Genomic DNA, 45,581 nt, shown 5'->3' on the forward strand with positions numbered 1-45,581 from the left:
AATTGGGCCAGTTTCACTGCAGCAAGACGATGTTCCCACAGGCTTTGTCGCAATAATCCCGATAAATACAGACCTTGCAGCGCGACTTGTTGCGCCTGAATGCTTTGGGTGAGTTGTTTAATCTGCTTGTCGCTGCTGTGCAAAGCAGGGGATTTTATTGGCAAATTGAGTGAGAGTTCCTGCTCGTAGCTGTTACCATTATCTAGGCTACCTAAGTGACTCAGGCTAATGCTCGGCAGGCCATTGAGCCAAGCTGAGCTACTTAAGCTTATTTGCGATTGCGGTAACTGGCCGCCCGATTTAGATAGAGAATGTAATCTAGCTTGGCTGGTGGAGAGTGCTTGAGATAGATCGGAATTCGCGGCGTGGCACAGGAAACTGCTGCTGACTAAGGTCGCCAACAGACATAACTTGATACAAGACGTACTGACAGACATAGGACGATTCTATGGTAATAAAGTGTGCTGTCAGTGTAGGGATTGGTGGGCGAAAGTCGTGGGGGACATGTATCATAAAACCGTCTATGGTACATATGTCCCATAAATTAATTGGTTGATTTTGCTTTTATTTAGGAGTTTTTCGATGAAGGATCTTGTCATTATTGGTCTGTTGGCCTTGATCATATGCTTTAAGCTTTTTGACATCTCATCCGACATTCAATTAGGCATTCCCCAATGGCATATTGCTCAGGAAGCCATGTTATTAGTGCTCACTGTGATTGGTGCCATGTACTTAAGTTATGACCTTATTCGTCGCTCCCGCGAAGTGAAAGCGTTGGCTAAACGGTTGGAGCATGCGGATAAGAAAATCGACAATATGTCGACGCAAATGCGCTCTGCCAGACAAGAATACAGCCAAGCGGTGTCGCAGCAATTCGAGACTTGGGGCTTTACTAAGAGTGAGCAGCAAGTGGCTTTTTTATTACTTAAGGGCCTAAGCTTTAAAGAAATTGCCGAAGTGCGCCAGACTAAAGAAAAAACCGTCAGACAACAGGCATCGACCATTTACGGTAAAGCGGCAGTCGATGGACGCCATACTTTTTGCGCTTGGTTTATGGAAGATTTTATTCAAGAACATAATCAAGATCTTGCTGCGAATGAAGCGGCATCAAGCCCTAAGGCAGCTTAATCAGCGCAGGATTTGCTTAGCTGTTATAGCTATTTGTTATTGAAAATCGATATTTGCTGAGTTTTTAGTTCTAAACAATAATGAGCATCCCCTAAGTTTGCAGGAAGATGCCATTGAAAAACTGGCTGATTATCGTGTTTTGCCTGATTGCCTTGGTCGCTTCGACGCAAACCACAGGACTCGTGCGTTCACTTATCGAATTCTCCGCCTTTGTTGGCGTCCTCTACTGGGCTTGGCGAATGAAGCCGACAGCAGAGTAGATTGGCTTTGAGTTAAATCTTAGCTATTGAAAATAAAGAATATACACTAAAGACGTGATACCAATTGCTGCCCACAGCATCACCCCAAGCAATAAAGGTTTGGGGCCACTCGCCCGCATTTTCTGCACTGTAATTCCTGCACCAATCAAAAACAAACACAGGACTAATGCCCGTTTCGACACCATAAATAAGGTGTCATAAACAGCGTGGAATTGTGGCAACCAATGGGCCACGGCAATGGCTAAACAATAAAAACCGATAAAATACGGCAGGTTAAGTTTGCGCTTATCGCCACCAAACAGCATAGCGCTGACCAGTGCGATGGGGATTATCCACAGGGCGCGGGCGAGTTTTATGGTGGTGGCGGTTTTTAAGGCTTCATCGCCGTAGGCCGAAGCCGCGCCGACAACCGATGAAGTATCGTGGATGGCGATGGCACTCCATACGCCAAAATCGTATTGGCTCATATTGAGCAAGTGGCCGAGTGCGGGGAATAAAAATAGCGCGACTGAGTTGAGCACAAACACGCAGGCTAACGCAGTGGCAGTTTGATCGTTACGCGCATTGATGGCTGGAGCCACAGCGGCAATGGCGCTGCCACCACAAATAGCAGTACCAGAGGCGATTAAGTGGCCCGTGACATGATCAAATTTCAGGGCGCGGGTGAGCACAAACCCTAAGCTGAGGGTGAAAAAAATTGAGCCAACTATCAAGCCGAAGTTGTGGGTGCTCGCCTCTATCGCCGCGTTTAAGTTAATCCCAAACCCTAAGCCAATGATCGAATAAGACAGGAGTTTTTTGGTGAGCGCGGCAATATTCCATTGCACTGGCACCCAGCCAAGACTGGCTAAGGTAAAACCGAGCACTAGCGCCATGGGCGACGAGATAAAAGGCGCGAGGCATAACAAGCCCGCACAGATGAAAACGATGCGATGAGTCTTATTATCTTGCTGTGATGTCGATGAAGAATTCATAACGCCTTAGGCTCGAGCGATTCGGTTATATCGTTCCAACCATAGATCTTCACATTAAGCGACGGATACAAAATGGCGATCAATGGGGATTGATCATGGAGACAGATGCAAGTGGATATTATAGCTGTGAGTATTAGCCTCAATAAAATCAATTAAACTTATCTAGTTAATCAGTTTTATTGACTCTTAGAAGGTTTGGCAAAGCAGGAGGGTAAATCGAAGAAGATGAACTGTTCTCAGTTCATCTTCTTAGCTGGATTATAAATGGCGAGGTTACAGAGCGTGAAACTATAAATTTACGATACTTTTCAAGTTGTAATCGCTGCCATCCTTTGCGGTAAACAACTTATCTTGGGTGTCGTTAGCGCTAGACATACCCGCATGTAATAGGCTGAGCCAATGGCGCGATGCGGCTGAACGTGACTCTTGTGTTCCGACGACCATGTTTAATGACGTTCCGATTTGGATATCTTCCAGATTGGCAACGTCTCTCGCCCCTATCATGCCATTGCGGTCGAAACTGAGTTCAACGTGGCAACCTAGGTCCTGCAACACTATGGCGCAAGGCGCATCTTTAGTGCCGTTAAAAGCCACAAACTGTTTTGGCTGACGTAAACCGCTGTGGCTGCCGTCGGCAAAAAAAGCCAACAGGTGTTGATAGTAAACCACATAGCTGCTCACATCTTGGTGTGAACCAGAGTTGAGTGGAAAGAGGCGGTCGAGGAATTGTTTCGCATTGGCGATCTTTTCGTGCTCGGCGACATTCACTTGGGCCACGGCTAGCACTTCTTCTGCGATGAGGCTGTTTAGATTCGGTTGGATCTGGTTGCTCTTGATAATTGACATATTCATCGCTCGTTCCTCTCACTCTTTCAATTTAAAAATTCAGGGTTTTGATTTAACTTTTGGCTTATCAAAGTTTGTTTTCAACTTGGCTTGTCCGCTTTAAGTGCTTGCCTGCTTTAGATGTTAGTGGTTAAGCATTTCTTGAATTGCTGACTCCGCTGGTTTGCTTGAGTCGTTTCTTGATTGCTTAATTTGTAGTCTAGTCTTTTTTTGACTACAATTTCACAATAAAAATTTTACACTGTGAATTTTACAAAATGCGCAATGACCAGAGCTTGATGAGAAAATCACACTTCCTAGGCACAAAAATACGTAACCTACGGAAACGTAATAACTTAACCATGGAAGATTTGTCGGCACGCTGCATTCGAGTCGACGCCGGAAGTGCGCCCTCTGTGTCATATTTGTCGATGATCGAGCGTGGAAAACGAGTGCCGAGTGCCGGAATGCTGGCAGTCATCGCCGCTGTGTTTCAAAAAGATGCCGACTGGTTCCTCGACGATGTGCCCGAAGAGAGCGCTATTACGCCAGATAAGGGCCGCCGTGGCGGCATAAGCGGTATGGCGCTCGAACCCAGCTTTTTGTTTTCCAATGATATTTTGCAAATCGCGATACCAGAAATGTTGTCGCAGACGGGGATCTCAGGTCGGCAGTTTGCCCATTTATTGATCCGCGCCCATCAAGAACACCATCAAAATCATTTCCCCGATCTTGAACGTGCCGCCGAAGAAGTCGGCCTCAAGCGTATGCCCTTATCTCTGGACGATATGATGGATATTGCTAAGGGCATGGGATTAAAAATCAAATGGATAGATAGCACGCCGCAGGAAGTGATCGACGATATGGGCGTGAGTTCACGCCAGTTAGTCACCTCATTTTTCGAGCCGCCGAGCACGATTTATGTGAATAAAATCCTCAAAAATCGTCCTAATAGACTCAAATATGACTTAGCCGTGCACATAGGTCATTGTGTGCTGCACAACAAAGACGGCCTCAAGAGTGTGATGACCTCAGGCCGTAAAGAGGAAGTCGACGAAGAAGCGGGTATGCAGTCCAATACTTTGAACGCGCAGGACATTTTGCATGCGTGGCGCGATTTTGAATCGAGCTTCTTCGCCGGTGCGCTGCTGTGCCCTAAAGTGCCTTATCGCCAATTACTCGACCGCCACGGTTATGAGATTGAAGTACACAAGCAACTGCAAGTATCAGCCTCAGTCGCTATGCGGCGCATGACAGTCGTCTCTCCTTATCCTCATTGGCATTATTTCGACGCTTACGCACCGGGCAAGCTCAAGGCGGTTTATCGCGGTAACGGGATCCCATTGCCTTGGGGCAATATGCGACTAGTGGAAGATCCCTGCCAGCATTGGGCCGTCTTTAGGATGATCAGCGAGCCAACGGTTGGTACTTCGGCACAGATTTCGATTTTAAACGTCGGCAACGAACCACGCATTTACTGCTGCGAGTCGATTAAAGTCGAAGATTCGGCGGGTAACCCGCATGTCCTCTGCGCCGGTATTGATTTAAATCCGGCGATTGAAGCCCAAGGCAAAGATGCTCTGTCTATCGCCCACGATTTGAAAGATGCCTGTGTCGCCAGTGGCGGTTCAGTCACTATTCCAAAGCACATTAAAAGTGATCTGGTCAGCGTCGCAAAAATCCTCAATATCAACTGGATAGAGCGCGGGATCAAAAACGACGCCCGCCTGATTTGCTCCCGCGGCGCCGTGTGTCCACGTCAACCAAGTTGCTATCAAGCCGGTAAGTCACAGTGTGATGGAGTAGCGTAAAGGATGTCGCGGGAAGTTTTATAAAGGATTTAGTGAGTGGTTGCTATTAAGCACTCTTATTTCACTGTTGCCATAAAAAAGCCCCGAAGTATTTTGCTTCAGGGCTTTCGATTTTTGTGTTCACGCATTGGGTCGTTAAGGCGGTAACTATTACGCCCGCACTTGGCCTGTGCCTGAGACTAAATACTTCTCAGCGGTCAAGGATTCGAGTCCCATTGGGCCGTAGGCATGTAGCTTAGAGGTCGCTATGCCGATTTCGGCGCCAAGACCGAGTTCGCTGCCGTCGGAGAAGCGCGAAGAGGCATTGACCATTACCACTGAAGCATCGACTGCGCGTTGGAAGCGTGCGGCAGTGACTTCGTTTTCGGTGCAAATCACTTCGGTGTGCTGGCTACCAAAGCGGGCAATATGTTGGATTGCATGGTCGAAGTGATCGACTTGGCGAATGGCAATTTCGAGATCTAAATACTCTTGGCCGAAATCGTCTTCTTCCATATAAGTGCAGTTTGCGAAGTAGCCACCGGATTGGGTACAAGCATTGATTTTAACCTTATGCTCGGCCAGCGCTTTGGCCACTTTAGGTAGAAATTGCGAAGCAATTTCTTGGTGCACTAATAGGGCTTCGAGGGCATTACATACGCCTGTGCGCTGGGTTTTACCGTTAAGCAGTAAGTCCAAAGCAATATCCAGATCGGCATCTTTATCGACGTATAAATGACACACGCCTTTAAAATGCTGGATCACTGGGATTTTACTGTTGTCAGACACAAAGTTAATCAAGCCTTCGCCACCACGGGGAATGATCACATCGATATAATCCCGCTGCTGCATCAGTTCTAACATGAGGGCGCGATCTGGGTCGGGCACTACAGTGATTAACGCCTCGGGCAAGCCGTATTGTTTCAATACGCTTTGCAAAATAGTGGCGATAATTTTACTGGTGTGCAGCGCCTCTTTACCACCGCGCAAAATCACGGCATTACCGGATTTAAAGCACAGGGCACCTGCATCGGCGGTAACATTCGGACGCGCTTCATAAATCATACAAACTACGCCTAATGGCACGCGCATCTTGCTGATGGATAAGCCGTTAGGTCGTTGACCAATATAACGTTCATTGCCAATGGGATCGGGCAAGGCAGCGATGGTTTCAATGCCTACTGCCATGGCTTCTACGCGTTCTGGTGTTAGCGTTAAGCGGTCGAGCATTGCGGGGGCAAGGTTATCGGCTGTTGCTCTGTGTAGGTCAATCAAGTTAGCGCTTTGGATTTCGTAGGACTTTTCACGTAATGAACGCGCCATGTCGAGGAGTACAGTATTTTTAAGCTGTTCGTCAACTTGGGCGAGAATAAGAGCCGCTTTGGCAGCTTCTTGAGATAAGTTTTTGATTAAAGTCATATTTACTCCGCTTAGATGTTTACTCGCTTAGTTTTATTCGGCTGATGCTTATTCGAGAATGGCGATGTTTTTCTCGGAAATGATCGGTCCAGTTTTTTGCTGAAATTCACTGGCAAACTCGCGATCGTCTTGGTCCGTAATAAAGCTAAGTAAACAACTGCTGTAATTGGATTTGGCCTTGGCCAATTTAGTACCATCACCTTTGCGTACTAAAATGGTGTCACCGGCAGAAAAGTCCCCATTGATGGCAACGACATCGTCGCTGGTCAATTGCTCGCTATGGATATCGAGGGAGATATTAAAGTCATTTTCAACAATGACTTCGCCCTGAGCCTGCGAGGTATGTGTCATCCAGTGCAAGTGATCTTGCATTGGCTTTTCATCGGGGGTAAATAAGGTTCCTGGGTTTTGGCCCTTCAACAATTGGTTGAATGAGTCAGCATCAAAACCATTGATAATAAAGGTTTCGATCCCGTGGGAAATCGCCTTCTTGGCGGCTTGTATCTTAGTCCGCATACCACCAGTGCCGACGGCACTGCTGGCGCCACCTGCCATGGCGTAGATTTCGGCGTTAATCTCGGTCACCTGCTTGATAAGCTGTGCATCGGGATTTTCATGGGGGTTTTGTGTGTAAAGCCCATTCACATCCGAACAGATAATCAGGGTATCGGCATCGGCCGCTGCGGCTACCATGGCCGAGAGATTATCGTTATCGCCAACTTTGAGCTTGTCGGCGGTCACGGCATCGTTCTCGTTGATGATAGGCAGTAGCCCATGTTCGAGTAGGCTGAAAATCGTATCTTTAATACTGATGTAACGATCTCGATTGCGTAAATCACCGTGGGTTAACAGTAGCTGTGCGGTCGGGAAATCAAATAACTTGTTCCATGTGGCCATCATATCGGCCTGACCTGCTGCTGCCATGGCTTTCTTCACTGTAACGCTAGGTTTATCAACCTCGCCAAAGTGATGCCATCCCGCGGCGACTGAGCCCGAAGAGACCAAGACAACTTGGATCCCTTGGGCACGACAATAAGTAATAAATTGGGCAATGCCGAGTAAGTAGTGGCTGCTGCAACCTTGTTTGTGGGGTGCAATCAGGGCACTACCTACCTTAACGACAATGCGTTTCCAGGGTAAGTCAGTCATACCTGCGCGCCTCATCTGTCTTCGGCTAAAACACGGCCAGCCTTATGGAATAATTTAGTGGTTTTGGCACAGGGATCAGTATCGAGTAACGAGACAACCCAAATCACCACACTGCTCACGGCAAAGCCGGGGATCATTTCATACACTACTGTGGTTAGGGCTTTTCCATCTGCCAATACCGGGGCATAAATCCAAAACAACACTGTAGCTGCGCCTGACACTATGCCGGCAATCGCGGCTTTGTGGGTTAGGTTCGCTTTATACAGGCTAAACAAAACTAACGGACCAAATGCGGCACCGAATCCTGCCCATGCATTACTCACCAGTGATAGCACACTGCTAGAGCGGTCGAGCGCCAGTAGACTCGCGACAATTGCCACGCCTGCTACGCCAAAGCGTCCCATTTTCACCATGTCTTTCTCGGTAGATTCTTTCTTAGAAATCACGCGATAGATATCTTCCGTGAGTGAGCTTGATGACACTAATAGCTGCGATGAAATGGTGCTCATGATCGCGGCCAGAATGGCGGCTAGTAAGAAGCCACTAATGATCGGATGGAACAACAACTCAGAAAACACGATAAAGATGGTTTCAGGATCGGTCAGCTTCATACCAAATTTATTGGCGTAAGCAATACCGACAAGACCTGTTGCCAGTGCACCCACAATGGTCACTGTCATCCAGCCCATACCTATGTGTCTGGCGGTTTTAATGTCAGCTACTGAACGAATCGCCATAAAACGCACAATAATATGCGGTTGGCCAAAGTAACCGAGTCCCCAAGATAAGCTTGAGATAAGCCCTAACATAGTGACGTTTTGCATCGCATCGGTGAAGTGTGGAATCGACTGATACGCAAAGTTCAACATAGTGTCAGCGCTGGTAAATTCTTGATATGCCACGACAGGAACTAAGACTAAGGCGACAAACATAATACAGCCTTGGACAAAGTCAGTGAGGCTCACTGCCAAGAATCCGCCTAACAGGGTATAAGAAACCACAACCGCTAGTGTGACGACTAAACCTATGTCGTAGTTCAGGCCAAATGCTGACTCAAACAATTTACCGCCAGCCACTAAACCTGCTGAGGTATACAAGGTAAAGAAGATCACAATGATCACGGCCGAAATAATACGGATACTGCCGTTGGCATTGCCGAAGCGTTTAGCAAAAAACTCCGGGATAGTGAGGGCGTTGTCCGCCACCTCGGTATAAACCCTAAGTTTTGGTGCGACGACCAAGTAATTGATTAGAGCACCAATCAATAGCCCAAGTGCGATGTAAATGGTTTCGAAACCAACCAAAAACATTGCACCGGGAAGACCCATTAGCATCCAGCCACTCATGTCAGATGCACCCGCTGAAAGTGCGGTGACCTGTGGACTTACCTTACGGCCGCCAAGAATATAGCCTGACACATCGCTGGTGGATTTTTTGTAAGCGAATAAGCCAATGGCGAGCATAACGATAAAGTAGATAGCTAAGGAAATGTAAGCGAGGTAATTCATTGGTTATTTTTCTCCTAACGCTTTGTTATTTTGAATAATACTCGGTTTCAAAATGACAAAGAGATAGGTGCTTAATATTGCAAGTAAACACATAAACTGCATTGATTCCTTAGCGTGTAATCGGGTAAAGCTTGCTACTTGCGAGATGAGATTTTCCTCTGGTGGGTTCTCCGTAGACATAATTTCTCCTTGGTTGATAATTGAATTTATATCACCAATATAGTTAGTGATCTAACTATATTAAGGCATTTTATCGGCCAAATATCAAGCTTCTATTGGATTTAAATGGTTTTGGTGGCAGTAAAAGAGTGGCTTTTGGGGCGGGAAATAGTTTGAGAACTGACTATTTTTTTGAGGTGTTTTTCTGCTCGGCGATACTGTGGGCAGTGCGTTCGAAGGTTAAAGTGATGCGTTCAAACATCCCAGTAATCATAGTAAATTGTTCGTGGGGTAACGGACATTGGGCCAGCGCTTGTAATAAGGCCTCGCTGCTGATGTTAAACTCTTCTGCGACTTGTCCGTGGGCGCAGGCGATAAATGCCTGACCTAAATTGTGTTGCCAGAGGTTGAGTGCATTTTCTAAGCCTAAGTTTAAGTGCGTATCTGAAATACCCTGCAACATGCGCCGCATCCGAATCGACACATGGCCTAGATTAAGTGCCGTAAACACCAGATCGGTAAATACCCTCGAACTCTTGCCCGAGCCTTTTTCGTAACTGGCGATCCGCAGCAGTCGATCGCCCATGCGGGCGTTAAACCAAGGATCTGGATCATCATGCTGCGCGATATGCACCAGATCTTTTTGGATGGATTGCAGCAGACGATATTGCATCAACCGCTGGCTAGGTTCGGTAATCAATTTAAACAACCAATACAGTACAGTAACGCCAACAAAAATCGCTAAGGCATTGCTGACGGTGTTTTCTATCGCAAATGAAATGGTGTTGCTGGGCTGCACTAACACAGCAAACGGCACGCAAATGCCGAGCCCATAGGGCAAGGTCGGTCGATTCGCCAAGGCGAGTAAGCCAATAAAAAACGGCCCAGCGAGCACTAAAACGAGGATTTCAAAATCGCCGCTACTCTGTGCTAGTAAAGGTAAAGCGTAAAATACCGTGAGCGGTACAGCGATAGTGATGCCGACAAGAATACGCCGCAAAATAGTGGTTAACATCGGCAGTGGCTGGCGTGCCATCATGATGGAGAAGACCACGGGCAGCAGGATCATCATGAGGACCGCGCTCGACCCTGTGCCAATCCACAGTGAAGCCCCAATGACAAACACCGCCATGCTGCGCAGGCCCGTGGTAACGCCTATTAATGGGTCTCGGTGAAACTCCATCGGCGGCGCGTTGAGCTGCACCGCAGAATGACTGGTCAGCACGTTGTAGCTCTTGAGCACCATGATCAGATCGGCGCTTAATTCCATCGCGACTTTGAGTAAGCGCGTCTCTAACGGCGCGCGGTCGCGGTATTGCATCAGGTTTTGCTGGAGTTGATACCTCAAGGTGCGCGCCATTTTGTAGCATTCTTGGTAATCACTCGATTGCGCCATCAAGGTAAAACTACTGCGCATATTGGCTAAGGATTTAGCGAGTGGTTCGCTAACAAGATGGGAATGATTACGTTGCAGCCGGCCAAATATTTGGATTGCCGCCAATAGCGAAAGGGTTTTATTGCAGAGAAAGTTTGCCGCATGGCTCTGCCCGCGTCCTTCGGGGCCTTCATAAATCACCGCACTGGAATCGTCACTCAGCGCCGATACTGACTCCATAATCGTGTCGATATGTTCATGGCGACTCGCATGTTCCCCCTGTAAATCGAGTTCTAATGCAAGATAGTTAAGCGTATGATTAATGGTGTTTTTAGCATGCAATTGTAGACTATGTTTTACCTTGGTCGGCCAAAGTAGCGAGCTGACCAAGACGGCGCAAATCGCCCCGACGACAATCTCGCTGATCCTCGACTGTGCCACATCGAATATTTTTGCGCTATCGGCCGTGCTCGGGCTTGCCATCACAATGAGCACTATCAAGCAGGCGGTCATGCCCGCCATAGCAAAGGCATAGACAAAGTTTTGCTGGCGTACCATGGCCGACAACCCAGAATTTAGCCCTATCCAGCAGGCGAGTAATCCTAAGGCGAGTTCGGGATAGGGCGTAAACCAGTTGAGTATGGCAATCCCCGCGATCGCGCCGACTAAGGTGCCGCCGATTTGGCATAAGCCCTTTTCGATCACGAGTCCACTTTCGGGGCGAATTTGCAGAAATACCGCCGACACCAGCGCCCAATATGGCCGTTCTAGATTTAAGAACATGGCCACATATAAGGCGAGCGCCATCGAAATCACGCCTTTAATCGCGAAGATGAGGGTTCGTCGGTCTGGAAAGAATAAACTCTTCAGTAACAGCGTCATAATGACTATTTTTCAGTCTGTAGCTGGATGGAAACTGTCATGCCGACGCTCAGCTCTATGTCCTTAGGAATGCTATCTAGCTGAATATCGACCGGAATACGCTGCGACAACCTCACCCAATTAAAGGTTTGGCCGATTTGCGGCAATAACTGTTCATTAGTAGTGACATTGGTATTGGCGATTGCTTTACCTATGCTGGTCACTTTGCCATGCAAGACATGGCCGCCACTCATCAGGCTGACATCGGCGTTTTGACCTATGTGAACCAAGGGGATTTTGGTTTCTTCAAAATAGCCTGTGATATAGAGAGAATCTTGTTTGACCAGCGAAAATACTGAGTTGCCTTTGCTGACATAGTTGCCATTACGCAGGCTTAAATTGATCAGTGTGCCGTTTTCGGGAGCGTGAATTTGCGTTCGCGCTAAGTCAATTTTGGCGGTATTTAATTGCGCCTGTGCGAGTTCATAACTGGTTCTTGCCAGTTCGGTATTGATAAAGGCTTCGTCGAAGGTTTCTTTGCTGACCAAGTTGTCATTGGTCAAACCGATACGACGTTTGTACTTATGTTTTGCCAGTTCCCATGCCAATTTTTGACTTTCCGCTTTGGCATTCAATTCGGCAATGGTGGCCTTGTAGCGGGTATCGTCCACAGTGAACAACACATCACCTTTATTTACGGTTTGATTGTCTTTGACATTCAATTGGTTCACCCAACCGGACACATCTGGCGCTATGGTAATGATTTCGGCGCGAACTCGGCCGTCGCGAGTCCAAGGAGAATAAAGGTAGTGTGACCATATCCAATGTCCCGCGATACCTGCAACCGCGACCACAATGAGGGTGAGGCTGATTCGAAAGATTTTTCCCATGAACAATCAACTCCCAAGCAAGTAAATGACCAACGCCAGATAGCAGATAAACAGCCCAACTTCGAACCAAGCTTCGCGCCACAGCTTGTGATAGAGCCCAGTTTGATAGAGTACCAAGCGAGTGATGCAGGAAAGCAGAAAAGCTAAGGGGATAAAGATAATTAATGGACTAAATAACAAACCATCGAACGCGAGTTCTTTAAGCATTACGCTATTCATCCCGATTACAGTGGCGCAGCGATAACCGCGCTGTGTGTTTAAAATGCAAAGTACTCAGTCGAGATTATAGGAAAGTCGCGTGCGAGTTAATGATTTTATGCTATCTGTGATCAATTAGGGCCAGCATTAGCTGGCCCTAAATATGATGAAATCAAAGCGAAAATCGCTTTTACCTCATGGTAACGAATTCTTCCGCGCCCGTTGGGTGGATAGCAACAACCGCATCGAAATCGGCCTTAGTTGCGCCCATTTTCATGGCGACGCCGAAACCTTGAAGGATTTCGTCCATACCAAAACCAATACCATGAATACCGACGACTTTTTCGTCCTTGCCAGCGCAGACTAACTTCATCTTACAGGCTTGGCGATGGGCCGTAACGGCGGTGTACATTGAGGTAAACGTCGAGGTATACACTTTGACGTTATCATCGCCGTAGTGAGTGCGCGCTTCTGGTTCGGTCAAGCCCATAGTGCCGATTGGTGGATGGCTGAACACGACGGTTGGGATCAGGCTGTAATCCATTTTGGCATCTGTCATGTCGTTAAATAAACGCTCGGATAACAAACGGCCCGCTTTAACCGCAACTGGGGTGAGCTCTACGCCGCCCGCCATAATGTCGCCGACACAGTAAATTCCTTTGTGGGTCGTATTTTGCTGCTCGTCAGTGATGACATAGCCTTTGCTATCTACTTGCACTTCGGTGTTTTCTAAGCCGATATTGCCCGTCGCTGGTGAACGGCCAATTGCCCAAATTAGGCAATCGACTGTGATGCTTTCACCGTTCTCTAAGCTTAATGTCAGGCTGTCATCGGCATTTTTAACCACAGCTTTTGGTACGCTATGGGTGTGCAATGTTGGGCCTTCGGTCGCCATGGCTTCAACGAGGGCATCGACTAAGATGGGGTCAAAGTTACGCAGCGGCGCATGTTTACGCACTAATAAGTGAGTTTCACTGCCCAGAGCGTGTAACACGCCAGCGACTTCAACGGCGATATAGCCTGCACCTACAACGGCAACGCGCTTTGGTTGCTCACGCAGAGCGAAGAAACCATCGGAATCGATACCGTATTCGGCACCAGGAATGTTCGGAATAGTCGGCGCGCCGCCAGTGGCGATGAGGATGTTATCGGCAGTGTAATGTTCGCCGTCCACTTCAATAGTGTTGCCATCGACAAAACGGCCGTAGCCATTTAACAGGGTCACTTTGTTGTTGGCAAAACCACGGCCGTAGGCATCATGAATGCGGCCAATGTAGGCTTCGCGGTTCTCGACCAAGGTATTCCAATCGAATTTATTAACAGTGACGTCGAAACCATAATCTTTGGCGTAAAGGTTCATCGCTTCGGCAACATGGGCGCCATACCACATGACTTTTTTCGGCACACAGCCTACGTTTACACAGGTGCCACCTACGTGTTTGGCTTCGATGAGTAGAACCTTAGCGCCACGCATTGCTGCTCGGTTTGCTGAGGCGATACCGCCGCTGCCTGCGCCTAGGCAGATATAGTCAAAATGTTGAGCCATGAGTTTCTCCGTCTTACTTCAAGGATGAGATGCTTTACAGCAGAAGGTCATTGTAGGGGTGTTTGCGATAACAGACCAGCCCATTGCATGACTAACGCATAAGACCGTACTTTGACTGAAAATGATCCCGAGCTTTACACTGAGCCTAATTGAGCATCGTGCGGTTATCTAGCGGCGATATTGGCACTTGGAGTGATCGTTTTGAGCAGGGCCTTCTGCACCACATTTCAAACATTGCCATTCCTTTTGGCGGGCGCTGAGTTCGTCGGCTTGATGCGTAGCGGCATTATCTTGCTTGCCGCCGAGTTGCGCTTCTAACTGATCCATACGTTTATCGAGCCAGCGACAGTTGGGATCATTGGCTACGTGTTCACGGCTGGCAAGTTGTTGCTTGCGGCTGAGTTTTTTACTCTTAGTGGCTTTGGTCGATTGCGTGTCTTTAGTTGATTTAGTGGCTTTTGATGGCTCGGTTGGCGTGAGAGTGGGAGCCGAATACTCGAGGCTGCTTTGCTCTTGGTTAGGCAGATTAATCGGTTTGCCCTCACTGTCGAGCAAGGTGCCTAGGGGCAAAGGCGCGGTTTGTGTCGATTGTGATAAGGACTCTAGACTCGGTTCAGATTCAGGCTCAAGTTCAAGTAATTGCCGTGCGTCAGCCGAGTGTATAACTGGGAGAAAAAGTAGCAGTAAGGCAATAACGGCGGTGCGGATGAGATAAAAGTGCTGGGCTAACATTCCCTGTACCTCGGCAAAATCGATATGAATGGTGAGTCGTTCCGTCGACTTTTTGAGTGTAGTTAGTGAGCGCTATTTTGCCAAATGGAGCGGGATAAATTGACAGAGGAAGGTTGTAATACCGCGCTAAAAACACGGCGCTAAGAATGGAGTTAAAACGTCATCGCAAAGTGGATGCCGGCATAGGTCTCATCTTGCGAGCTCATATCGCCATTCGCCATCGCTTCTTGCTCAATATCTCCTTGGGCAATACTGTGGCTGATGTGACCATCGATACTCATGTAGGATGACAGCTGATAACTGGCTTCGAGGCCAAATTGCAAGTTATTGCGGCCATCGTGTTCTTCTGTGCGGTATTTAAAATCAAACCCTTGAGTGATGTATGGCGTGAGGCTGAGCTGATCTGTGACATGCCAATAGCTGTGTAAACTCACCTCAACAAAGTAACCCGCAGCCTCGGTGGAATAGACATAACTTGCCGATGGTACTAGCCAAGGTTCAGCTGTGTAAGCGAGTTCGGCAAATAGCTCGTTATCGTGGCAACGGCTATTGCTGTAGCCTTCAATACGTTGATATCCCACATTAGCCTCTAGGTTTTCGGCCACATCGAACCCATATTCAAGGCCGATATTCCACTCAGTGTAGGCTTGGCTATCGCCGCGGCCAACTAAAGCGTAGACGGTGATATTGTCTTGCTGGACTGCGGTATTCAGCCAATAGATGCCGCCATCTTGCAGATTATTGCGACCCTGTGAGACGTATTGACTGTCCCAACCTAAATCCAGTGTTACAGCTAAGGCTTGGCTATTCTGGCTGGGCAATCCGGCGCTTGAAATGCTCTCGATGCTTTCTAGGCTCTCATTGGCGAATGCGTTGTAGCTAAGGCCGTTGATGCCTAAAGTGCAGAGGATGCTCGCCATCAGTTTTACTGAGTGTGTTGCCATATTTTTGCTGATTTAGGTAGAAATGCGTTTGTTAGGGCGAGAATACCTTTCCCATAGATAAGTGTTAATGCGAATTGATTCGATTTGCGATCAAGCCGACAATAATGCTTAGGTACATTAAGCGTAAATGCTAAATGCGAACGAGTTCACTTTTTTTAAGCAGAAATAGCGTTAGCAAGGTGTTCGAAGGGGGCAATCGGTTTTCTTGCCTTGATAAATAGCCCGTTAGCCCTTATCTATAAGTGATACAGATTGTTGAGGAGTCAATATGAGCAACCCTTTGCTTAGCGGCGCAAAATTACCGCTTTTTTCACAGATTAAACCGGAACATATTCAAGTCGCTGTTGAGCATGCCATTGCTCAGTGCCGCACTAAGATTGATGAAGTGCTGCAGAATCAAGGTCCTTACACTTGGGACAACTTGGTCGCGCCACTAGAACAGGTTGACGATGAGCTAAGCCAAATTTGGTCGCCCGTTTCTCACATGAATTCAGTGACCAGCACCGATGAATGGCGCGCTGCTCATGATGCTTGTTTGCCGCTATTGTCGGAATACGGCACTTATGTTGGTCAACACCAAGGTTTGTATCAAGCCTATAAAGCCTTGCATGCATCGAATGAATTTACACAGTTAAGCCAAGCCCAGCAGAAGGTGATTGAACACAGCCTGCGCGATTTTGAACTATCGGGTATTGGCTTAGATGACGCGCAAAAAGTGCGTTATGGCGAAATGGTTAAACGTCTTTCTGAACTCACCAGTGGCTTTTCGAATCAATTACTGGATGCGACTCAAGCTTGGACTAAGTTAATCACGGATGAAGCGGAACTTGCTGGCCTGCCAGAGTCTGCCAAAGCCGCCGCTAAGGCGATGGCCGATGCGCGTGAGTTAGACGGTTGGTTGTTTACCTTAGATTTCCCTTCTTATTTACCTGTCATGACTTACAGCGAAAACCGCAGTCTTCGGGAAGAGTGTTACCGCGCCTTCGTTACGCGCGCTTCAGATCAAGGCCCCAATGCTGGCGAGTTTGATAACAGCCCGCTGATGGACGAAATCCTAGCACTGCGCCACGAACTGGCATTGTTACTCGGTTTTGACAGTTTTGCCGACAAATCCCTAGCGACGAAAATGGCTGAAACGCCGGCGCAGGTGATGGCATTTTTAAATGAGCTAGCGCTGCGCTCAAAGGATCAGGCTAAAGCTGAATTGGCCGAGCTGAGAGCGTTTGCCGAGACGGAATACGGCGTGAGCGAAATGGCATCTTGGGACTTAAGTTTCTATGCCGAGAAGTTGCAGCAGCACAAGTATGAGATTTCACAGGAAATCCTGCGTCCTTACTTCCCTGAAGATAAAGTGCTCTCGGGTTTGTTCTACACAGTCTCGCGTTTGTTCGGCCTTAAAATCGTTGAGCAAAAAGACCTTGATCGTTGGCATAAAGACGTGCGTTTCTTCGATATTTTCGACGAAACTGACGAACACAGAGGCAGTTTTTACCTCGACTTATATGCCCGTACAGGTAAACGTGGCGGTGCTTGGATGGATGACTGCCGTGTGCGCCGTCAAACCGCCGATGGATTGCAAAAGCCAGTGGCCTATTTGACCTGTAACTTTAATGGTCCGGTCGATGGTAAACCTGCGTTATTTACCCACGATGAAGTGACGACCCTGTTCCACGAATTTGGCCATGGTATTCACCATATGCTGACCAAAATCGATGTTGCAGGCGTGTCGGGTATCAATGGAGTGCCCTGGGATGCGGTCGAGTTACCAAGTCAATTTATGGAGAACTGGTGCTGGCAGGAAGAAGCCTTAGCCGAAATTTCAGGTCACTTCGAAACGGGTGAACCTTTACCTAAAGCCTTGTTAGATAAGATGCTTGCGGCGAAAAACTTCCAGTCTGGCATGATGATGTTGCGCCAACTCGAGTTCTCGCTATTCGATTTTAGAATGCACCACGAATACGACCCAGCTAAAGGCGCGCGCATTCAAGAAACCTTAGACGAAGTGCGCCGTCAGGTAGCCGTATTAACGCCGCCAGACTTTAACCGTTTCCAACATGGTTTTGCCCACATTTTTGCGGGCGGTTATGCTGCGGGTTATTACAGCTATAAATGGGCAGAAGTGCTGTCGGCGGATGCGTTTTCCCGCTTCGAAGAGGAAGGGATTTTCAACCCTGAAACGGGTCGTCGTTTCCTGCACAATATCCTCGAAATGGGTGGCTCAGCCGAACCTATGGACTTGTTTAAACAGTTTATGGGACGTGAGCCGAATATCGATGCCCTGTTAAGACATTCGGGCATTGCGGCATAGATTTAATGCGTAAGCTATTGCGATAAAAGATAAACTTGCCAATTTTAACTGGCTGGTTATCTCAGACCAATGAGCTTAGTTGAACGATAAAAAGACGCCTTAGGGCGTCTTTTTTGTGATCTGATTCACGCTTGCCCTGTGGTATGACCTCTGTTAGCCTGTGGCTCTTATTTTAAGGGCGACTGGTTATGAATCTGTATTTTCGTTTGTTTTGGTTATTATTTTGGCGCACGCGCCACTGCCGTAAAATTGATTTTCTAGGCACAAGCCGTATCACTTATCGTGCTTTACCGAGCGATTGCGACATCAATTTCCATCTGACTAATTCTCGCTATCCTGCGTTTATGGATCTGGCGCGGACTTATATGTTAGCCGAGATGGGTCTACTGAAACGTTTCTTAAAGTTGAAGTGGATGCCGATAGTTAATGCTGCCGAATTTACCTATATTCGCGATATCAAGCCGCTAAAAACCTTTGAGATTGAAACCAAAGTTGTTGGCTGGGATGAGAAGTATTTCTATATTGAACAACGCTTTGTGAGCGAACGTGGCCTACATTGTATCGTCCATGTGCGCGGTGTATTTGTGTGCAAAGGTAAGCAAGTGCCGCTCGATGTGTTAGTGAAAGAGGCGGGTTATACCGATGCCGCACCTGAATTACCGCCAGAAGTCGTGAAGTGGAAAGCATTTTTGCAGTTGAAGAAAGAACGCAATATGTGATCTTGTTGAGGCATGACTTACCCCGCTAAGGTATGCCTCTTATTCCCGCCGTTTCCTCCATTTCAGCCAGCAACACCTCTTCTTGTACTAACATCCAAGCGCCGCGCAATTGTGCCTGTTGCCAATAGCGCACGACTTCATCCAAGTCCAACAGATTTAAGTGTTGAAAGCTATAACTTAAACAAGGGATTAGGGCGCAGTCGGCTAAGGTAAAACTGTCGCCACAAACCCAATGGTGTTGCGTGAGTTGCGTGTCTAAGCGTTGAAATTGTATCAGTAGTTGTTTCTCTAATTGTTTGATTTCGAACTCGTTACTGTCCTCGGTATGCTTCAACTTTTCTAATTGAAATAATGGGTTATTAATATCATTGTCTATGATGCGATCGAACAAACGCACCTGTAAGTTGCGTTGCGGTTCTTGGGGCAGCAGCTGGGTACTGTTATTAAAATGCCTATCTAAGTATTCAATAATAATGCTGGATTCGGGAACAAGCAGCTCATCGTGGGTTTTTAGCAGGGGAACTCTCGCCTGCGGATAGGTTTGGTGAAATTCCTTGCGTGAAAAAGGGTCGCGCAGATCTATGATTCTGGGGTAGAAATTGGCCTGCTTTTCATAAAGTGCGATCAGCACCTTTTGTGAATAGCGAGATAAGGGGTGATAAAAAAGCTCCATAGGCACTAACTCCAAACCCTGAATTTTACTGACTTTACGCCTTAACTTTAGTCGTAATTAAGGTGCTTGCTGTAAGAGTTTTTCTAAAAAATGCAGGGATAAACACAATTTTTAGCGGCAAAGCCAAATGATCCATCAAGGATAAAAATCGGTATTATTAACGACATATCAAAAGTGTCGGGATTTAATCATTTTAAAGGTAATAATATGAGCCAGTTAGAGCGTTTTTCATCTATTTATGCCAGAGCCAGTGAGCGCAAAGGCGGGGCTACGGGACTCGAAGCCTTGTTGTCTGGTTGCCTGTCCGATGATGAAATTCGCCAGTATCGTGATGCTGAATTATTGTCAGCGATGAGCCGTCAGGTGTTTCAAAGTGGTTTTGTGTGGCGGGTGGTTGTTAATAAATGGCCAGAATATGAGAAGTCATTCTTTGGATTTGAACCGCATAAAGTGTTGATGTTATCTCCAGAGCAAATTCAAGCGCGGGCGAGTGATGCGACACTGATCCGCCATCTAAAAAAGACTCAAGCCATTTATGATAATGCTTTAATGATCCACGATGTTGCTCGCGAACATGGCAGCTTGGCACAGCTGATCGCCGCTTGGCCGACGCAGGATATTATCGGTTTGTGGGCACTGTTGAAGAAGCGCGGTACCCGACTGGGCGGCAACACAGGTCCTTATTTTCTGCGCGGCATTGGCAAAGATACCTTTTTGTTAACCGATGATGTGCAAGGTTATTTTAAAGCACACAAGTTAGTCGATGCGGGTTTTACGTCGCAGACGGCGCTTAAACAAGTACAAGCTGTATTTAATCAGTGGCAACAGGAATCAGGGCGTTGTTTGGCCGATATCAGCCGTATTTTGGCTTGCAGCGTGGGGGATAATCGAATTTAGGACGTTTAGATCTAGCACTTTTAAGCGCAACATAAAAAAGACCAGCCGCGTGGGCTGGTCAAGGCTCTATTAATCAAGCCACTGGAGTGCCGCAGGGAAGCAGCGGATGAGCGGATAACGCGACGAACTACACTTAAAAACTTTTGCTGATGCCCACGACAAATCTGTCATCGAAGATTTCAGTCTGAGTGCCATAGACTTTGTGGTCGGTATCGACTGTGCTGCCGTGGTAACGGACATCAAAATTCAACCCGTAGAATACTTTGCTAAGACCTAAGTTCCAGTGTCCCCAACCTTCGGCACCTTCACCGCTCAAGTCTTGATAACCGACTGAGCCTGAGATTTTCACGCCATTATCGAAGTTGTAGCTTGGGTGCAAGGCGTAGTTCACGCCGTGCCAGCCATCGACACCAAACCAGTCATCGACTGTGGGCGTGACTTCTAATTGCAGGTTGGCACGGCCAAACTGTTTGCCGACTTTGAGCCAGAGTTCTGTGTAATTTGAATAGGATGCACCTGGGTAGAGGTATGAAAATAGCATTACATCATAGGTAAATCCTGAGTCGCCAAATTCACCAGCTTTGCCGATAAAAGGCGCGGTAACTATCTCTAAATTAGGATCGGCAAACTTGATGTTGGAGCTAAATACCCCTGCATACCAACCTTCATTATGATTCCAACTTAAGGTGCCTTGCACTACGGGGATATCACCATCTAAGGTTTCAGATTCACCGCGGAATACATAATCGGAGGCAAAGTTAACATTGGCATTAATCGTACCGCCTAAGAGCTGGTTGTCATCGGCCGCTTGGACAGTCATAGCAAGGGAAAGTAACGCCCCGCTAAGCAAAAATGTAGTGCGAGTCTTCATAATCATCATCTCAAAATTATTTCAAATTATTGGGAGTTGTTAGCGCACCATTATCGTAAAAATAACTTGTGAATAGCCGTGATGCTTGGAATGAACCAATCACGAAAATATGTGAATGAATATGAACAAATGCGTTTTTAAGCGAGGAATTTTTAGCTTTGTAAGCAATATTCGTCATTAAAGAAGTGTTAATTGTGGGAGTCTGAGTTTCATTTAATGGGGTATTAAACTGGATTTCGGGTTTGCTCCGCCTATGGGGAATCACTAAAATAACCCGCTCAGTATGATTTGAGACGGTTAATTTTATTGTTGTGGGTTTGACTTAAACCATTGGCACCGCATTTCGACCATATTAAGTGGTTTGAGGTAACAAATTGCACATTAATCCGCTAAATGATGTTTTTAACGCGCTGGCAGTCTGAAGCCAATTCTTTGCTTACTCTCTTTCGGTATTATCAGTTTTAATAGGGTCGTTTTTAACGGCTAGATGCTGAGAGTGGCCTGAGTAAAAACAGCAGCGCTGTGTTTTCGTCTCTATGTACAAATTATTGCAACAAGTGGCGGTTAAGCTAACGCCGTTGAGCTGTGTGCCTTGGCCTGCGCTAAGTGTAGAATATGAACAGATTTGCAACATATTCAATATGGAGTAGGCTTATTGGGTGTTTTACGGCATATCCCTCTAACAATGTTGCTCAAAGTTAACGGGATTCTTAAATCGAATAACAATTCGATGAATATAGTAATGCCGAATGAGTGAAAATTTTCATTAGTTTACAATTTAGTTTCGTTATCTTCCTTGTTGATTCATATAGGCTATGAGATAAATAACGGATTTGATTTTAGTTACAATTACGGCTCGTGTCAGCGCAATAAGTGTACTGGTATGTGGGCAGTTAATATTTGAAGGAGTTCTCATGCGGCAGACAATTAAACTTGCCTCAGTTATAAGCGTGGCGTTATGGATGGCAGCTTGCAGCCCTCAAGAAGAGAAAGCTCAGGCGGGCGCTGGCCCACGTAGTATGGAAGTGGGAATCCTTAATGTTGTTGCCCAGCCACAAGTGATTCAGGTGGAATTACCTGGACGCAGTAAAGCTTTCCTCGAGGCTGAAGTTCGTCCACAGGTTAACGGTATTATCACTAAGCGTAGTTTTGTTGAAGGCGGCAATGTGAAACAGGGTGAATCCTTGTATCAGATTGACTCTTCAACTTACAAAGCTGCGTTAGTCAGTGCCAATGCCGATTTAGCCAGAGCCAATGCGGGTTTAGCCTCAGCAAAAGCTAAGGCGGCACGTTATCAGCAACTGGTGAAAACCAACGCCATCAGTAAGCAAGAATTTGATGAAGCTGAAGCGGCTTACAAGGAAGCATTAGCGAACGTCACAGTGGCAGAAGCTGCGATTAATACAGCTAAAATCAACCTGCAATACACTGAAGTATTAGCGCCTATCTCTGGTCGTATCGGTAAATCGAGTGTGACTGCGGGTGCGTTAGTGACTGCCAACCAAAGCCAAACATTGGCGACGATTCAACAACTTGATCCTATCAATGTGGATATCGCGCAATCGAGTGCGCAGTTGTTGCGTCTTAAGGCTAAGTTGAAGCAAGGTAAGCTACAAGCGTCAGAAAATGCAGACGTGCAATTGTTGCTCGAAGATGGCAGTCAATACAGTCATCCGGGTAAGTTGCAGTTCGCTGAAGTGAGTGTGGACCCAAACACTGGTTCAGTCATTCTGCGCGCTGAGTTCCCGAACCCTGAAGGTATCTTGTTACCGGGTATGTATGTTCGCGCTATGTTAAATGCGGGCACGGATCCACAGGCTATCTTAGTTCCGCAAAAAGCGATTACGCGTAACTCTAAAGGTGAAGCTGTGGCTATGGTGGTGAATGACCAAGGTTTAGTCGAAGCGAAAACTGTGACGACCGCTGAAGTGATTAACAACCAATGGCGAGTCACTTCTGGTTTAGCTGTGGGCGATAAGTTGATTGTGGAAGGATTACAGAAAGTTCGTCCCGGCGCTCCAGTAACCACCAAAGTTATTTCTGAAACGCAAGCACAATAGGGCATAGCTATGGCACGTTTTTTTATTGATCGCCCCATCTTTGCGTGGGTGATCGCCTTGATTATTATGCTGGCGGGGATCCTCTCGATCCGCTCGCTGCCAGTGTCTCAATATCCTAACATTGCACCACCGACCGTAGTGATCAGTGCTAACTATCCTGGCGCTTCCGCTAAGATCGTTGAAGATTCTGTGACTCAGGTGATTGAGCAACGTATGACGGGTATCGATCATCTCCGTTATATCGCCTCAGCCAGTGACAGTTTTGGTAATGCTGAGATCACTTTAACCTTTAACGCTGAAGCCGATCCGGATATTGCACAGGTTCAAGTACAGAACAAGTTGCAGGGCGCTATGACCCTGTTACCGCAAGAAGTGCAGGCGCAAGGGGTTAACGTTAACAAGTCGAGTTCTGGCTTCTTAATGGTATTAGGCTTCGTATCGACTGATGGTTCGTTAGATAAGGGCGATATCGCCGACTATGTTGGTGCGAACATCCAAGATCCTATGAGCCGTGTTCCGGGTGTAGGTGAAATTCAGCTGTTCGGTGCCCAATATGCGATGCGTATATGGCTAGATCCGTTGAAGTTGACTCAATATAACTTAACTAGCTTAGATGTTATTGCGGCGATTCGTTCTCAAAACGCTCAAGTCTCCGCTGGACAGTTAGGTGGCGCGCCATCTGTGGCTGGCCAAGAGCTGAACGCGACCGTATCGGCGCAAAGTCGTTTACAAACGGCTGAAGAATTCCGCAAGATTATCCTTAAATCGGATATTTCAGGTGCAAATGTCTTCCTCGGTGATGTGGCGCGAGTTGAGTTAGGTTCTGAAAGTTATGCCGTGGTTTCACTGTATAATGGTCAACCTGCAACAGGGTTAGCGATTAAACTGGCAACGGGTGCTAACGCGCTGGATACAGCATCAGCAGTCCGTGAAAAAATCGATGAGATGAAGCCCTTCTTCCCGCAGGGATTAGAAGTCGTTTATCCATACGATACAACGCCTTTCGTTGAGCAATCTATCGAAGGTGTGGTGCATACCTTGCTTGAAGCTATCGTACTTGTGTTCGTTATCATGTACCTCTTCCTGCAAAACTTCCGTGCAACCTTGATCCCGACTATTGCAGTGCCTGTGGTATTGCTGGGTACCTTTGCGATTCTATCGATGGCGGGTTTCTCGATTAACACCCTAACCATGTTCGCTATGGTGCTCGCCATCGGTTTGCTGGTGGACGATGCGATTGTGGTGGTGGAAAACGTCGAGCGGGTGATGTCCGAAGAGGGCTTAAGTCCACTCGAAGCGACGCGTAAGTCGATGGATCAAATTACCGGTGCCTTAGTCGGTATTGGTCTGACCCTATCTGCTGTGTTTGTACCTATGGCATTTATGTCAGGTTCAACGGGTGTGATTTACCGTCAGTTCTCTATCACTATCGTCTCTGCGATGGCGCTGTCTGTTCTGGTGGCGTTGATTTTAACGCCAGCACTGTGTGCGACTATGTTAAAGCCAGTCAAGAAGGGCCATGGTCACATAGAAACAGGCTTCTTCGGTTGGTTTAACCGTACTTTCGATAAGCTGACTAATCGTTATGAATCGAGCGTAGCCGGTATCATCAAACGCAGCTTCAGAGTGATGACGATTTATGTTGTGCTGGTGATTGCAGTGGGTTGGATCTTCATCCGTATGCCTACCGCCTTCTTGCCAGACGAAGACCAAGGTATTTTGTTTACCCAAGCGATTTTGCCGACTAACTCAACCCAAGAAAGCACCCTAAAAGTATTGGAGAAAGTGTCTGATCACTTTATGGCTGAAGAAGGCGTGAGATCGGTATTTAGCGTGGCGGGCTTCAGTTTTGCTGGTCAAGGGCAAAACATGGGTATCGCCTTCGTTGGCTTGAAGGATTGGTCTGAGCGTGAAGCGCCTGGCATGGACGTTAAGTCTATTGCGGGTCGCGCCATGGGTGTGTTCGGCCAGATGAAAGATGCTTTAGTCTTCGCCTTCGTACCGCCTGCGGTTATCGAGTTGGGTACGGCGAACGGTTTCGACATGTACTTGCAGGATAAGAACGGCCAAGGTCACGAGAAGTTAGTGGCGGCACGTAACCAACTGCTGGGCATGGCGGCACAGAATCCAAATCTGGTGGGCGTGCGTCCTAACGGTCAAGAAGATGCGCCGATTTATCAATTACATGTAGATCACGCTAAGTTAAGCGCGTTAGGCATTGAAATCACTAATGTGAACAGTGTGCTTGCCACGGCTTGGGGTGGTTCTTATGTGAACGACTTTATTGACCGCGGCCGCGTGAAGAAAGTGTATGTGCAAGGTGATGCCCAGTATCGTATGCAACCAGGAGATTTAGACACTTGGTATGTGCGTAATAACAAGGGCGACATGGTGCCATTCTCAGCCTTTGCTACGGGTACATGGGAATACGGTTCCCCACGTCTAGAGCGTTTTAACGGCTTACCATCGATGAACATTCAGGGTGCTACGGCTCCTGGGTTCAGTACCGGCGCGGCGATGGAAATCATGGAAGACCTTGCTAAGCAGCTTCCTCCTGGTTTTGGTGTTGAGTGGAACGGCTTATCGTACGAAGAGCGTCTATCGGGTAACCAAGCGCCTGCGCTGTATGCCTTGTCGATCTTAGTAGTGTTCCTCGTACTGGCTGCACTCTATGAGAGCTGGTCGGTGCCGTTTGCCGTTGTGCTTGTGGTGCCACTCGGGATCATCGGTGCCTTGATTGCAATGAACGGTCGCGGCTTGCCAAACGACGTATTCTTCCAAGTAGGACTGTTAACCACAGTAGGTTTGGCAACTAAGAATGCCATCTTGATTGTGGAATTCGCGAAAGAGTTCTACGAGAAAGGTTCTGGCTTAGTCGAGGCGACCCTGCATGCGGTACGTGTACGTTTGCGTCCTATTCTGATGACGTCTCTTGCCTTTGGTTTAGGTGTTGTTCCGTTAGCCATTAGCTCGGGTGTGGGTTCTGGTAGCCAAAACGCCATTGGTACTGCGGTACTTGGCGGTATGATGAGCTCGACCTTCCTAGGTATTTTCTTCGTACCATTATTCTTCGTGATAGTGGAGCGCATCTTCAGTAAGCGTGAGAAGAAAGCTAAAGAAGAGAAGCCAAGCTCAGCTGAATAAGCTCAGTCGTTTCTAAACTAAAGCCCTGCAATTGCGGGGCTTTTTGTTATTTTAATGCTGTTAGTTATAAAGATGGATAGGCACTGTGCGCGAGTTCTGGCATATTGCGCTTAGGCCGCTAAGAGGACGAAACATGGATGATGCAGCATTGGAATTGCAAAAATTAGATGCGCTACTTGCTAAGGGTAAGTGGTACTTTATTTTGGTCTTTGGCGTACTTTACTGGGGTATGCTGACGTCCCTCGTGGTCGCCTTAATCCATTATTTTATCTTGGGCGATCCATTCTGGGCGGAACTGCAAAGGGCACTCTATATTTATCCCATTAGCGGCATTTTATTTGGTTGGTTTGCGTGGGTGCAGATTCATCGTAAGCGAGATAAACTGCGCGCTCAATAGCATCAATAGTTCTGGTTAAGCTGAGTATAGGGATGACATGGTGTTTTCGTGGGGTAATCTTGCCGCTAAGCAACTTATCGTTGGGATGATATGCCATAGTATCGCGCTGGCGTTTTTGGCCTATGGCGTTTATGCGTTTTATTTAGAGTCGCTTGCAGTGCCCGAGTTAACCCGTTGTGTTGGCGCTGGCGTGTTATTTGTGGGAATGGGATTAGCACCGCAATTCTTTTTTATGCCAGTAAGCCAAATCGTGTCGCAAGCCAAAGACACGCCAGAAAAATCCACACTGCAAACCTATGTGTTTAATCTCGGTCTTTTTTTGATGATCTGCAGTCTGTTAATGGAATGGCTATACGACTAAATCTACGGGTTTTAGTAGATCAACCCGATAAAGCAAGGGCGTCGACTTCATCATCGACGCCCTTTTTATTGAGGTTAAGGCGTGTAGTAAGTCGCTGCGCCTGGCCCGACTGGCAGACCAAAACCAAATACCCACAGGAAGAAGAACGCTGTCCAACCCACGAAAAACACCAGGGTGTACGGCAGCATAGTGGCGATCAGCGTGCCTATACCGAGGTTTTTCTGGTAACGACAGGCGACCGCTAATATCAAACCAAAGTAGCTCATCATAGGCGTGACTAAGTTCGTCACTGAGTCCCCAATACGGTATGCCGCTTGAATTGTTTCGGGCGCATAACCGACCAGCATCAGCATAGGCACGAAAATCGGGGCGGTAATGGCCCACTGTGCCGAGGCGCTGCCGAGCATCAAGTTGATAAAGCCGCAAAGCATAATAAAGAACAGGAACACGATAGGGCCAGTCAGGCCTATGGATTGCAGCCCATCGGCACCTAACACTGCTAATACAGCACCTAAATTACTCCAGTTAAAGAAGGCGACAAACTGCGCGGCGAAGAAGACGAGGACGATATACATGCCCATAGTGCTCATGCTGTGGGACATGGCATTGATGACATCTTTATCATTTTTGATGCTGCCCACTATTTTGCCGTAAATAAAGCCCGGTATGGCAAAACAGATAAAGATGAAGGCGACTATGCCCTTGAGGAACGGTGAACCTGAGATAAGGCCAGTTTCTGGATGACGCAGCGGCGCGCCTTCTGGTACGACTGAAAGCGCTAGAATAACGGCGAGCACTAACATAGATAACCCCGCCCATTTTAAGCCACGCTTTTCAATCGCACTAACGCTCTCCATCGATTGCAGTACGGTTTCATCCGCATCATCACCTTGGTATTTGCCTAACTTAGGCTCGACGATTTTCTCGGTGACAAAGGCGCCAAGGAAAGTGATCACAAAGGTGGAGACAAACATGAAGTACCAGTTAACTTCTGGGCCGACGTTGTACTCAGGATCTATCATGCGCGCCGCAGCTTCGGTAATGCCTGATAATAAGGGATCGACAGTACCCAGTAACAAGTTTGCGCTATAGCCTCCTGAAACCCCCGCAAAGGCGGCCGCTAAACCGGCCAGCGGATGACGACCTAGGGAGTGGAAAATCATCGCTGCCATAGGGATCAATACTACATAGCCAAGCTCGGCGGCCGTGTTGGACATGATGCCGGCAAAGACTATGGTCACAGTAACCAATCGCTTTGAGGCACCCATGACTAAGGCGCGCATGGCGGCGGATAATAAGCCGGAACGTTCTGCAATCCCGACGCCGAGTAGTGCGACGAGCACAGTGCCGAGCGGCGTAAAGCCAGTAAAGTTAGTCACCAGATGCGACACTATCATCCGCAAGCCTTCGGCGTTCATTAGGCTTACCACATGGATTAAACCATCTGCACTGCGGCCGTGGGAACCAATGGGCCTTGGGTCAACAACGGTCAGGCCAAAGTAACCCGCGATACCTGAAATGACGACTACAGCGACACAGAACAGCGCGAATAGGGTGATTGGGTGGGGGAGAAGATTACCTAAGCGTTCAACAATATTGAGAAAACGTACAAACCAACCACTGGCGCTGATATCGCCATGTTGTGGATCTGGCTCAGAAGCCTTTTTTGGGGGAATATTGCCGGAATTAAAACTCATCGTTCTTCCTTTAGTCGACCTTTGCGCAGCGCACTATCTTTGACCCTAGAACAAACGCGAGGCATAGCCGACGGCCGACTGCGAATAAGGTGGCTGAGGGGATGACTCTGGCAGCAAGTATTCTGGGGGAAAGCTAAGGTGAAAGTTAAAAAGTTAGCCGGAAAGTATGATTGTTAAGTTTTAATTGAAACTTAAATGTTGCGATTGGCTGTGTAGAAGTGATGAGGGCAAAATGGGGGTAAAAAAATGGACTCTCGAGGAGTCCAGTATTCACGAGCAAAATTGGATGCTCTAATGTTGTGCCAATACACTATAGACCTTGTTTGCTGTATCGGAGCTGAATATCGTTAAATTTATATTTTAATTGCGCTTTTTAATTCACATGAACAAAGATTATGGCCTAAAGTGGGATTTTGCTGGTGGTCGAAGCTCTAGATAACTGCTTCTACTGTCGCCAGCTCTGACCAGCGAATAATTTCATCGACTTAATCTGTGCCATAGGTGAAATTTCCACTCATTTATGATTAGCTGTATCCTGTTAACAAGAATAAGAAACCTAAGGATGGAAGATGGAAAAATTGTTATTGGGATTAACGCTGATTTTTATCGTGACCTATCTTTGGTACGTCAGCTTAGTCAAAAAGCGCAATACCGCACTCGAGGCCCTGTCGGGTATCGATGTACAACTTACTAAGCGTGCCGATCTTGTGCCTAATATTCTAAAAATCGCTAAACGATTTATGGATCATGAAAAGTCGTTGCTCACTGAAATCACCGAATTACGTACTCAGCTTAGCCGTAATTATAACAAGGCTGATCCGAGTGCCGTTAAAGAGCATTTAGTTCAGGCTGAGCAGTTGAACGACAAAATGGGCGCCTTGATGGTGAATGTGGAGAACTATCCTGAGCTAAAGTCCGACAACACTATGCTGCAGGCGATGCAGACCTATAACGAAGTCGAAGCGCATATCTCCGCAGCGAGACGTTTCTATAATTCGGCAGTGTCAGAGCTTAATACTGCTGTTGAAATCTTCCCTGGCTCGATTATCGCTTCAATGGCGAGTATTAAAGTTATGCCTTTTTATGAAGGGAGCGAAGCGGCAAAAGCGCCCATAGATGCGGCCGAATACTTGTAAGCCTAGCTGTGCAGGGTGAGCTATCACCCTGCAATACTATGATATCAATATGAATATTTTAACCTTCATTTTAGGTAGCTCGCTTCAAACTTATCGGGGTCATGTTGGTTTGTCTGCGGATTTGGATGAACTTCCTCAACTCGAAGCGTATTACGAAGAACACCTAGCCCCCATTAGTCGTAAATATGAAACTAAGCGCGTGGCCTGCCTTAAGGCGGCGCGCAAACGTTTATATTTGAGTTTGATGATAGTACTTGGGCTGACCTTACTCACTGTGATTGGCTATTACAGCGGCGTTGCTTATTTCCCACCTTTACCCTTGCTTGCCTTAGTTGGGTTGAGCTGGTGGAGCTTTGCACCGACTCGAGATTTTAAACATTTGGTTCAGCGGGATATTTATCCACTGATGTTTAAATATTTCGGTGATGATTTTGTTTATAGCCGTGAAATGCGCCTCGATATGAATCGACTTGTTGCGGCTAAAGTGTTGCCGCAATACGATAAAGTCAGTTTCGGCGACTATATTCAAGGCCGCTATAAAGGCGTTGAGCTAACTGTAAATGAACTCACCTTGACCAAGAATGTGCAAGTCGAAGAACTGGATGCCAGCACCAATAGGCGCAGAACCGTTACCCGCACCGAAACCCAGTTTAGTGGCTTAGTGGTTGAGCTGAGTAGCCATAAAGCGTTTATCGGCCACACTGTGGTGCTGAGGGATCGCGGTGGTTTAGCGAATTTCCTGTCCGACAGCCATGCTGGACTAGTACGAGTCAAACTTGAAGATCCACAATTTGAAAAAGAGTTCGACGTGTTTTCAACGGATCAAGTGGAGTCTCGCTATTTGCTCAATACGGCATTTATGGAGCGCTTACAGGAACTTGCCAAGCATTTTGGCGGAAATATTCAATGCGCTTTCTTTCGTAATAAGTTGATTATGTTCCTACCAAATCGCAGAACGCGTTTTCAAATGCAGTCTATTTTTAATGGCGCGACCTTTTCAGCAGAATTTAGTCAGATAAACCGAGAGATGAAGCAACTCTTTGCTATCATTGAAGTACTTAAACTAAATCAGCACACGGGACTTTGATGTTGTTCACTCGCTCAGCACCGACTCGTACACAAATGGCTGCGGCCTTTTTATCGCCTCGCCGCCTTGTCGTGTTGGGTCTGTGTTTATGGCTGATATCGAGTCTGATGATGAGTGTAAAAGCGGAGGAGGCAAGCGTAAAGCCTAAGCCGCGTATCGTTGCCAGATATTCAGAGAGCGGCATAGTCAGCCGTGAAGGCTTAGAAAAACTCAAGATTTATCAATACCAACAAGCCAATGGCGTCACTGTATTTACCGACAAAGCCCCAGCCAATAACCCGTATCAAATTTTGTTGTATGACTGTTTTGCCTGCCGCCCCGATTCAACCATAGATTGGAATGGCATCCGATTATTTACCGCCAATTATGATGCCCTGATCAGTCGCGCGGCCCATAAACATCAACTTGACCCCGCCTTAATCCGCGCGGTGATCCACGCAGAATCAGCCTTTAATGCGCGTGCATTGTCGCGTACTGGCGCTATGGGATTGATGCAATTAATGCCAGAAACGGCCAAAGAAATGGGGGTAGCAAATGCGTTTTTACCCGAAGAAAATATCTTAGGTGGCAGTAAGTATCTGGCGCAGATGCTAAAACAGTTTAACGGGGATGTAGCCTTAGCCTGTGCGGCCTATAATGCGGGGCCGACAACTGTGGTGCAGTACAATGGTATTCCGCCCTATCCTGAAACCCAAGCCTATGTTGAACGGGTGAAAATTCTATTGAAGCGTTATCGCGAGCAGAAGGGCGTTTAGCTGTAGACTTTGTGAACTAAAATCAAGCGGCGAAAACCTGAGGTCATCGCCGCCATTTGAGTGGAAGGCTATTCGCCGACTTCCCATTTTACTGTGATGTTACCGTCCGCTTGTCCGAGCGTCTTACCTAAGTAATCCATTAATTCGGTTGCGATTTCATCTAACTGCCATGGCGGATTGATGATCCATAATCCTGCCGCTGTCATGCCAAACTCATCCGAATCGGGTTTAATCGCCTGCTCGATTCTTAGCTGACGTTTAATACCACTGCTGGCGAGACGCGATAACATGCCTTCAGTCTGAGCGCGATTCACCACGGGATACCAAAGCATAAACACGCCCGTAGCAAAACGTTTATGCGCTTTGATCAGGGTTTCGGCTACATCTTGGTAATCGGTTTTCATCTCGTAGCTAGGATCGACAAGCACCAGAGCGCGGCGCTCTAAGGGTGGCACTGCGGCGATAAGGCCTTTTAAGCCATCACCTTTGATCACTTTTACTTGTCTGTCTTCGCAAAAATAATCGTCCAGCAACACATAATCAGTGCTGTGCAGCTCGTGCAGCACCATGCGATCTTTAGGCCCTAATTCCATATCTATAATGGCGGGCGAACCTGGGTAGAAGTTGAGTTCGTCAGGATTTTCTTCATTAAAATGACGCACGGCGGCGACATAGTCCTGCAGCGATTGCGGCAGATCAGTTTTATCCCAAAGCTTAGCTACACCTTCGAGGTATTCACCGGTTTTTTGTGCAAATTCATCGCTTAAAGCATAACCACCCGCGCCCGCATGGGTATCGATATACACGAGTGGTTTGTCTTTCTTGTGCATCAGCTGCAAGGTTTGAAGCAAGATGGAGTGTTTCAACACATCGGCATAATTGCCAGCGTGATAACCATGGCGGTAACTTAACATGGGGGATCCTAGTAATTTGCAAACAAAGCAAAGAGAGGCAAATGCCAGTCGCTAATTATACCTGCGATGCTTGTAGGCGTAAATTTAATGCCTCAGTTGGCGCTCTGTTTATTAGCAAACCAGTGTGTGGGGGTTTGCATTTGAAAGGTTTTCAGCCATAGATTCGCGGGTGCGGGTTTGCCAAATAGATAGCCTTGAAATTGTTCACACCCTAACGCTGTGAGTTGCAATAACTGGGCTTCGGTTTCGATACCTTCGGCAATGACGTTGAGTTTTAAGCTCTTAGCTAACAGGATGGCGGCATTCACAATTTGGGTATGGCGTTCACTAATGCCCATTTGACTGACAAAGCAGCGGTCGATTTTAATCGTGTCGGCACTGATATCGATGAGTTGGCTTAATGAGGCATGGCCAGTACCAAAATCGTCAATGGCGATAGACACTCCCATACGAGCCAAGGTGTTTAAGCGTCGGCCCGTTTCTTTATGGGTTGAAAATACTGAGGTTTCAGTAATCTCAATTTCTAATAATGGGATGAGTTCGGGGTGATTCATATAGGTTTGAATCAACACCTTAAAGAAGCGATCCGACAGAATATCCTGTCCAGATAAGTTGAAGGCAATCCTGACCAGAGGCACATTTTTTGGCCAAGAACGGATCAGTTGCAGTAATTGCCTAAAGACTTTTATCGCAAAAATCGCCTGCAATTGGGATGACTCTATGATGGGGATAAACGTGTTTGGCATAATCATAGTGCCGTCTTCATCGAACATTCGTGCCAGTGCTTCAAAGCTAATAATGTGGCCATCGGCCATCACTTTAGGCTGGAGCCACATTTCAAGGCGATTATGTTTTAATGCGTCACGAATTCTGGCTTTCTGTGATGAGGCTTCGAGAAGATTATTAATTAAACCAATGTAATACACCATTACTGGGCTAGCTTGGGTGGTTTGTTTTATGGCAATTAAACATTGCTCTGCGGCTTGCTGCGGTGAGGCCTTATTGCCCGAACTGCAACCGACTCGGCACTCGAGATGATATTCAATCTGTTGTTCTTGCTTAAGCTGCAGGTGTGTTGGAATACGCTCGCGTAATTGCTGCGCGAGGTTTTCGGGGGAAATCAGCGGCAGGCTGGTAAACTCAAGCGCAAACGAGGCTCCCCTAAACCGGTATATTTTTGCGTGGTGACCAAAGCGATTTTTGAGTTCGGTTGCAAAGGCTTTTAGGATGGCATCCCCGACGCTGATCCCGAAGGCGGCATTGATTTGACTCAGGTTATCAATTTTGACTATGGCAACTGTCATATCCAAATGGATTGTGCTTGGGGCTGGGTTATACCAGTGATTCTCGTTGGGTAATCCGGTCACTAAATCATAGAAATGTGTGCTGATATGGTGCTTTTTAAGTCGGCTTAGTTCAATTGCATGGTTGGCCTGTTCAGTGACATCGTGGCAGTGAAACAACAAAGTGTCATGGTGCTCTAATGAGGCTTTCTGCAGCAGGTATTTAGTGCTGTTATTGTTCTTTAAATGGGTCGGAAACGAGGCCGCCAGTAAGTTTGTGCTGGTATCTTCGGTAAGTTCAAAAATGTCACATAAGCGAGTGCGGTTTAGCGTGACTTCTCCAGCGATTTTTTGGGCTGCATTATTCAGGTTGAGGATCACGCCGTCCTCATTACAGAAGAAAGAGGCGGTGCCATTATTTTCAAAGATTTCAGCATATTGATCTAAGGTACGCTGCAGAGCATTTTGATGCTGGATCATTTGCTGCGCATGGACTTTCTGGGTTTTTAGCAAGCGCATTGCTGACAAGGGAATGCAAATATTAAAAAAGACAAACAGTAAACCATTCAGATAAGCGTGGGTCGCAGGCAGACTGATATCAATATCAATAATCGGGGGAATATTTTGGTTACGCAGTAGCAGTAAAAAAGGCAATACATTAAAAAACATCATAATAACGGCTACTTTTCTGCCAAATAGAAAAAGCGCCATTAAGGGAAGGGTATATAAGAAGGTAATCCCTGCCTGGGATAAGTTAAAGTCTGGGATAAACAAGAGTATAGAAATACAGGCGGCAATGACCATAGCCAGCAGGCTTATTGAACTGGCGAGTAAATATTTGCGGGTAAACCATAAAGCCAAAAACAGCACAGTTAGAAAACTGACCGTAATGCTGATAATAAAAGCGAGGTTTAACTCATACGCAATTAAAGAGCTATGCAGCACTATGCTAGTGGTCAAAATCGCGCCACTGAGCAGAATGATCCGCAATAAGCTGGTTTTTAATATTGTTCTATCAGGATTTAAAAAGTCTTGATCCCTAATAAACAAAAAACCTTTCAGCCATTGAAGCAAAAAGAGTCCTTATCCCATACGGAAGTCACGCAGGTTGACTGGGGATATAACATATAACATAAATCACCTAATTGTTATACAAATAGATTACTATCTTTATAAATCAGTGAATTACAGTGTGATGCTTGTTTGAATCTTTAAGGGTGCACTGCGACAAATTGACTAAGACAGTGATGAGTTTGCTGATGTGATTTGCTGACTGGCATATTCATAAACCAGATTTTTAGGCATAATGGCCATCATTTTCGTTGGTTAGAAGACAGCCTGTGACACCGATTTTTTTCAATCAGCAATACCCAACACTTGTGGATATTTGTGCACGTTGGCAACTCGTCTACGATGCGAATGCGACCTTCGAATTGCGTTTTGATTCAGATACTTTATCACTGCATAAACGCGATGAGCCTAAGCTCGATGGCATAGTGGTGGACTTTGTGACTGGCGCCGTAGCCCATAGACGTAAGTTCGGTGGTGGTCGCGGCCAATCCATCGCTAAAGCCGTGGGATTAAAGCAAGGGGTAATGCCAAGTGTGGTTGATGGCACTGCGGGTTTAGGACGTGATGCCTTCGTGCTAGCAAGCCTTGGTTGCACTGTAACTATGGTTGAACGTCATCCTGTGGTTGCGGCATTGCTTGAAGATGGTCTGCGCCGCGCCTATCAAGATGCTGAAATCGGTGTCTGGATGCGTGAGCGGATGCGCCTGTTCCATGGTTCGAGCCTCGAAGCCCTTTCGAAATTGGCACAAGAGGTAGATGTGGTGTACCTCGACCCTATGTATCCCCACCGTGATAAATCGGCCCTCGTTAAAAAGGAAATGCGTGTATTCCAATCCTTAGTCGGTGCCGATTTAGATGCCGATGGTTTACTCGCCCCCGCTTTAGCTTTAGCAACGAAACGTGTCGTCGTTAAGCGCCCAGACTACGCCGAAGATTTGGACGGGGTTAAGCCAAATACAGTTATTGAAACCAAGAAAAACCGTTTTGATGTATACGTAAAAGCCGCGATGAAATAGGGTTTATACCTATTTACATGATTGCTCAGACAAACAAGCAAGGCACTCATTAAATATGATGACTAGGTCGATAAGTTTGTCCGCTGGATGTTCCATTTCACGGTGCCGCTTAACGTAAGAAAAACTGCACTGGCACAACAAGTTCTAACGTCTCGTTTGGCATTGCATCGGGTATGGCAGGTAAGGGCTGGGCTCGCTCCAACATTTTTAGTGCTTCTGCATCTAATGTTTGATAGCCCGAACTTTGCTCAATTCGACTCGCTCTGACTCTGCCTTGACGATCTAACACAAAATACAGCATGACTGTGCCTTGCTGTCGTCGATTACGTGCCGTACGCGGATATTCCTTATGTTGCTCCAACCAGGCTAATAAAGTCGCAGTGTAGTCCTGGGTATCGCCAAGCAAACCTCCTCCAGTCATGTTATCGCCGCTAGCCGCCTTATTCTGTTCTGCTGAATGACCTTCACCGTTTTGACCTACTTCGTTGGCAGACGCTGCTGACGCTGCTGACGCTGTCGGCGATGGGGTTTCGGTTGGACTGCTATGCTGCTCATTTACCTCGGACTGAGTTGTTAGCTCATCTTGAGGCGTTGGCGTTATGGGTTTAGGTTTGGTACTTAGTGTGGGAGTTGCTTTCTTTGTTATGGGTGGCAGTCGTGCTGGTTTATCGAGTTGCTCTTTAATGGGCTCAGATTTTTGCTCAGCAACTGGCGCCGTCGTTTGTGGCAGAGCACTCGCTGCGCTACCTGCAGGCCCTAAGGCAATTTCAATCCCTCCGTTGCCAACCGCTTTAGCCTGACCCGTTGGCGTTATTACTGCTGGTGACCAAAACACTGCAGCCGTTAAGGCGATGTGCAAAAAAGCCGCTAACAGCAAAGCTATGCCGCATTGCGCTATGTTCGGCGCGAACTCTTGGTCTGTCATTTGGCCCCCAGCTCAGTTAATAAACGCAGCTTTTTAACGCCTACGCCATACAAGGCTTGGGTAAAATGTACGAGCTGGTTTCCCGATAACTCACCATCAACTTTCAGCGTGACTTGGGTTTCTGGCTCGGCGGACAGCAGCATATTGATGCGTGCTAACAGTTCTGCTTCCGTAATCGGTTCATTATCGAGTGCGAGCTTGTTTTCACGGCTTATTAGGATGAGCACGGCATCCGGTTCATCTACGCCATCACTTTGCGAGACCGGTGGAGTGACATCAAACGGCGCTGTCACTGAAAGGCTACCTGCGATCATAAAAAAGATTAACAGCAAGAACACCACATTAATCAGCGGCAAAATACGTTCTTCGGTTTGGTCTGGCCGACGTTCAGGAAAATGCATTAGTGGCTGTTCTCCATATTATTGCCGTCCGCTTTCGTCGCAGGTGCGGGTTGCCAATTGGAGTCTTCTACCAGTGTTAGCGGCGCAATCCCTGCGGCATTAAGTGCATCTAATACCTGTACTAACCTTTGTACTGGAGTATCCGCCTGCGGCTGTAGGCTCACTATCTGGCTTGCAGGCTGGCGCCCTTGTGCTTTTTGCTGTAATGCTTCCAGTGTGATCGTTTCGCCGTTTAGTTGCAGTTGGTCTACGCTAATTTGTACTAAAAATGGCGCTTGCTCAGCGGGAGCGGGGCTACCTGCCGTGCTGGTATCGAGCGCTACAGTGCGCCAGTCTAGAAAACTGGAAGACAGCATAAAAAACACCAATAGGATAAACACCACATCAATGAGTGGCGTTAAGCTAATCACCGCTTTACGTTTTGAAGGATGAGCCGTGAGTCTTGGTCGTTGACTAAAGGGCGCTTGCATGGCGTGCCTGTTTGTTACTGGCTGTGAGTGGTGTAACCACAGTGCTTGGCGCTTGATAAGTGCTGGTCGCTGATAACTCTGGGGTAAACAGTTGCGTCACTAAGTTATCCATTTCGTGAGCGAGATGATCGACGCGCCGTTCTAGATAGTTCAGCAATGCCACCACTGGGATAGCGACACACAAACCGACCGCTGTGGTGAGCAAGGCTTCCCAGATCCCGCCCGATAGAATCGCCGGATTCACTTTATTACCCGCCGCTTGGAGTTGTTGGAAGGCGGCGATCATACCCATTACCGTGCCCAGTAATCCCAGTAGTGGAGACAATGAACCTATGACCTCTAGTGGGCGCAATCCGCGTCTTAACTGAAATAGCGCATTACAGCCATAACGCAGCACTTCTTCACGCACCAAAGGTTCAGGCAGTTGGCGTGTGATGCCACGAATTGCTTGTGCCATTGCCTGTGCAGTGGGATTACGGCTTACCGCAGCAAGCTGTAATGCTTCTTTCTGCTTGCCTTGTTGCCATAGCGCTAATGCCTGCCTTGCGGGTTTACGTTGCCACAGTCCGGCTCGCTGAAACTGGATAAGTTTCATCAGCACAATCGTCATCGCAACCAATGACATCAGCAGCAATATCACCACTACTGTGCCGCCCGTCTCTAGCAGCGCGAGGGCATCGTTCCACCAAGTCGATGTTGCTAACACATCTGTAGCGGAAGCTTCCTCCGTTGGCTGTTGCACACCCGAAACTACCGTTTCAGGTACTGAAGACAATTGCTCAATGGCATGAGTCTCAGTGTTGAGCGGTAACGTGGCTTGGCTGTTATCGGCACTGGCATTTTCCTGCGCCCAACCGGTGAGTGGTACAGCAAGTAGCGTCAATGAGAGTAAAACGGCTTTCAACATCATCAATTTTATCAACCTTTAACTTGATTCATTTTATGGTTAACTCGCCCTGTATCTGGGTAAGTGAAGGAGAATAATTTACCTGCAGGCCGTAACCAGCGAGGTCGCCAAGCTAAGGTTAAAGCAACGGCAAGTGCAGCTATGCCAATCATTGTTATCCAGAGCAGGCTGCCAAAGCTGGCACCGTCGCGCACCAGCGACAGTGCTAAAGATATGCTTAGCATCAAGATGCCTAGGCTGCGTAGGAGCAACACCTCCCTTTGCGTGGGTAGCGCCTTATCGAAAACAACGCGCCAATGCCGTACTTGGCTCAGGGCGAACAAAGCAAAACTAAGGTAGGCCGCGCTAAATATGGCGACTAACAGCAGGTCTTTAGGCATTAATCCTCTCCTTTTAACATCTAACTCTCACGGATAACGGATAGTTTCCGCGCTGCGTAAATGGCCATCACTGCACTAGTAACAAGCACTAAGTCTTGGGTCGCAACGGGCCAATAGGTATGGGTGAATAGGGTCTTAAGCAGATGGTCGCCTGTGGTTATCCAGTTCAGTCCCACAGCTGAGATAGCAATCAGAGCAATCGCCCAGCATTGTTCAGCCCAAGCCTTTCGGTAACCATGCTGTTTGTTTAAAAACACTCTGACCAATGCATGAAGTAAGCAAGCTAACCAGACACCAAAGAAGGCATATACCTCTAAATCGCGGCTGGAGATACCTGCAAATTGTTCTCTATTATTGAGCAAGCGATTGACCACTAAAAAAGCCCCGGTCGCAGAAATAATGCCAGTGATCGCAGCGATGTTATGTGCATTCATAAAAGACACATTGAAGCCAGTGCTGCCTTGCTTTTGGTTACGTGCCTGAGTCCAATGCAGTAGGCCAGTGGCGATTAACGCGCAAGCACCCAGCCCTGCGATAAAATAAAGCCAGCGCAGTGGCCAGTGTTTAAATTTGATGTAATGCATACCAGCAATAAAGTTAAATACATTGGTCGTCGAGGATGAGTTGAAATGTGCTAGTTCCTCTCCAGTGGCGGTAGAAAATCTCCTATTATCAATATTCTGAGATACGCTGTTATCGCCATTTAGCCTGAGTGCGACGACACCACCTGCATCTCCAGGATTGCTAACCCGAATCATATAGACAGCCCCTTGACCTAGTTCGTTTTCGGTCGCCGCAATCATAGGATCAATTGCGACAACATTGGCGGGTTGGCCTATTGCTTGTGGTCTAACGCGCCCCTGTGATTCGGCGATAAAACGGCTCCGTGCAGGACTATTGCGTGAGCCTTCTCTGGCATCGGTAATTTCGTCTTCATCTTCACTGCTAACATCTTGCTCTCGTTTGCGTGAAGCTTCTCTTACTTTGGATTTGAGTCGTTCCTGCGTCACGGATGGTGGGTTGAGCTGTGCGAAAACGGCATCGGGCGCCTTGGGGAAATAGATCAAGTGCGCAATCATTAGCCCAGACAAGGTGATGACGATAGTGAAAGGCAGCAGCACAACGCCTGTGAGGTTATGAATATCGAGATTGGCTCTGCCAAAGCCACGAAGCAGCCTAAGGGTAAAGAAATCGGCAAATATTCTACGGTGTATGACTATGCCGGAAATTAACAGGCAAAGCATACCCATGCTCGCAATACCAACCAGTAGGGCGCCAATGTTGTTTTGGCGTAAGGTTAAATTGTGATGGAAGGGGTAAATAAAGTTACTCGCTCCTCGGGTGTTTGGAGCCGGAAGCGGTTCGAGCGTGATCGGGTGGAAACTATTTCGCTGTGCTATGTGTGACTTTGCAGAATCATAAGCCAATGTCAAAAAAGGTCTGCGCTCAGCGGGTAGCACTATAGTCCAAGCTTTTGCCCCCTCAGCTCGCTCTGCCAGTAAAGGTATGATCTCGCGGTCTACCGATAATGGCCTTGCAGTATCCATGTGTATTCGAGTGTGTGGCATCATCCAGCGATCGATTTCTTTATCGAATACTGACAGCGTGCCGGTCCAAAAAATGGCGAACAGCAAGCCGCTTAATATCAATCCTGCCCAAGTGTGCAGGAGACTCATCCGAGTACGGAATCCATCTTTCATGCTAATGCTCCAATTATCCAAGCCATGAAGATACTAAAACCCGTCAGGCTGCTTACATTCAGCCAAGTTCGCAGGACGCCGTTACGGGAAAATGCCCACAATAGAATGAGCACTAAGTAGATAAACCCCAGCATACTGGTGACGACCACGGCATCCGTCCATGGCATGCCTATGTGGTAAAGCAGAGCTCCTGTTGTATTAACAAGTTGGCCACTGGATAAATAGCACAATAAACAGATGGCGATTGAGTGTGCCAGCATCCCAGTGGTGAACAGCCATTTGCTAACGGCGCTTTTATTGCCGCGCTTCGATTGATGGGACAATCGTGAGTCTTTTTCGAGCATGATATGTAGGTCCATATTCAGAATTGCGTCTTAACGCTAACGAAATAGCTACGTCCGCGCTCTGAATAGCGGTAGGCCCCAGTATCGTTATTGACTTTAAATCGCGTAGCGTCGGTGATGTTGTCTATCCCGACGTTGAAGCTAATAAAGCGGTTCAGCGAATAGTTCAGACCTGCGTCCAGCGTGACCAAATCCTTGTCACTCTTATCGACCGTGTTGCGTTCGAAGCTGACTCGGGTAATTTCGCCCTCATAATTACCTCTCAGGAATGCCGAGAGTGCATCTGTAGGTTGGTAGTCGAGCGTTATTGAGCCGTTATGATTTGGAATGCCGACGAGCGAATTTCCGTCCAGCAATGCCAAGGTGTCACCGAAAGGGCGTGGACCCGCGGGGGTATTGATGATCACGTTGTCTGCGTCAATTCGTGAATCGGTATAGGTGTAACTCGCTTTGAGCGCCAAGGTATCAGTTATGTCCCAGTGACCTTCAAGTTCGACACCGCGGATCTGTGCTCCCTTGGCATTTAGCCAAGTGGCCCAAGCTGGGCAGTCTTTGGTGCCAACGTCACCTGAAATGCAATAGGCTGGAATATATCCACCGTTACCATCGTCGAAATAGAAGGTGTTGGTGTTGAGGATTTTGTTGGAAAAGTCATTGAAAAATAGCGTTGCGCCGATATTTAGCGTGTCATCTTTAGTGTAAAGCGCGCCGATTTCATAATTCGTGCTTTGTTCTGGCTCTAAGTCCGGATTACCAACAATGACAAACTGACTCGTACTGCCGCCGCGTTGAGAGCCTGTGGTGTTATCAATCTGGTCAATCTTCGGGCTCTTGTAGCCAGTGGCTATGCCCCCTTTGAAAGTCCAGTGATCGTTATGATTGAAAACAAGATATGCTCTAGGTGAGACATGATGACCAAAGAATTCGTTATCCGTTAGTCGCGCACCAAGGGTGAGATAAAGTTTCTCTGTGAGCAGTTCCCATTCGTCTTCTGCAAAAATACTGATATCGCTGACAGAGCGGGTACCAAAGCTTCGGGGAGTGCCATTACCTAAATCACCGTTAGTCAGTTTGTCGTTAGTCCATTGACCACCGAAAGTCAGAGTATGGCTATCCACACCTGTGATGAAGCGCGCATCGCTGACTTTGTTTGTTGATCCTGTAGTGAAATCAGCTGCTGCAGGATAAGTCAGTCTTTCATAATCTTCTTCATAGTATTTCAGTTCTAGTTCGCCAAGATCGAACAAGGCATTGTAGGCAATGCTCCATGCATCTCGGGTCCATTCGCGGTCAATACTTCCTCTGGCTGTGGTGAGTAGAACTCCACCAGGATTGCCAATGTAGCGCTGACTCGCCTTTGAGTAGTCAAGGATGACTTCGTGGTCACGATGAGGCGTGATCCGTAACTTACCGCCAAGCGTTTTCTTAGTCGACTCCTGATATCCACCGTAATATTTGTCTTCGTCTTGGACGGCTTGATTTCCCCATAGCGAAATCCCAAGCAGATCCTTAACCAGTGGCCCTGTAATATAGAGATCCTGTTGGTTTTGGTTTCCCATTGAGCTGCTGTCCGGAACGCGCAGACCATAGCCCGCGCTGGCACTCCAATGTTCGGGTGTTTTCTTGGTGATGATATTGATGATGCCGCCCATTGCATCGCTACCGTAGAGAGAACTCATAGGTCCACGAACCACTTCGACGCGCTCAATCGACGCAACGGGAGGGATAAAATTGCTATCGAGATCTTCGTTGTTCAATCCTCGCGGATTTCCCGTGTCCGAGCGTACCCGCTTGCCGTCAACGAGCACTAACGTATAACCCTTCTCCATGCCGCGTATGGATATTCCGCTCTGTGCGCCAGAGCCAATCACATTGACACCGGGAATTTCCCGCGCGATATCTTGCAGTGAATTAAATTTGCGTTGCTCTAGATCCTTGCCTGAAAGCACACTGATGCTCGCTGGCGCATTTTTGATATCCTGTTCATAACCCGCAGCGCTGATAACCGTTATGGGTGCCAACACTATTGCGGCAGTCGCCTTGCCGAGAATATATTGCCCCTCAAAGCGCGATGTGACCTGTAAACCCGTCCCCGCTAGTATCTTTTGCAAGCCTGCTTCAATCGAGTATTGTCCCTCTAGCCCTAAGCTGGTTTTACCCCGAGTGAGTGCTGAAGATATCGATAGATCAATATTCGCGGCTAGAGCAAAGCTGTTGAGCACAGCATCGAGCGTGCCCGCCTTAATCTGAAAATGTTGTAGCTTGTTGATTTGTCTGGCATCAACATCGACAGTTTGAGCCTGTGATGGCTGTGGTGCTGTAATGCTTAAGATGACGGTGAAACTCAGGCCCATAAGGGACAAGTAGTTAGCGCGGTATTTTTTTGGTCGCGAACGGCCAAATTCAACGGAATGCATAGAGAGTCCCAAGGGGAAAAGTTAATAGGTTCTATCTACTATTCCGAACGAGATCGCAAAACCCGTAAAATTTTTTGAAAATAATTTTCAGCGTTAAGGTTTTAGCGGGCTGGGATCACTTTGACCCAGTATGCTGTGCGATATTGCAGCTCTACTGACAGGCTGCTTGCAAGGCTTTGTAGGGCAAGGTCGGTATCTTGCAGAGAAAATACGCCGCTGATGGTCAAATTGGCCACGGTACTATCGTATAGCGTGAAGCCGGGTCGATAGCGGCCGATCTCCTCGACAAAATCTGCTACCCGCATCCCTTCTGCCACTAGCTTGCCATGGCGCCAACTTATCGCTGCATTTTGTAGCGGTTCAGGAGGCGCAATCATTGTCTTATCAAATCGAGTTTGTTGGCCTGTATCTACTCGTTGTGGCTTAACCCCACTGACAGAATAAGCTTCTACAGCGCCGTCGATTACGGCTACACGGGCATAGTGTTCGTATTGGCGGATGCAGAACTCAGTACCTAACGCGATTAGTTGGCCGAAGTGGGTGGTGACTAAGAATTGGCGACGGGGAGATTCATGACCCGTTTTGATTAAGATCTCTCCTTGATGGAGTTGTATTTGCCGCTTCTCGGCGGAGAAATCCACATCCACCGCAGTATCTATGTTTAGTGTTAAGCGGGTGCCATCTTCAAGAGTAAAGGTGCGAGTTTCGTCTGCGCCGGTGCGGTATTGAGCCTGCAGACTCCGGCCAAGTCGAGTCTGTGACGCGCCAAGCCAAGTCGCGGTGACGCCAATCCCTGCCAGCGCTAAAACATTGAGGAAACGCCGACGTGATACGACGGACTGGCTAACTTTTTCAAGCACTTGGATGCCTGTACCCTTAGGTAAGGAGGCGAACTTGCCAGTGATCTGGCACATGCGTTGCCATGCTTGTTCGTGAAGTGAGCTTTGGTCACGCCATTGTTGGCAGTTAATACTATCCTGCTCGGTAGCGTCATCCGCCAACAGACGTGCCATCCAGCCAGCCGCCGCTTCAATGGCATCGCAGTTGTTTTCCTGCCCGATATTCTCGGCCCCAGATTGATTGGCAGGCATGACTAATAGGATTCCAGCGCGAGGCAGCAGGCCGCTAAGCCTCGCGCAACGTACTTTTCTACCGATGAAACAGAGACTGATAGTTGCTTAGCAATATCGGCATAGCTTAAACCCTCTATCTGGCGCAGTAACAGCGTCAAGCGCACATTATCCGGCAAGTTATCGAGCATAACGGCAATTTCAGCGAGTGTTTCAATGATGACATGATGGATTTCTGGCCCAGGAATGAAGGTTTCTGGCATCAAGCTCAAACTTTCTAGGTAGGCTTCTTCAATCTTCTGCCGACGATAAGCGTCAATCATCAATCCTTTGGCAATGCGGGTTAAAAAACGCCGAGATTCGCCTGAAGGCGGCAGATTTCCGGTTTTTAACAAACGTAGAAATGTATCTTGGGCTAGGTCGGCCGCTGTTTCTGAACAACCCACGCGTGAGTATAGCCAGCCGCGTAGCCAAAACTGGTTATCTCTATATAGGTTATTGATAGGAGAAGAAATATTGACCGACGTCATACGGTATAGGCAAGAATATTAACAATGCTGTAATGATATTGATTATCATTTGATAGGTCAAGTTTTGTGTCATTACGCCCATGAGATTACCTGCTTATGCATAGCGAGAATCATGGTGGAAATAAGCTGTAATCCTGTTTTATACGACTTTCGAGCAAAAGGATTCGCCTATCTTTTTGTGTTTTTGACTGGCTCAACTAAACTTGAGCCTTATCTCTATAGGACTACCGATTATCTTTTTGAAAAATATGATGATTCATTAATGATATAAAAACATCTTGTTAGGGTTA

The 45,581-nt window shown here is 47.4% G+C and carries 42 protein-coding genes (1 of these 42 only partly in view); 14 read left to right on the forward strand and 28 right to left on the reverse strand.

Annotation, left to right across the window (positions count from 1 at the left end; genetic code table 11):
* A protein-coding gene (locus Q4Q54_RS13810; RefSeq protein ID WP_311988729.1) for a metal transporter crosses the window boundary here: on the reverse strand, positions 1-437 show its 5' portion. 787 nt of this gene lie to the left of the window's left edge; 437 of the gene's 1,224 nt are visible here — the first part of the coding sequence; the start codon lies at positions 435-437; its stop codon lies off the left edge, out of view.
* 145 nt (positions 438-582) lie between these two features.
* On the opposite strand from Q4Q54_RS13810, the gene Q4Q54_RS13815 reads away from it, so the two are divergent.
* Together Q4Q54_RS13815 and Q4Q54_RS13820 are read left to right on the forward strand one after the other, a co-directional pair.
* Positions 583-1,128, forward strand: a complete 546-nt coding sequence (locus tag Q4Q54_RS13815; RefSeq protein WP_012090629.1) for a helix-turn-helix transcriptional regulator — start codon at positions 583-585, stop codon at positions 1,126-1,128.
* Between the two features lie 113 nt (positions 1,129-1,241).
* Complete coding sequence (locus Q4Q54_RS13820; RefSeq protein ID WP_105253023.1) at positions 1,242-1,388, forward strand: hypothetical protein; 147 nt, start codon at positions 1,242-1,244, stop codon at positions 1,386-1,388.
* 23 nt (positions 1,389-1,411) lie between these two features.
* Here the strand turns inward: Q4Q54_RS13820 and Q4Q54_RS13825 are convergent, their stop codons facing one another.
* Complete coding sequence (locus Q4Q54_RS13825; RefSeq protein ID WP_106648891.1) at positions 1,412-2,362, reverse strand: YeiH family protein; 951 nt, start codon at positions 2,360-2,362, stop codon at positions 1,412-1,414.
* Positions 2,363-2,650: 288 nt separating this feature from the next.
* Positions 2,651-3,214 carry a malate synthase gene (locus Q4Q54_RS13830; RefSeq protein ID WP_311988730.1) on the reverse strand — a complete coding sequence of 188 codons (564 nt, stop codon included), beginning with the start codon at positions 3,212-3,214 and terminating at the stop codon, positions 2,651-2,653.
* Between the two features lie 251 nt (positions 3,215-3,465).
* Here Q4Q54_RS13830 and Q4Q54_RS13835 point away from each other — a divergent pair, with 251 nt between their 5' ends.
* Positions 3,466-4,998 (forward strand): DUF3612 domain-containing protein, encoded by a 1,533-nt coding sequence (locus tag Q4Q54_RS13835; RefSeq protein WP_012588922.1) that lies wholly within the window; start codon positions 3,466-3,468, stop codon positions 4,996-4,998.
* 150 nt (positions 4,999-5,148) lie between these two features.
* Here the strand turns inward: Q4Q54_RS13835 and Q4Q54_RS13840 are convergent, their stop codons facing one another.
* The 10 genes from Q4Q54_RS13840 to Q4Q54_RS13885 form a co-directional block, all read right to left on the reverse strand.
* Complete coding sequence (locus Q4Q54_RS13840; RefSeq protein ID WP_311988731.1) at positions 5,149-6,396, reverse strand: glutamate-5-semialdehyde dehydrogenase; 1,248 nt, start codon at positions 6,394-6,396, stop codon at positions 5,149-5,151.
* Between the two features lie 48 nt (positions 6,397-6,444).
* The gene (proB, locus tag Q4Q54_RS13845; protein ID WP_006079434.1) at positions 6,445-7,545 is read right to left on the reverse strand and encodes a glutamate 5-kinase; all 1,101 of its coding nucleotides are present in this window, start codon (positions 7,543-7,545) and stop codon (positions 6,445-6,447) included.
* 11 nt (positions 7,546-7,556) lie between these two features.
* Complete coding sequence (gene putP / locus Q4Q54_RS13850) at positions 7,557-9,053, reverse strand: sodium/proline symporter PutP (RefSeq protein ID WP_311988732.1); 1,497 nt, start codon at positions 9,051-9,053, stop codon at positions 7,557-7,559.
* Between the two features lie 3 nt (positions 9,054-9,056).
* The gene (locus Q4Q54_RS13855) at positions 9,057-9,233 is read right to left on the reverse strand and encodes a hypothetical protein (protein WP_006079436.1); all 177 of its coding nucleotides are present in this window, start codon (positions 9,231-9,233) and stop codon (positions 9,057-9,059) included.
* A 163-nt stretch (positions 9,234-9,396) separates the two neighbouring features.
* Complete coding sequence (locus tag Q4Q54_RS13860) at positions 9,397-11,469, reverse strand: FUSC family protein (protein ID WP_311988733.1); 2,073 nt, start codon at positions 11,467-11,469, stop codon at positions 9,397-9,399.
* A 5-nt stretch (positions 11,470-11,474) separates the two neighbouring features.
* Positions 11,475-12,338, reverse strand: coding sequence for an HlyD family secretion protein (locus Q4Q54_RS13865; protein ID WP_311988734.1), 864 nt, complete (start codon positions 12,336-12,338; stop codon positions 11,475-11,477).
* 6 nt (positions 12,339-12,344) lie between these two features.
* The gene (locus tag Q4Q54_RS13870; protein WP_006079439.1) at positions 12,345-12,545 is read right to left on the reverse strand and encodes a DUF1656 domain-containing protein; all 201 of its coding nucleotides are present in this window, start codon (positions 12,543-12,545) and stop codon (positions 12,345-12,347) included.
* Positions 12,546-12,726: 181 nt separating this feature from the next.
* Positions 12,727-14,082, reverse strand: coding sequence for a glutathione-disulfide reductase (gene gorA, locus Q4Q54_RS13875; RefSeq protein ID WP_311988735.1), 1,356 nt, complete (start codon positions 14,080-14,082; stop codon positions 12,727-12,729).
* Positions 14,083-14,250: 168 nt separating this feature from the next.
* Positions 14,251-14,814: a hypothetical protein gene (locus tag Q4Q54_RS13880; protein ID WP_311988736.1), complete on the reverse strand. Its 564-nt coding sequence runs from the start codon at positions 14,812-14,814 to the stop codon at positions 14,251-14,253.
* Positions 14,815-14,966: 152 nt separating this feature from the next.
* The gene (locus tag Q4Q54_RS13885; RefSeq protein ID WP_311988737.1) at positions 14,967-15,758 is read right to left on the reverse strand and encodes a hypothetical protein; all 792 of its coding nucleotides are present in this window, start codon (positions 15,756-15,758) and stop codon (positions 14,967-14,969) included.
* A gap of 268 nt (positions 15,759-16,026) precedes the next feature.
* Between Q4Q54_RS13885 and prlC the strand changes: the two genes are divergently transcribed.
* Positions 16,027-18,066, forward strand: a complete 2,040-nt coding sequence (gene prlC / locus Q4Q54_RS13890; RefSeq protein WP_311988738.1) for an oligopeptidase A — start codon at positions 16,027-16,029, stop codon at positions 18,064-18,066.
* 188 nt (positions 18,067-18,254) lie between these two features.
* Positions 18,255-18,785: a thioesterase family protein gene (locus tag Q4Q54_RS13895; RefSeq protein WP_006079446.1), complete on the forward strand. Its 531-nt coding sequence runs from the start codon at positions 18,255-18,257 to the stop codon at positions 18,783-18,785.
* 25 nt (positions 18,786-18,810) lie between these two features.
* On the opposite strand, the gene Q4Q54_RS13900 is transcribed toward Q4Q54_RS13895, so the two are convergent.
* Positions 18,811-19,458 carry a glutathione S-transferase family protein gene (locus tag Q4Q54_RS13900; protein ID WP_311988739.1) on the reverse strand — a complete coding sequence of 216 codons (648 nt, stop codon included), beginning with the start codon at positions 19,456-19,458 and terminating at the stop codon, positions 18,811-18,813.
* Between the two features lie 207 nt (positions 19,459-19,665).
* Here Q4Q54_RS13900 and Q4Q54_RS13905 point away from each other — a divergent pair, with 207 nt between their 5' ends.
* On the forward strand, positions 19,666-20,355 hold the full coding sequence (locus tag Q4Q54_RS13905) for a DNA-3-methyladenine glycosylase I (RefSeq protein ID WP_012588905.1): 690 nt from the start codon (positions 19,666-19,668) through the stop codon (positions 20,353-20,355).
* A 133-nt stretch (positions 20,356-20,488) separates the two neighbouring features.
* Here Q4Q54_RS13905 and Q4Q54_RS13910 read toward each other — a convergent pair whose 3' ends face one another.
* Positions 20,489-21,235, reverse strand: a complete 747-nt coding sequence (locus tag Q4Q54_RS13910) for a TorF family putative porin (RefSeq protein ID WP_311988740.1) — start codon at positions 21,233-21,235, stop codon at positions 20,489-20,491.
* Between the two features lie 905 nt (positions 21,236-22,140).
* Here Q4Q54_RS13910 and Q4Q54_RS13915 point away from each other — a divergent pair.
* The 4 genes from Q4Q54_RS13915 (at position 22,141) to Q4Q54_RS13930 (ending at position 27,188) form a co-directional block, all read left to right on the forward strand.
* Entirely contained in the window at positions 22,141-23,286 is a 1,146-nt protein-coding gene (locus Q4Q54_RS13915; protein WP_220591495.1) for an efflux RND transporter periplasmic adaptor subunit, read from the forward strand.
* A gap of 9 nt (positions 23,287-23,295) precedes the next feature.
* The gene (locus tag Q4Q54_RS13920; RefSeq protein WP_220591494.1) at positions 23,296-26,430 is read left to right on the forward strand and encodes an efflux RND transporter permease subunit; all 3,135 of its coding nucleotides are present in this window, start codon (positions 23,296-23,298) and stop codon (positions 26,428-26,430) included.
* Positions 26,431-26,563: 133 nt separating this feature from the next.
* Positions 26,564-26,827: a hypothetical protein gene (locus Q4Q54_RS13925; protein WP_063882126.1), complete on the forward strand. Its 264-nt coding sequence runs from the start codon at positions 26,564-26,566 to the stop codon at positions 26,825-26,827.
* Positions 26,828-26,864: 37 nt separating this feature from the next.
* The gene (locus Q4Q54_RS13930; protein WP_063882129.1) at positions 26,865-27,188 is read left to right on the forward strand and encodes a hypothetical protein; all 324 of its coding nucleotides are present in this window, start codon (positions 26,865-26,867) and stop codon (positions 27,186-27,188) included.
* A 74-nt stretch (positions 27,189-27,262) separates the two neighbouring features.
* On the opposite strand, the gene Q4Q54_RS13935 is transcribed toward Q4Q54_RS13930, so the two are convergent.
* Positions 27,263-28,885, reverse strand: a complete 1,623-nt coding sequence (locus tag Q4Q54_RS13935; protein WP_006084662.1) for an AbgT family transporter — start codon at positions 28,883-28,885, stop codon at positions 27,263-27,265.
* A 569-nt stretch (positions 28,886-29,454) separates the two neighbouring features.
* Between Q4Q54_RS13935 and Q4Q54_RS13940 the strand changes: the two genes are divergently transcribed.
* From Q4Q54_RS13940 to Q4Q54_RS13950, 3 genes are read left to right on the forward strand one after another with little or no spacing between them, the layout of a single operon-like run.
* On the forward strand, positions 29,455-30,021 hold the full coding sequence (locus Q4Q54_RS13940) for a LemA family protein (RefSeq protein WP_006084661.1): 567 nt from the start codon (positions 29,455-29,457) through the stop codon (positions 30,019-30,021).
* Between the two features lie 49 nt (positions 30,022-30,070).
* Positions 30,071-31,108 carry a DUF3137 domain-containing protein gene (locus tag Q4Q54_RS13945; protein ID WP_311988741.1) on the forward strand — a complete coding sequence of 346 codons (1,038 nt, stop codon included), beginning with the start codon at positions 30,071-30,073 and terminating at the stop codon, positions 31,106-31,108.
* Positions 31,108-31,863 (forward strand): lytic transglycosylase domain-containing protein, encoded by a 756-nt coding sequence (locus tag Q4Q54_RS13950; RefSeq protein WP_311988742.1) that lies wholly within the window; start codon positions 31,108-31,110, stop codon positions 31,861-31,863. The genes Q4Q54_RS13945 and Q4Q54_RS13950 overlap by 1 nt, the downstream gene beginning before the upstream one ends.
* 68 nt (positions 31,864-31,931) lie before the next feature.
* On the opposite strand, the gene Q4Q54_RS13955 is transcribed toward Q4Q54_RS13950, so the two are convergent.
* The gene (locus Q4Q54_RS13955) at positions 31,932-32,777 is read right to left on the reverse strand and encodes a 23S rRNA (adenine(2030)-N(6))-methyltransferase RlmJ (RefSeq protein ID WP_283627249.1); all 846 of its coding nucleotides are present in this window, start codon (positions 32,775-32,777) and stop codon (positions 31,932-31,934) included.
* Positions 32,778-32,869: 92 nt separating this feature from the next.
* On the reverse strand, positions 32,870-35,134 hold the full coding sequence (locus Q4Q54_RS13960) for a bifunctional diguanylate cyclase/phosphodiesterase (RefSeq protein WP_311988743.1): 2,265 nt from the start codon (positions 35,132-35,134) through the stop codon (positions 32,870-32,872).
* A 266-nt stretch (positions 35,135-35,400) separates the two neighbouring features.
* Here Q4Q54_RS13960 and Q4Q54_RS13965 point away from each other — a divergent pair, with 266 nt between their 5' ends.
* A complete protein-coding gene (locus Q4Q54_RS13965) occupies positions 35,401-36,147 on the forward strand; it encodes a class I SAM-dependent methyltransferase (protein ID WP_226059702.1) in 747 nt (248 codons plus the stop codon).
* A gap of 109 nt (positions 36,148-36,256) precedes the next feature.
* Here Q4Q54_RS13965 and Q4Q54_RS13970 read toward each other — a convergent pair whose 3' ends face one another.
* From Q4Q54_RS13970 to Q4Q54_RS14015, 10 genes are all read right to left on the reverse strand, one after another.
* On the reverse strand, positions 36,257-37,072 hold the full coding sequence (locus Q4Q54_RS13970) for an energy transducer TonB (RefSeq protein WP_311988745.1): 816 nt from the start codon (positions 37,070-37,072) through the stop codon (positions 36,257-36,259).
* Positions 37,069-37,473 carry an ExbD/TolR family protein gene (locus Q4Q54_RS13975; RefSeq protein WP_012197834.1) on the reverse strand — a complete coding sequence of 135 codons (405 nt, stop codon included), beginning with the start codon at positions 37,471-37,473 and terminating at the stop codon, positions 37,069-37,071. Before Q4Q54_RS13975 ends, Q4Q54_RS13970 begins: the two co-directional genes overlap by 4 nt.
* A complete protein-coding gene (locus Q4Q54_RS13980; RefSeq protein WP_311988746.1) occupies positions 37,473-37,943 on the reverse strand; it encodes a biopolymer transporter ExbD in 471 nt (156 codons plus the stop codon). Before Q4Q54_RS13980 ends, Q4Q54_RS13975 begins: the two co-directional genes overlap by 1 nt.
* Positions 37,927-38,853: a MotA/TolQ/ExbB proton channel family protein gene (locus tag Q4Q54_RS13985; protein WP_311988747.1), complete on the reverse strand. Its 927-nt coding sequence runs from the start codon at positions 38,851-38,853 to the stop codon at positions 37,927-37,929. Before Q4Q54_RS13985 ends, Q4Q54_RS13980 begins: the two co-directional genes overlap by 17 nt.
* 8 nt (positions 38,854-38,861) lie before the next feature.
* Positions 38,862-39,230 carry a DUF3325 domain-containing protein gene (locus Q4Q54_RS13990; RefSeq protein WP_107949937.1) on the reverse strand — a complete coding sequence of 123 codons (369 nt, stop codon included), beginning with the start codon at positions 39,228-39,230 and terminating at the stop codon, positions 38,862-38,864.
* Positions 39,231-39,250: 20 nt separating this feature from the next.
* Positions 39,251-40,930 carry a PepSY-associated TM helix domain-containing protein gene (locus tag Q4Q54_RS13995; protein ID WP_311988748.1) on the reverse strand — a complete coding sequence of 560 codons (1,680 nt, stop codon included), beginning with the start codon at positions 40,928-40,930 and terminating at the stop codon, positions 39,251-39,253.
* Entirely contained in the window at positions 40,927-41,289 is a 363-nt protein-coding gene (locus tag Q4Q54_RS14000; RefSeq protein WP_237709427.1) for a hypothetical protein, read from the reverse strand. The genes Q4Q54_RS13995 and Q4Q54_RS14000 overlap by 4 nt, the downstream gene beginning before the upstream one ends.
* A 2-nt stretch (positions 41,290-41,291) precedes the next feature.
* Positions 41,292-43,691: a TonB-dependent receptor domain-containing protein gene (locus Q4Q54_RS14005; RefSeq protein ID WP_311988749.1), complete on the reverse strand. Its 2,400-nt coding sequence runs from the start codon at positions 43,689-43,691 to the stop codon at positions 41,292-41,294.
* A 101-nt stretch (positions 43,692-43,792) separates the two neighbouring features.
* Positions 43,793-44,782, reverse strand: a complete 990-nt coding sequence (locus tag Q4Q54_RS14010) for a FecR domain-containing protein (RefSeq protein WP_311988750.1) — start codon at positions 44,780-44,782, stop codon at positions 43,793-43,795.
* 2 nt (positions 44,783-44,784) lie between these two features.
* Complete coding sequence (locus Q4Q54_RS14015) at positions 44,785-45,291, reverse strand: sigma-70 family RNA polymerase sigma factor (RefSeq protein WP_012090589.1); 507 nt, start codon at positions 45,289-45,291, stop codon at positions 44,785-44,787.
* Between the last annotated feature and the right edge of the window lie 290 nt (positions 45,292-45,581).

The organism is Shewanella sp. SP2S2-4 (assembly GCF_031932025.1).
In the GTDB taxonomy this organism is placed as follows: Bacteria; Pseudomonadota; Gammaproteobacteria; order Enterobacterales; family Shewanellaceae; genus Shewanella; species Shewanella baltica.

Excerpts from the sequence above, each read along its gene's own strand:
- Q4Q54_RS14010 (WP_311988750.1), bottom strand. The coding sequence starts at position 44,782 with ATGCCTGCCAATCAATCTGGGGCCGAGAATATCGGGCAGGAAAACAAC.
- prlC (WP_311988738.1), top strand. The coding sequence starts at position 16,027 with ATGAGCAACCCTTTGCTTAGCGGCGCAAAATTACCGCTTTTTTCACAG.
- Q4Q54_RS13835 (WP_012588922.1), top strand. The coding sequence starts at position 3,466 with ATGCGCAATGACCAGAGCTTGATGAGAAAATCACACTTCCTAGGCACA.
- Q4Q54_RS13930 (WP_063882129.1), top strand. The coding sequence starts at position 26,865 with ATGGTGTTTTCGTGGGGTAATCTTGCCGCTAAGCAACTTATCGTTGGG.
- Q4Q54_RS13925 (WP_063882126.1), top strand. The coding sequence starts at position 26,564 with ATGGATGATGCAGCATTGGAATTGCAAAAATTAGATGCGCTACTTGCT.
- Q4Q54_RS13915 (WP_220591495.1), top strand. The coding sequence starts at position 22,141 with ATGCGGCAGACAATTAAACTTGCCTCAGTTATAAGCGTGGCGTTATGG.
- Q4Q54_RS13865 (WP_311988734.1), bottom strand. The coding sequence starts at position 12,338 with ATGGGAAAAATCTTTCGAATCAGCCTCACCCTCATTGTGGTCGCGGTT.
- Q4Q54_RS13980 (WP_311988746.1), bottom strand. The coding sequence starts at position 37,943 with ATGCAAGCGCCCTTTAGTCAACGACCAAGACTCACGGCTCATCCTTCA.
- Q4Q54_RS13880 (WP_311988736.1), bottom strand. The coding sequence starts at position 14,814 with ATGTTAGCCCAGCACTTTTATCTCATCCGCACCGCCGTTATTGCCTTA.
- Q4Q54_RS13935 (WP_006084662.1), bottom strand. The coding sequence starts at position 28,885 with ATGAGTTTTAATTCCGGCAATATTCCCCCAAAAAAGGCTTCTGAGCCA.
- Q4Q54_RS13815 (WP_012090629.1), top strand. The coding sequence starts at position 583 with ATGAAGGATCTTGTCATTATTGGTCTGTTGGCCTTGATCATATGCTTT.
- Q4Q54_RS13990 (WP_107949937.1), bottom strand. The coding sequence starts at position 39,230 with ATGCCTAAAGACCTGCTGTTAGTCGCCATATTTAGCGCGGCCTACCTT.
- Q4Q54_RS13905 (WP_012588905.1), top strand. The coding sequence starts at position 19,666 with ATGAGCCAGTTAGAGCGTTTTTCATCTATTTATGCCAGAGCCAGTGAG.
- Q4Q54_RS13910 (WP_311988740.1), bottom strand. The coding sequence starts at position 21,235 with ATGATGATTATGAAGACTCGCACTACATTTTTGCTTAGCGGGGCGTTA.
- Q4Q54_RS13950 (WP_311988742.1), top strand. The coding sequence starts at position 31,108 with ATGTTGTTCACTCGCTCAGCACCGACTCGTACACAAATGGCTGCGGCC.
- Q4Q54_RS14000 (WP_237709427.1), bottom strand. The coding sequence starts at position 41,289 with ATGGACCTACATATCATGCTCGAAAAAGACTCACGATTGTCCCATCAA.
- Q4Q54_RS13870 (WP_006079439.1), bottom strand. The coding sequence starts at position 12,545 with ATGCTTAAAGAACTCGCGTTCGATGGTTTGTTATTTAGTCCATTAATT.
- Q4Q54_RS14005 (WP_311988749.1), bottom strand. The coding sequence starts at position 43,691 with ATGCATTCCGTTGAATTTGGCCGTTCGCGACCAAAAAAATACCGCGCT.
- Q4Q54_RS13825 (WP_106648891.1), bottom strand. The coding sequence starts at position 2,362 with ATGAATTCTTCATCGACATCACAGCAAGATAATAAGACTCATCGCATC.
- Q4Q54_RS13985 (WP_311988747.1), bottom strand. The coding sequence starts at position 38,853 with ATGATGTTGAAAGCCGTTTTACTCTCATTGACGCTACTTGCTGTACCA.
- Q4Q54_RS13895 (WP_006079446.1), top strand. The coding sequence starts at position 18,255 with ATGAATCTGTATTTTCGTTTGTTTTGGTTATTATTTTGGCGCACGCGC.
- Q4Q54_RS13955 (WP_283627249.1), bottom strand. The coding sequence starts at position 32,777 with ATGTTAAGTTACCGCCATGGTTATCACGCTGGCAATTATGCCGATGTG.
- proB (WP_006079434.1), bottom strand. The coding sequence starts at position 7,545 with ATGACTGACTTACCCTGGAAACGCATTGTCGTTAAGGTAGGTAGTGCC.
- Q4Q54_RS13975 (WP_012197834.1), bottom strand. The coding sequence starts at position 37,473 with ATGCATTTTCCTGAACGTCGGCCAGACCAAACCGAAGAACGTATTTTG.
- putP (WP_311988732.1), bottom strand. The coding sequence starts at position 9,053 with ATGAATTACCTCGCTTACATTTCCTTAGCTATCTACTTTATCGTTATG.
- Q4Q54_RS13920 (WP_220591494.1), top strand. The coding sequence starts at position 23,296 with ATGGCACGTTTTTTTATTGATCGCCCCATCTTTGCGTGGGTGATCGCC.
- Q4Q54_RS13945 (WP_311988741.1), top strand. The coding sequence starts at position 30,071 with ATGAATATTTTAACCTTCATTTTAGGTAGCTCGCTTCAAACTTATCGG.
- Q4Q54_RS13860 (WP_311988733.1), bottom strand. The coding sequence starts at position 11,469 with ATGACGCTGTTACTGAAGAGTTTATTCTTTCCAGACCGACGAACCCTC.
- Q4Q54_RS13840 (WP_311988731.1), bottom strand. The coding sequence starts at position 6,396 with ATGACTTTAATCAAAAACTTATCTCAAGAAGCTGCCAAAGCGGCTCTT.
- Q4Q54_RS13900 (WP_311988739.1), bottom strand. The coding sequence starts at position 19,458 with ATGGAGCTTTTTTATCACCCCTTATCTCGCTATTCACAAAAGGTGCTG.
- Q4Q54_RS13970 (WP_311988745.1), bottom strand. The coding sequence starts at position 37,072 with ATGACAGACCAAGAGTTCGCGCCGAACATAGCGCAATGCGGCATAGCT.
- Q4Q54_RS13830 (WP_311988730.1), bottom strand. The coding sequence starts at position 3,214 with ATGAATATGTCAATTATCAAGAGCAACCAGATCCAACCGAATCTAAAC.
- Q4Q54_RS13995 (WP_311988748.1), bottom strand. The coding sequence starts at position 40,930 with ATGAAAGATGGATTCCGTACTCGGATGAGTCTCCTGCACACTTGGGCA.
- Q4Q54_RS13885 (WP_311988737.1), bottom strand. The coding sequence starts at position 15,758 with ATGGCAACACACTCAGTAAAACTGATGGCGAGCATCCTCTGCACTTTA.
- Q4Q54_RS13855 (WP_006079436.1), bottom strand. The coding sequence starts at position 9,233 with ATGTCTACGGAGAACCCACCAGAGGAAAATCTCATCTCGCAAGTAGCA.
- Q4Q54_RS13940 (WP_006084661.1), top strand. The coding sequence starts at position 29,455 with ATGGAAAAATTGTTATTGGGATTAACGCTGATTTTTATCGTGACCTAT.
- gorA (WP_311988735.1), bottom strand. The coding sequence starts at position 14,082 with ATGGCTCAACATTTTGACTATATCTGCCTAGGCGCAGGCAGCGGCGGT.
- Q4Q54_RS14015 (WP_012090589.1), bottom strand. The coding sequence starts at position 45,291 with ATGACGTCGGTCAATATTTCTTCTCCTATCAATAACCTATATAGAGAT.